The sequence below is a fragment of the Williamsia sp. Y721 genome (assembly GCF_059683565.1).
This window is the reverse complement of record NZ_JCASNH010000004.1, coordinates 804,603-862,273: the sequence shown is the minus strand read 5'-3', so window position 1 is coordinate 862,273 and position 57,671 is coordinate 804,603. Positions and strand designations below refer to the sequence as shown.

49 protein-coding genes and 1 tRNA gene (2 of these 50 cut by a window edge) are annotated in these 57,671 nt (G+C 64.8%); 21 read left to right on the top strand and 29 right to left on the bottom strand.

What is annotated here, in order from left to right; genetic code table 11:
- Together AC56PL_RS23470 and AC56PL_RS23465 are read left to right on the top strand one after the other, a co-directional pair.
- A protein-coding gene (locus AC56PL_RS23470; RefSeq protein WP_497155288.1) for a thioredoxin-like domain-containing protein crosses the window boundary here: on the top strand, positions 1–217 show its 3' portion. The gene continues 500 nt to the left of window position 1, outside the view; 217 of the gene's 717 nt are visible here — the last part of the coding sequence; its start codon lies off the left edge, out of view; the stop codon is at positions 215–217.
- Positions 218–337: 120 nt separating this feature from the next.
- Positions 338–1,009 carry a thioredoxin-like domain-containing protein gene (locus AC56PL_RS23465; protein WP_497155321.1) on the top strand — a complete coding sequence of 224 codons (672 nt, stop codon included), beginning with the start codon at positions 338–340 and terminating at the stop codon, positions 1,007–1,009.
- A gap of 62 nt (positions 1,010–1,071) precedes the next feature.
- On the opposite strand, the gene rho is transcribed toward AC56PL_RS23465, so the two are convergent.
- From rho to argS, 6 genes are all read right to left on the bottom strand, one after another.
- Positions 1,072–3,231: a transcription termination factor Rho gene (gene rho / locus AC56PL_RS23460; RefSeq protein WP_497155287.1), complete on the bottom strand. Its 2,160-nt coding sequence runs from the start codon at positions 3,229–3,231 to the stop codon at positions 1,072–1,074.
- A gap of 307 nt (positions 3,232–3,538) precedes the next feature.
- Positions 3,539–4,498, bottom strand: a complete 960-nt coding sequence (gene thrB / locus AC56PL_RS23455) for a homoserine kinase (RefSeq protein ID WP_497155286.1) — start codon at positions 4,496–4,498, stop codon at positions 3,539–3,541.
- A gap of 54 nt (positions 4,499–4,552) precedes the next feature.
- Positions 4,553–5,632, bottom strand: coding sequence for a threonine synthase (thrC, locus tag AC56PL_RS23450; RefSeq protein ID WP_495517722.1), 1,080 nt, complete (start codon positions 5,630–5,632; stop codon positions 4,553–4,555).
- A complete protein-coding gene (locus AC56PL_RS23445) occupies positions 5,625–6,935 on the bottom strand; it encodes a homoserine dehydrogenase (RefSeq protein ID WP_495517723.1) in 1,311 nt (436 codons plus the stop codon). The genes thrC and AC56PL_RS23445 overlap by 8 nt, the downstream gene beginning before the upstream one ends.
- Positions 6,932–8,356, bottom strand: coding sequence for a diaminopimelate decarboxylase (gene lysA, locus AC56PL_RS23440; protein WP_495517724.1), 1,425 nt, complete (start codon positions 8,354–8,356; stop codon positions 6,932–6,934). Before lysA ends, AC56PL_RS23445 begins: the two co-directional genes overlap by 4 nt.
- Positions 8,353–10,005 (bottom strand): arginine--tRNA ligase, encoded by a 1,653-nt coding sequence (gene argS, locus AC56PL_RS23435; protein WP_495517725.1) that lies wholly within the window; start codon positions 10,003–10,005, stop codon positions 8,353–8,355. The genes lysA and argS overlap by 4 nt, the downstream gene beginning before the upstream one ends.
- 193 nt (positions 10,006–10,198) lie before the next feature.
- On the opposite strand from argS, the gene AC56PL_RS23430 reads away from it, so the two are divergent.
- Both AC56PL_RS23430 and AC56PL_RS23425 read left to right on the top strand, forming a co-directional pair.
- The gene (locus tag AC56PL_RS23430; protein WP_495517726.1) at positions 10,199–11,056 is read left to right on the top strand and encodes a DUF3105 domain-containing protein; all 858 of its coding nucleotides are present in this window, start codon (positions 10,199–10,201) and stop codon (positions 11,054–11,056) included.
- The gene (locus AC56PL_RS23425) at positions 11,056–11,826 is read left to right on the top strand and encodes a DUF305 domain-containing protein (RefSeq protein ID WP_497155285.1); all 771 of its coding nucleotides are present in this window, start codon (positions 11,056–11,058) and stop codon (positions 11,824–11,826) included. The genes AC56PL_RS23430 and AC56PL_RS23425 overlap by 1 nt, the downstream gene beginning before the upstream one ends.
- 82 nt (positions 11,827–11,908) lie before the next feature.
- Here the strand turns inward: AC56PL_RS23425 and AC56PL_RS23420 are convergent, their stop codons facing one another.
- From AC56PL_RS23420 to AC56PL_RS23395, 6 genes are all read right to left on the bottom strand, one after another.
- Complete coding sequence (locus AC56PL_RS23420; protein ID WP_497155284.1) at positions 11,909–12,319, bottom strand: DUF5313 family protein; 411 nt, start codon at positions 12,317–12,319, stop codon at positions 11,909–11,911.
- 28 nt (positions 12,320–12,347) lie between these two features.
- A complete protein-coding gene (locus AC56PL_RS23415; protein ID WP_495517729.1) occupies positions 12,348–12,830 on the bottom strand; it encodes a MarR family transcriptional regulator in 483 nt (160 codons plus the stop codon).
- 305 nt (positions 12,831–13,135) lie between these two features.
- Positions 13,136–13,208: transfer RNA gene (locus AC56PL_RS23410), tRNA-Arg, on the bottom strand.
- Positions 13,209–13,274: 66 nt separating this feature from the next.
- Complete coding sequence (locus AC56PL_RS23405) at positions 13,275–15,890, bottom strand: AAA family ATPase (RefSeq protein WP_497155283.1); 2,616 nt, start codon at positions 15,888–15,890, stop codon at positions 13,275–13,277.
- Positions 15,887–17,098 carry a metallophosphoesterase family protein gene (locus AC56PL_RS23400; RefSeq protein WP_497155282.1) on the bottom strand — a complete coding sequence of 404 codons (1,212 nt, stop codon included), beginning with the start codon at positions 17,096–17,098 and terminating at the stop codon, positions 15,887–15,889. Before AC56PL_RS23400 ends, AC56PL_RS23405 begins: the two co-directional genes overlap by 4 nt.
- Positions 17,099–17,344: 246 nt before the next feature.
- A complete protein-coding gene (locus AC56PL_RS23395; protein WP_497155281.1) occupies positions 17,345–18,610 on the bottom strand; it encodes a DUF7937 domain-containing protein in 1,266 nt (421 codons plus the stop codon).
- Positions 18,611–18,767: 157 nt separating this feature from the next.
- On the opposite strand from AC56PL_RS23395, the gene AC56PL_RS23390 reads away from it, so the two are divergent.
- The gene (locus AC56PL_RS23390) at positions 18,768–20,381 is read left to right on the top strand and encodes a molybdopterin-dependent oxidoreductase (RefSeq protein ID WP_497155280.1); all 1,614 of its coding nucleotides are present in this window, start codon (positions 18,768–18,770) and stop codon (positions 20,379–20,381) included.
- A 37-nt stretch (positions 20,382–20,418) separates the two neighbouring features.
- On the opposite strand, the gene AC56PL_RS23385 is transcribed toward AC56PL_RS23390, so the two are convergent.
- From AC56PL_RS23385 to AC56PL_RS23375, 3 genes are read right to left on the bottom strand one after another with little or no spacing between them, the layout of a single operon-like run.
- Complete coding sequence (locus AC56PL_RS23385) at positions 20,419–21,063, bottom strand: TetR family transcriptional regulator (RefSeq protein ID WP_495517734.1); 645 nt, start codon at positions 21,061–21,063, stop codon at positions 20,419–20,421.
- Between the two features lie 32 nt (positions 21,064–21,095).
- Positions 21,096–22,646 carry a DHA2 family efflux MFS transporter permease subunit gene (locus AC56PL_RS23380; RefSeq protein ID WP_495517735.1) on the bottom strand — a complete coding sequence of 517 codons (1,551 nt, stop codon included), beginning with the start codon at positions 22,644–22,646 and terminating at the stop codon, positions 21,096–21,098.
- The gene (locus tag AC56PL_RS23375; RefSeq protein WP_497155279.1) at positions 22,639–23,316 is read right to left on the bottom strand and encodes a PadR family transcriptional regulator; all 678 of its coding nucleotides are present in this window, start codon (positions 23,314–23,316) and stop codon (positions 22,639–22,641) included. The genes AC56PL_RS23380 and AC56PL_RS23375 overlap by 8 nt, the downstream gene beginning before the upstream one ends.
- A 103-nt stretch (positions 23,317–23,419) precedes the next feature.
- Between AC56PL_RS23375 and AC56PL_RS23370 the strand changes: the two genes are divergently transcribed.
- The 4 genes from AC56PL_RS23370 to AC56PL_RS23355 all read left to right on the top strand — a co-directional run bounded on the left by AC56PL_RS23370 (position 23,420) and on the right by AC56PL_RS23355 (position 33,143).
- Positions 23,420–24,502 carry a glutathione S-transferase C-terminal domain-containing protein gene (locus AC56PL_RS23370; RefSeq protein WP_495517737.1) on the top strand — a complete coding sequence of 361 codons (1,083 nt, stop codon included), beginning with the start codon at positions 23,420–23,422 and terminating at the stop codon, positions 24,500–24,502.
- Positions 24,503–24,508: 6 nt separating this feature from the next.
- Positions 24,509–25,309 carry a hypothetical protein gene (locus AC56PL_RS23365; protein ID WP_495517738.1) on the top strand — a complete coding sequence of 267 codons (801 nt, stop codon included), beginning with the start codon at positions 24,509–24,511 and terminating at the stop codon, positions 25,307–25,309.
- Positions 25,306–29,211 (top strand): ABC transporter ATP-binding protein, encoded by a 3,906-nt coding sequence (locus tag AC56PL_RS23360; protein WP_497155278.1) that lies wholly within the window; start codon positions 25,306–25,308, stop codon positions 29,209–29,211. Before AC56PL_RS23365 ends, AC56PL_RS23360 begins: the two co-directional genes overlap by 4 nt.
- Positions 29,212–29,315: 104 nt before the next feature.
- A complete protein-coding gene (locus AC56PL_RS23355; protein ID WP_495517740.1) occupies positions 29,316–33,143 on the top strand; it encodes a multifunctional oxoglutarate decarboxylase/oxoglutarate dehydrogenase thiamine pyrophosphate-binding subunit/dihydrolipoyllysine-residue succinyltransferase subunit in 3,828 nt (1,275 codons plus the stop codon).
- Positions 33,144–33,209: 66 nt separating this feature from the next.
- Here the strand turns inward: AC56PL_RS23355 and AC56PL_RS23350 are convergent, their stop codons facing one another.
- On the bottom strand, positions 33,210–33,854 hold the full coding sequence (locus tag AC56PL_RS23350; protein WP_495517741.1) for a TetR family transcriptional regulator: 645 nt from the start codon (positions 33,852–33,854) through the stop codon (positions 33,210–33,212).
- A gap of 92 nt (positions 33,855–33,946) precedes the next feature.
- Between AC56PL_RS23350 and AC56PL_RS23345 the strand changes: the two genes are divergently transcribed.
- Genes AC56PL_RS23345 through AC56PL_RS23335 form a run of 3 tightly spaced genes read left to right on the top strand, consistent with a single transcriptional unit; the run spans position 33,947 to position 37,258 of the window.
- The gene (locus AC56PL_RS23345; protein WP_497155277.1) at positions 33,947–35,473 is read left to right on the top strand and encodes a flavin-containing monooxygenase; all 1,527 of its coding nucleotides are present in this window, start codon (positions 33,947–33,949) and stop codon (positions 35,471–35,473) included.
- A complete protein-coding gene (locus AC56PL_RS23340; RefSeq protein WP_497155276.1) occupies positions 35,470–36,330 on the top strand; it encodes an SDR family NAD(P)-dependent oxidoreductase in 861 nt (286 codons plus the stop codon). The genes AC56PL_RS23345 and AC56PL_RS23340 overlap by 4 nt, the downstream gene beginning before the upstream one ends.
- Positions 36,331–36,337: 7 nt before the next feature.
- Entirely contained in the window at positions 36,338–37,258 is a 921-nt protein-coding gene (locus tag AC56PL_RS23335) for an alpha/beta hydrolase (RefSeq protein WP_497155275.1), read from the top strand.
- A 9-nt stretch (positions 37,259–37,267) separates the two neighbouring features.
- Here AC56PL_RS23335 and AC56PL_RS23330 read toward each other — a convergent pair whose 3' ends face one another.
- Together AC56PL_RS23330 and AC56PL_RS23325 are read right to left on the bottom strand one after the other, a co-directional pair.
- Positions 37,268–38,134, bottom strand: coding sequence for a glycine betaine ABC transporter substrate-binding protein (locus tag AC56PL_RS23330; RefSeq protein WP_497155274.1), 867 nt, complete (start codon positions 38,132–38,134; stop codon positions 37,268–37,270).
- Between the two features lie 8 nt (positions 38,135–38,142).
- Positions 38,143–39,336: an NAD(P)-dependent malic enzyme gene (locus AC56PL_RS23325; RefSeq protein WP_497155273.1), complete on the bottom strand. Its 1,194-nt coding sequence runs from the start codon at positions 39,334–39,336 to the stop codon at positions 38,143–38,145.
- A 19-nt stretch (positions 39,337–39,355) separates the two neighbouring features.
- On the opposite strand from AC56PL_RS23325, the gene AC56PL_RS23320 reads away from it, so the two are divergent.
- Entirely contained in the window at positions 39,356–39,520 is a 165-nt protein-coding gene (locus AC56PL_RS23320) for a hypothetical protein (protein ID WP_495517747.1), read from the top strand.
- A gap of 218 nt (positions 39,521–39,738) precedes the next feature.
- Positions 39,739–40,809: a CorA family divalent cation transporter gene (locus AC56PL_RS23315; protein WP_495517748.1), complete on the top strand. Its 1,071-nt coding sequence runs from the start codon at positions 39,739–39,741 to the stop codon at positions 40,807–40,809.
- Between the two features lie 36 nt (positions 40,810–40,845).
- Here AC56PL_RS23315 and AC56PL_RS23310 read toward each other — a convergent pair whose 3' ends face one another.
- The gene (locus AC56PL_RS23310; protein WP_497155272.1) at positions 40,846–41,376 is read right to left on the bottom strand and encodes a TetR/AcrR family transcriptional regulator; all 531 of its coding nucleotides are present in this window, start codon (positions 41,374–41,376) and stop codon (positions 40,846–40,848) included.
- Positions 41,377–41,420: 44 nt separating this feature from the next.
- On the opposite strand from AC56PL_RS23310, the gene AC56PL_RS23305 reads away from it, so the two are divergent.
- On the top strand, positions 41,421–42,269 hold the full coding sequence (locus AC56PL_RS23305) for an LLM class flavin-dependent oxidoreductase (RefSeq protein WP_497155271.1): 849 nt from the start codon (positions 41,421–41,423) through the stop codon (positions 42,267–42,269).
- 10 nt (positions 42,270–42,279) lie between these two features.
- Here the strand turns inward: AC56PL_RS23305 and AC56PL_RS23300 are convergent, their stop codons facing one another.
- Positions 42,280–42,903 (bottom strand): suppressor of fused domain protein, encoded by a 624-nt coding sequence (locus AC56PL_RS23300; protein WP_495517751.1) that lies wholly within the window; start codon positions 42,901–42,903, stop codon positions 42,280–42,282.
- A gap of 175 nt (positions 42,904–43,078) precedes the next feature.
- On the opposite strand from AC56PL_RS23300, the gene AC56PL_RS23295 reads away from it, so the two are divergent.
- Positions 43,079–43,813 (top strand): metallophosphoesterase family protein, encoded by a 735-nt coding sequence (locus tag AC56PL_RS23295; protein WP_497155320.1) that lies wholly within the window; start codon positions 43,079–43,081, stop codon positions 43,811–43,813.
- On the top strand, positions 43,803–44,666 hold the full coding sequence (locus tag AC56PL_RS23290) for a chromosome partitioning protein ParB (RefSeq protein WP_495517752.1): 864 nt from the start codon (positions 43,803–43,805) through the stop codon (positions 44,664–44,666). The genes AC56PL_RS23295 and AC56PL_RS23290 overlap by 11 nt, the downstream gene beginning before the upstream one ends.
- Positions 44,667–44,676: 10 nt before the next feature.
- Here the strand turns inward: AC56PL_RS23290 and AC56PL_RS23285 are convergent, their stop codons facing one another.
- The 6 genes from AC56PL_RS23285 to AC56PL_RS23260 all read right to left on the bottom strand — a co-directional run bounded on the left by AC56PL_RS23285 (position 44,677) and on the right by AC56PL_RS23260 (position 50,900).
- Positions 44,677–45,849 carry an ABC transporter ATP-binding protein gene (locus AC56PL_RS23285; protein WP_497155270.1) on the bottom strand — a complete coding sequence of 391 codons (1,173 nt, stop codon included), beginning with the start codon at positions 45,847–45,849 and terminating at the stop codon, positions 44,677–44,679.
- Positions 45,850–45,852: 3 nt separating this feature from the next.
- Complete coding sequence (locus AC56PL_RS23280) at positions 45,853–46,683, bottom strand: ABC transporter permease subunit (RefSeq protein WP_495517754.1); 831 nt, start codon at positions 46,681–46,683, stop codon at positions 45,853–45,855.
- A gap of 5 nt (positions 46,684–46,688) precedes the next feature.
- Entirely contained in the window at positions 46,689–47,636 is a 948-nt protein-coding gene (locus tag AC56PL_RS23275; RefSeq protein WP_495518391.1) for an ABC transporter permease subunit, read from the bottom strand.
- On the bottom strand, positions 47,624–49,138 hold the full coding sequence (locus tag AC56PL_RS23270) for an extracellular solute-binding protein (RefSeq protein ID WP_495517755.1): 1,515 nt from the start codon (positions 49,136–49,138) through the stop codon (positions 47,624–47,626). The genes AC56PL_RS23275 and AC56PL_RS23270 overlap by 13 nt, the downstream gene beginning before the upstream one ends.
- A gap of 266 nt (positions 49,139–49,404) precedes the next feature.
- On the bottom strand, positions 49,405–49,887 hold the full coding sequence (locus AC56PL_RS23265) for a general stress protein (protein WP_495517756.1): 483 nt from the start codon (positions 49,885–49,887) through the stop codon (positions 49,405–49,407).
- 59 nt (positions 49,888–49,946) lie between these two features.
- Complete coding sequence (locus AC56PL_RS23260; RefSeq protein WP_497155319.1) at positions 49,947–50,900, bottom strand: HpcH/HpaI aldolase/citrate lyase family protein; 954 nt, start codon at positions 50,898–50,900, stop codon at positions 49,947–49,949.
- Between the two features lie 228 nt (positions 50,901–51,128).
- On the opposite strand from AC56PL_RS23260, the gene AC56PL_RS23255 reads away from it, so the two are divergent.
- From AC56PL_RS23255 to AC56PL_RS23240, 4 genes are all read left to right on the top strand, one after another.
- Positions 51,129–52,436 (top strand): magnesium transporter MgtE N-terminal domain-containing protein, encoded by a 1,308-nt coding sequence (locus AC56PL_RS23255; RefSeq protein ID WP_495517757.1) that lies wholly within the window; start codon positions 51,129–51,131, stop codon positions 52,434–52,436.
- Positions 52,436–53,011 carry a DUF1003 domain-containing protein gene (locus AC56PL_RS23250; RefSeq protein WP_497155269.1) on the top strand — a complete coding sequence of 192 codons (576 nt, stop codon included), beginning with the start codon at positions 52,436–52,438 and terminating at the stop codon, positions 53,009–53,011. The genes AC56PL_RS23255 and AC56PL_RS23250 overlap by 1 nt, the downstream gene beginning before the upstream one ends.
- 176 nt (positions 53,012–53,187) lie before the next feature.
- Positions 53,188–54,171: a lytic transglycosylase domain-containing protein gene (locus AC56PL_RS23245; RefSeq protein WP_497155268.1), complete on the top strand. Its 984-nt coding sequence runs from the start codon at positions 53,188–53,190 to the stop codon at positions 54,169–54,171.
- 77 nt (positions 54,172–54,248) lie between these two features.
- Positions 54,249–55,409: a P-loop NTPase gene (locus AC56PL_RS23240; protein ID WP_495517760.1), complete on the top strand. Its 1,161-nt coding sequence runs from the start codon at positions 54,249–54,251 to the stop codon at positions 55,407–55,409.
- A 20-nt stretch (positions 55,410–55,429) separates the two neighbouring features.
- Here the strand turns inward: AC56PL_RS23240 and AC56PL_RS23235 are convergent, their stop codons facing one another.
- From AC56PL_RS23235 to AC56PL_RS23225, 3 genes are all read right to left on the bottom strand, one after another.
- A complete protein-coding gene (locus AC56PL_RS23235) occupies positions 55,430–56,188 on the bottom strand; it encodes a TetR/AcrR family transcriptional regulator (RefSeq protein ID WP_497155267.1) in 759 nt (252 codons plus the stop codon).
- Between the two features lie 83 nt (positions 56,189–56,271).
- Positions 56,272–56,745 carry a Sec-independent protein translocase protein TatB gene (gene tatB / locus AC56PL_RS23230; protein WP_497155266.1) on the bottom strand — a complete coding sequence of 158 codons (474 nt, stop codon included), beginning with the start codon at positions 56,743–56,745 and terminating at the stop codon, positions 56,272–56,274.
- A gap of 98 nt (positions 56,746–56,843) precedes the next feature.
- A protein-coding gene (locus AC56PL_RS23225; protein ID WP_495517763.1) for a trypsin-like peptidase domain-containing protein crosses the window boundary here: on the bottom strand, positions 56,844–57,671 show its 3' portion. 681 nt of this gene lie beyond the right edge of the window; 828 of the gene's 1,509 nt are visible here — the last part of the coding sequence; its start codon lies off the right edge, out of view — the gene reads right to left on this strand; it ends in the stop codon at positions 56,844–56,846.

Here is a 57,671-nt window from a genome sequence, read left to right as displayed (position 1 = left end):
GGGACACCAACTCAAGGTCGCGAGCGCCGACGACCCGCGGATCGACCAGTTCATCACCGCCACCAAACAGAACGCCCAGTCGAACGTGTATCCCGAGGATCCGGCCGCCACCGCCCACCCGACCCCGGGTACCAGTTGTACCGCCGTGCCGGATGCCTTCGATCCCGCCGATCCCCCATCGTTCGAGCCCGGACCCGGCACGGTGCCCGAGACCTGACATCTGATCGGATGCCGCTTCTGACAGGATGATGGCCCAGCAGATCGACGCCCCGATCAAGCCGATCAGACAGGTGTGAACGTGAAACCAGTGGTCAAGCTCGCCGCAACCGGATTACTTCTGGTCATCGGCCTGAGTGCGTGCAGTTCGTCCAAGACGGGCGACCCACAGGCCGCGACCACCACCGGCGCAAGCGGCGGCAGTTCGACCCGGGACTTCGTGCCCAGCAGCTCCAATCCCGATCCGACCGATCAGATCGACGGCGTGCTGAAGGTCTTCTACCCGGCGGCCGAGCACGTCCTGGACAACCAGAAGGTCAAATACACGTACTCGCCGCCCATGGGCGGGCGACACGACTCGGTCTGGGCCACCTGCACCGGCATGGTCTACCCCACCGCCATCCGAACAGAGAACGCCGTCCACTCCCTCGAACACGGCGCCGTGTGGGTCACCTACAACCCCGACGATCTCGATGCGGACGAGATCGCCGAACTCGAGCAGCGGGTCGATGGCCTCAACTACATGCTGATGTCCCCGTATCCCGGTCTGGACCAGCCGATCTCGCTGCAATCCTGGGGACACCAACTCAAGGTCGCCGACGTCGACGATCCGCGGATCGACCAGTTCATCACCGCGACCCGACAGAACACGCAATCCGGTGTGTACGACGAAAGTCCCTCGGCGACCGGCTATCCCGAACCCGGCGCCACGTGCGCGACGGTGCCGGGACGATTCGACCCCGCCGATCCCCCACCCTTCGATCCGGGACCGGGCACCGTTCCCGAGAGCTGACGAACAAACCCACCTCTTCCTGGATCGGAAGAGGTGGGTTTGTTGTTGGTGCCGGGGACGATTCAGTCGTCCTTCATGTTCCCCGGTGCGGTCTTCTGCACCTGCATCAGGAACTCCATGTTGTTCTTGGTCTTCTTCAACTGGCTGACCAGTAGGTCGATGGCCTGTTGTGAGTCCAACCCGGAGAGCACACGGCGCAGCTTGTGCACGATCGAGAACTCTTCCGGCGACAGCAGCAGCTCGTCCTTACGCGTACTGGACAGGTTGACGTCCACGGCCGGGAACACGCGACGCTCCGAGATCTTGCGGTCCAGTTTGAGCTCGGCGTTGCCGGTGCCCTTGAACTCCTCGAAGATCACGGTGTCACCGGTGGATCCGGTCTCGACCAGCGCCGAGGCGATGATCGTCAACGAGCCGCCGTTCTCGATGTTCCGAGCCGCTCCCAGGAAACGCTTGGGCGGGTACAGCGCCGTGGAATCGACACCACCGGACAGGATTCGACCCGATGCCGGTGACGCGTTGTTATAGGCGCGACCCAGGCGGGTGATCGAATCGAGCAGGACCACAACATCTTTACCGTCTTCGACGAGACGCTTGGCCCGCTCGATGGCAAGCTCGGCGACCGATGTGTGATCTGACGGCGGCCGGTCGAAGGTCGAGGCGATGACCTCACCCTTGACCGAACGCTGCATATCGGTGACCTCTTCAGGCCGCTCGTCGACCAGCACGACCATCAGGTAGCACTCGGGGTTGTTGATCGAGATCGCGTTGGCGATGTTCTGCAGGATCGTGGTCTTACCCGCCTTGGGGGGCGAGACGATCAGCGCACGCTGGCCCTTGCCGATGGGCATGACCAAGTCGATGACGCGGGTCGAGATCTGATCGCTGGTGGTCTCCAACCGCAGTCGCTGGTTCGGGTACAGCGGGGTCAACTTGTTGAATTCCGGTCGCCGCTTGGCGGTTTCGACGTCGGCACCGTTCACCGAATCGAGCCGGACCAACGGGTTGAACTTCTGACGCTGATTGGACTGGTCGCCTTCACGGGCCACCTTGACCGCACCGGTGATCGCGTCGCCGCGACGCAGACCGTTCTTGCGGATCAGGTTCATCGACACGTAGACGTCGTTCGAACCGGCCAGGTAGCCGGAGGTCCGCACGAACGCGTAGTTGTCGAGGACGTCGAGGATGCCCGCGACCGGCTGCAACACATCGTCGTCCGATACCTGCGGCTCGCCGCTGCCACCGGGACCGTCGGTGCGATCGCGTCCACGGCGACGCTCGCGGAAGCGACGTCCACGACGGCCGCGTCCGTCACCGTCTCCGTCATCGTCGGGACCGTTGTCACGATTGTTGTTGCGCGGACCGCTGTTCTGGTTGCCGGCGTTCCGGTTGTCGCCACCGCGGTTGTCGCGGTCTGCGTTCCGGTTGTCGCCACCACGGTTGTCGCCACCACGGGTATCACCGCGGTTGTCACCACGGTTGTCGCGGTCCGCGGTCCGGGTTTCGCTGCCCCGGTCGCGGTTCTGTCCGCCTTCGCGGCCCTGTCCACCGGACTGGTTGTCGCGTCCGCCCTGGTTGTCGCGAGCGCCCTGGTTGTCCCGAGCGCCCTGGCCGTCACGGTTCGTTCCGGTGCGGTCTTGACCATCGCGTCCGCGACGACGCTGACGACGCGCATCAGATCCGTCGGCAGACTCGTTGTCGTCACCTGATTCTGCGGTGATCTGCGCGGAGGTCTCGGAACCGGTGTCTTTGACTGCCGGGTCCGCGTTGTCGGTGGACGCGCCACGTCGCCGGTCACGGCGAACCGGGGCCGACTCTTCCTTGGCCTCGACAACCGGCGCCTTCTTGGCATCCTGCACGGCTTCGGCCTTCGTGGCCTGCTCGGTCTTCGTTTCGGTCGACTGACCCTCGGCCGCGTTCTTCGGCGCGGCAACATCGGCCTTGGCCTTCTCGGCAGGCGCCTTGGTGGCTGTCTTGGTCTTTGCAGGCGCAGCAGCGGCGGTCGAACCGCTCTGGCGCTCCTTGATGGCCGCGATCAGGTCGCTCTTACGCATACCTGACGTGCCTTTGATGCCGAGCTCGCCGGCGAGGCCGCGCAACTCGGTGAGAACCATCCCCGACAGTCCGGTGCCACGACGACGTTCGGCTTTGGGAGTGTCGACTCCGCCGAGGTCAAGCGTGTTTTCCGCACCCTGTGCAGTGATGAGGTCCGTATCCGTCAACGGATATCCTTTCCTTCCCCCGCCGGTAGATTCGCGGGGGCAGTGTTTCTCGCACCCGGAGACCAGGTGAGAGGTGCCGCTATTTGGAGCGGTCTTTTAGGCTTTGTGTCGTATGCCGCGCTTCGATTTCACGGAATGACGCCCGCGGGCTCTGACCGTAGAATTTCACATTTCTTGTGAGAAGCACGCGTGGTGAAACTTTCGCGGCTGGACGGGTACATGCTAACCACGTTCAACAGTATGAGCAACACCCAGCGATGACGGCGTGTTCCCTGACAGTGGATGAGTCAGCTGACCCGGCCGCTTTTCAGTGTACGACTACTCCCGGCGCGATCTCTACCTCGTCGAGCACAAATCCCAGTTCAGCTGCCTTCTCCTGCGATCCGGCGGGCAACGATGACGCTGTGAGTGCAAGGACGGTGGGGCCGGCACCGGAGACGGTGGCGGGAACATGTCGGTCCCGCAACCAACGAACCATTTCCGCGGTGGCGGGCATGACGGGGGCGCGGTAGTCCTGGTGCAGCCGATCCTCGGTTGCGGGGAAAAGAAGGCCCGGTTCGGTGGTCAGTGCCACCACCGCGAGCGCGACACGACTGACGTTGAAGACCGCGTCCACCCGTGCGACCGCGTCGGGCAGAAGCCCGCGGGTGACGGCGGTCGACGACTCGACCTGCGGAATCATCACAAAAGCCCGGATGGACGGATGGACATCCAGTTTCCGGGCGAAATAGCTCACCTCGTGCGGCGCACCGTTCTCCAGCACCGCCGGGACCTCACCGCAGGCCGCCTCCGACCACGACACCACCGCCGAGCCGAGAACACTGGCCGACGCGTTGTCGGGGTGCCCCTCGAACTCCGAGGCCAACTGCACGAGCGCGTCGGTCGACAATGGGATGCCCACACCGGCCGCGCGAACCAGTCCGGCTGCCGCGGCCAGTCCCCCGACCACCGCGGAAGCCGACGAACCCAGGCCACGGGAGTGCGGAATGCTGTTGCGGCACTCGACATCCAGACCCGCGGCCGTGACGCCGGCCGCCTCGAGCCCACGGTTGATCGCACGCACCACCAGATGGCGTTCGTCCAGGGGAACCCCTTGCGCACCTTCCCCGCTCACGCTGATCCGCAGACCGGGGCCGGAGACGGTCACCGAGACATCGTCGTAGATCCCCAACGCGATACCCAGCGAATCGAAGCCGGGCCCCAGGTTGGCACTCGATGCCGGCACGCGAGCGCGCACCTGCAGGCCAACAGGCAGAACAGGGTTCATACCGCGCCCATCAACTCGCGAGGACGTTCGGCACGACATGCGCCGGGGTGGTCATCAGCTCAGTCCCAGAGCAGCTGCGACCGCCACCGGGTCGACCGGGATGGCCTCGACCGGCGGAATACCCGCAAGCGCGGTGTCGGGATCTTTCAGACCGTTGCCGGTGACGGTGCAGACCACCAGCTCGCCTGCGGAGATCCAGCCATCAGCGCGGGCGGCCAGCAGGCCTGCCACACTCGCGGCCGACGCCGGCTCCACGAAGACGCCCTCGCGGCCTGCGATCAACCGGTACGCCTCGAGAAGCTTCTCGTCGGTGGCCGCCAGGAACTTGCCGCCCGATTCGTCCTTGGCCGCCACGGCCTGGTTCCAGCTGGCCGGAGAGCCGATGCGGATGGCGGTGGCGATGGTTTCGGGATCCTTCACCGGAGCACCGGTCACCAGCGGCGCTGCACCGGCAGCCTGGACACCCAACATGCGCGGCGTCGAATCGACAACGCCGTCGCGATGGTATTCGGTGTAGCCCTTCCAGTACGCGGTGATGTTTCCGGCGTTGCCGACGGGCAGCGCGTGCACATCCGGAGCCCGGCCGAGCACATCCATGATCTCGAACGCTGCGGTCTTCTGACCCTCGATGCGCGCCGGATTCACCGAGTTGACCAGTTCGATCTGCGGGAACTCTGCGGTCGCCTTACGGGCGAGCTCGAGGCAATCGTCGAAATTGCCTTGCACCTGAATGATTTTCGCGCCGTGCATGACCGCCTGGGCCAGCTTGCCCATGGCGATCTTGCCCTCCGGGATCAGCACCGCGCAGGTGATCCCGGCGCGGGTCGCATACGCCGCGGCAGAGGCCGAGGTGTTACCGGTCGATGCACACAGGACCGCGGTCTTACCGTTGTTGACGGCATTGCTGACGGCCATCGTCATCCCGCGGTCCTTGAAGGAACCGGTCGGGTTGAGGCCCTCGATCTTGAGATAGACCTCGCAGCCCGTGATCTCGGACAGATGCGGGGCGCTGATCAGCGGGGTGCCGCCTTCGAAGAGGGTGACGACCTTCCAGTCGTCGCCGACCGGGAGTCGATCCCGGTAGGCCTCGATCAGGCCCGGCCATGCACGATGCACAGCTGCTGACTCACTCATTGGTACCCTCCAGTCGCAAAACACTCGAAACACTCAATACCGCATCCAACTTCTCCAGCGCCGCAACGGTTTCCGACAGCGCGGCATCCGGCGCACGATGGGTGACCACAACCAGCCGGGCATCCTCACCGGCGCCTTCCTGACGAACCGTGGAGATGCTGATGTCGCGGGCGGAGAACTCACCGGCAACCGTTGCCAGAACCCCGGGTTTGTCGGCGACCCGCATCGACACGTAATAGCGGGTACGCACGTCGCCCATCGGGGCGATCGGCAATGACGCATATGTCGATTCCAGCGGACCGCGTCCGCCGTGGACCTTGTTCCGTGCGGCCATGACCAGATCCCCCAACACTGCAGATGCGGTCGGAGCGCCGCCGGCACCCTGGCCGTAGAACATCAGCCGACCGGCGTTCTCGGCCTCGACCACCACTGCGTTGAAAGCGCCGTTCACCCCGGCGAGCGGATGTTCCAACGGAACAAGCGCGGGGTAAACGCGCGCCGAGATCCGTTGGGTGCCATCTTCATCCACGACGCGCTCGCAGATCGACAACAACTTGATCGTGCAATCGAGTGCGTGCGCCGAAGCGAGATCGTCAGCGGTGATATTCGAGATGCCCTCGCGATAGACGTTCAGGGCGGTCACCCGCGAATGGAACGCGATCGACGCCAGGATGGCCGCCTTCGCCGCGGCGTCATACCCTTCGACGTCGGCCGTCGGGTCGGCTTCGGCATAACCCAGTCGGCCTGCCTCGGCGAGGGTCTCGCTGTAGTCGCTGCCGTCGGCATCCATCGACGAGAGGATGAAGTTGGTGGTGCCGTTGACGATTCCGGCCACCTTGGTCACCGTGTCACCGGCCAGCGACTGCATCAGCGGGCGGATCACCGGGATCGCTCCGGCCACGGCCGCCTCGAAATAGAGGTCGACCTTTGCCGTTGCCGCGGCCGTTGCCAGCTCGCCGGTGTAGTCGGCCAACAGCGCCTTGTTGGCGGTCACCACCGACTTGCCACTCTGCAGTGCCTCACGAATGAGCATGCGCGGCGGGTCGATACCGCCCATCAGCTCGACCACGATGTCGACGTCGTCGCGGGCCACCAATTCTTCGGGCTTGTCGGTGAGCAGCGCCGGGTCGATACCGCGCGGCTTGGCGAGATCCCGGACCGCCACGCCACGAATCTCCAGCGGTGCACCGACGCGGGCCTTCAGGTCTGCCGCGTTGTCGGTGAGGATACGCACCACCTCGGTACCGACGTTGCCCATTCCGAGTACCGCAACACCAATGGCGCGCGTGCCGGTTTCCGTCATTCGTTCACCTCCAGGCTCAACAAATCTTCAACGGTTTCACGCCGCAACATCACTCGCGATGCGCCGCCCTGAACTGCGACCACAGCGGGTCGGGTCACCATGTTGTACCGGCTCGACATCGTGTAGCAGTATGCGCCGGTTGCACCAACCATCAGAACATCGCCGGGTCCGACGTCGCCGGGCAGCCAACAGTCCTTGACTACGATGTCGCCGCTCTCGCAGTGCTTTCCGACCACGCGGCTGACCACCGCGTCGGCGGTCGAGATCCGGGAGGCCAGGCGCACATCGTATTCCGCCTGGTACAGGGCGGCCCGGATGTTGTCGCTCATCCCGCCGTCGACCGACACGTAACGGCGATGCGCCCCACCCGGTGAGATCTGGACGTCTTTGACCGTGCCGACGGTGTAGAGCGTGACACCGGCCGGTCCGGCGATCGCGCGACCCGGTTCGACCACGATGGTCGGTGTGGGCAGCCCCATGGCCGCCGACTCGATTTCGACAATACTGGCGAGCTTGTCGGCAACCTCTTCGACCGGTGGCGGATCATCCGACGGTAGGTACGAAATACCCAGCCCACCACCAAGATCCAGAATCGACAGCTGGGCGGCCTTGTCGAGGCCGAATTCGGCGACGACATCGCGCACCAGCGACAGCACACGGCGTGCCGCCAATTCGAAGCCGTCGACGTCGAAGATCTGTGATCCGATGTGGCTGTGCAGCCCCACCAGGCGGAGATGCTCAGTTGCGAAGACGCGGCGAACCGCGGCCATGGCCAGGCCACCGGCCAGCGAAAATCCGAACTTCTGATCTTCGTGCGCAGTCGAGATGAACTCGTGGGTGTGCGCCTCGACGCCGACCGTGAGCCGGATGAGAACGTCCTGCACGACACCGAGGCGGCCGGCGATCTCATCGAGGCGCTCGATCTCGATCATCGAGTCCAGCACCACGTGTTCCACACCGGACGACGCGGCCAGCTCGAGTTCCGGAACCGACTTGTTGTTGCCGTGCAATGCAATTCGGTCAGCCGGGAAACCCGCGCGCAGGGCGACGGTCAGCTCCCCCACCGAACAGACGTCCAGCGAGAGCCCCTCGGAATTCACCCAGCGGGCGATCTCCGACGACAGGAACGCCTTGGATGCGTAGTGCACGCGCTCCGCGGAGCCGAAGGCCTTGGCCATCGCGGCGCAACGGGCCCGGAAATCGTCCTCGTTGATGACAAACAGTGGCGTGCCGTACGTCTGCGCCAATTCGGTGACCGGAATGCCACCGATCCGGGCGACATCGTTGCTGTCGCGGTCGGTGCCCTGCGGATAGACGCTGGCCGGCAGCTGCGCCAGATCGGCTGCGCTGTTGGGACGTTCGGCAAGCCGGGGTTCGGCGAGAAGCTCCGCGTGAAGCGGGCCGACGGGGTTGGCGCTCACATTCGCTCCGGTGCGCTGACGCCGACCATCGCCAAACCGTTGGCGATGACCTGCTGGGTGGCACCGCACAATGCCAACCGTGCGGCATGGATGTCGGCCGGTTCTTCGTCACCCTGCGGCAACACGCGGCACCGATCGTAGAACTTGTGGTACGTGCTGGCCAGCGCCTCGAGGTAGCGGCAAACGCGGTGCGGCTCACGCAATTGCGCGGCCGTGTCGACCACTGCCGGGAAGTCGCCGAGCGTGCGGATCAAGTCGCCTTCGGCCGGATCGACCAGCAGCTCGAGGTGATCGGTGGAGGCGACCAGACCCAGTGCCGCCGCGTTGCGGGCGATCGCGCAGAGCCGGGCGTGTGCGTATTGCACGTAGTAGACCGGGTTCTCGTTCGACTGACTGACGAGCAGGTTCAGGTCGATGTCGATGTTGACGTCCACCGAGGACCGGATCAGCGAATAGCGGGCGGCGTCGACACCGACGGCCTCGACCAGATCGTCGAGGGTGATCACGGTTCCGGCACGCTTGCTCATCCGTACCGGTTGCCCGTCCTTGACCAGGTTGACCATTTGGCCGATCAGAACTTCCAACCGGTCCGGGTCGTCACCGAGGGCGGCCGCGGCGGCCTTCAGACGCACCACGTAGCCGTGGTGATCGGCGCCCAACATGTAGATGCAGAGGTCGAAGCCGCGATCACGCTTGTCCTTGAAGTAGGCGATGTCGCCCGCGATGTACGCAGCTTCGCCATCACTCTTGATGACCACGCGGTCTTTGTCATCGCCGAAGGCGGTTGACCGCAGCCACCACGCACCGTCGTTCTCGTACAGATTGCCGTTGGCCTTCAGTTCGGCGATCGCCTTCTCGACCTGACCGGACTCGAACATCTTGTTCTCGTGGGTGTAGACGTCGAAGTCGGTGCCGAACTCGTGGAGATTCTTCTTGATCTGCCCGAACATCAGGTCCACACCATGTGAGCGGAACGTCTCGAGGCGCTCGGCGTCCGGGCGACTGAGCACGTCCGGCACCTCGGCGACGATCTGTGCCGCGATGTCGTTGATGTACGCGCCGGAGTAGCCGTCGTCGGGAGTCGGTTCACCCAGCGCAGCGGCCTGCAGTGATCGCGCGAACCGGTCGATCTGGGCGCCGTGATCGTTGAAGTAGTACTCGCGGGTCACCGCGGCACCGGCGGCCGACAAAACCCGGCCGAGGGCGTCGCCGACGGCGGCCCAGCGGGTACCACCGAGATGGATGGGTCCGGTCGGGTTGGCCGAGACGAACTCGAGGTTCACCTTCAGACCGTCATAGAGCTCACTGGTGCCGTAGGCATCGCCGCCGGTCAGAACATCGGCGACGACCGCGTTCTGTGCATCGGCAGCGAGCCGGATGTTCACGAACCCGGGCCCGGCGATGTCCGCGGTGGCGATACCGTCGCGCGAGATGAGTTCGGTCGCGAGCCATCCGGCCAGCTCACGGGGATTCGCCCCGACCTTCTTGCCGAGTTGGAGCGCAATGTTGGTGGCGTAATCGCCATGCTCAGGATTTCGTGGGCGTTCCACGACAACAGACTCCGGCAGCGCGGACGCATCGAGTCCGTGGTCGGTGAGCACTGTGGAGGTGGCGGCATGCAGGAGTACCGCGAGGTCGGCGGGGGTCACGATGCACCATCCTATTGGCCGACCGATGATCAAAGACAATCGCACTGACTTGACACCGGTCACCGCCGGAGCGCTCGGCGGGATCTTGTCAACACTCGGCGGCGTGAAGGGGCCCACGTAGACTCTCGTATCGCCGGTGAACAAGTCGGCAGTGCGACGTCCGCTCTCCATAGAATTGCACCGAAAGAGATCCATGGCTGACGCCAAGAACAAAGGCAACATCCCGAAGAAGCCTGCGGGCTCCGGGAAGAAGAAATCTGGTCAGATACCGGTGGTCAAGGCCGGCGGTGGACGCCAGTTCCCGTGGGGCACCATCGGTGGAGTGGTGGTGGTCCTGCTCATCATCGCCGGACTGGCCGTCTATCTGATCCCCAAATACGAGGACAAGCAGGAGGTCGCGCAGTACACGCCGTCCTCCTCGAATCCAGATCCTTCGGACAAGATCGAGGGCGTCACCAAGATCTATTATCCGGCCGGTCAGCACGTCGAACCGACCCAGCGGGTCGCCTACGACCAGTCGCCACCCTTCGGCGGGCCGCATGACGCCGTGTGGGCCACGTGTACCGGCATCGTCTACCCGAACGAGTTGCGCACCGAAAACGCGGTCCACTCGCTCGAGCACGGTGCGGTCTGGATTGCGTACAACCCCGAGACCATCGCCCCCGGCGACCTCGACATCCTCAAGTCGAAGGTCGAAGACGAGCAGTACATGCTGCTCTCGCCGTACCCGACGCTGGACCGGCCGATCTCGCTGCAGTCCTGGGGCCACCAGCTGAAGCTGGACTCCGCAGGCGACCCCCGCATCGACCAGTTCATCGAGGCGCTGCGCCAGAACAGCAACACCGGGGTCTACGCGGACTACCCGGACGCGACCGCCTATCCCGAGGTCGGCGCGCAGTGTGCGGCAATCCCCGGTTCGTTCGATCCGAGCAACCCACCGGCCGCCGATGTCGGCCCGCTTCCGGCCGACGCGATCCAGATGGATGGCGCAGGCACGACGCAGGCCGCCGACGAAGGCGGCATGGTTCCGACGCCGAACCCAGCAGGCTGATGAGCGCACCTGGCGAGGACCCTCGCGGTGGCACCGATCGGACCGCCATCGCGCGGGACGTACCGCGCGGTCACCGGAGCCAACAGACCGCGGTGCTCGTGCTCGGTGCCATCGCAGTTCTGCTTGTCGGAGTTGTCGTCGGACTGCTGCTCCGCACCACGTTCGACGGCGATGACGGCAGCAACCGGCCCGCGGGGGACTCGGCTGCGGTCGGGTTCGCTCAGGACATGAGCGCACATCACCAGCAGGGCGTCGAGATGGCGACCTTGGAGCTGTACGGCGGCAGTGATCCGCAGGTCCGCAGCCTGGCCTACGACATCCTGACGACACAGGTCAACCAGATCGGTCAGATGCAGTCGTGGCTGACCCGCTGGGACTACCCGCTCGACAATCCTGGCGCACCCATGGCCTGGATGACCGACGGCGGCTCCGGGCACGGGCACGGGGGTTCGGCAGAAGCAGGATCCACCGGGTCCGGCATGGACATGTCGAACTCCGGCGTACCGATGCCGGGGATGGCCACCACCGAAGAGATGAACAAGCTGCGATCCCTGCAGGGCAGCGAGCTCGACCTCTACTTCCTGCAACTGATGTTGCGCCACCACCAGGGCGGCATCGGAATGATGGAGTACGCGGTGGAGCCCGACCACGTTAGCGAGGACTACGTCCGCGAACTGGCCCAGCAGATGATGAACGTTCAGAGTTCCGAGTCGGAGACCATGACGAAGATGCTCGAGAGCCGCGGCGCTGCACCACTTCCGATGAACTGATCAGACCAACAACTGATCAACACACAAAAAGCCCCTGTCCGATGTCGGACAGGGGCTTTTTGATTGTTCGATGCAGAGGTGATCAGTTCAAGTGGCGCCGTTGTTGCACCGGGACGCTGCGGCCGTGGATCTTCTCGTAGGCGACCCGGTTCGCATCATGTTTGCGCGTCTGTTCCGGGCTCTCGAGGTCGGCGGGCAGCCCATGGAGTTCGAGCCGGTGTTCACGGTTCATCTGCATGTAGGCACTGCAGTAGAACAGCGCCAGGATGAGTCCGAGCAGGACCATCGCCATCCGCAGGTAGATCGGCCCTGGGAAGAGCAGGAACAGCGCGAACACGGGCAGGAACGGGATCATGCCGCGCACGAGGTGCCGCGGGACCCGCCAGCGGCCCGTCAGGTCCTGCCGGACCCAATCCTGCAACTCGTCGGGCAGCTTGCGCCCCCAGCTGTAGGTGATCCACTGCCATGGATTCGGCCGTTTGCGCTGCGTCATCTTGCTACTCCTGAATTGCATTAGAACCCTACGGTTCCAGGGTGATCGAGCCGGTGGCGATGGCCGCTTCCGCCGCCTGGTTGACGGTGCCCAGCACCCGGTGCAGCTCTTCGAGAACCGCAAGATCGACGCCGAGCGTCCGGACGACCGCGAACGGGATCTTCTCGGCCTCGGTCCGGAGGTCGACTCCGGCCTCTGTGAGTTCGACGACCAGTTGCCGCTCATCGGTGACACTGCGTGTGCGGGTGATCAATCCGGCCGCCTCGAGCCGTTTGAGCAACGGCGAGAGTGTCGGCGAATCGAGCCGCAGGGCTTCGGCGATCTCACGCACCGACATCGGCGCCCGTTCCCACAACGCCAGCATCACCAGGTACTGCGGATGCGTCAGACCCAACGGCTCCAACAGCGGCCGATACACACCGAGTACCGTCCGGTTGGCCACGGCCAGCGCGAAGCAGACCTGACGTTCGAGAGCCAACGGGTCGCCCTCGATCAACAGCTCCTCAGACATCGCACCTCTTTGATCGTGCCAACATAGTTATCGCACTAACTATATGTCCACGAAGGAGTTGATGCAATGCCTGCGAACGTGGACTGGCCCACAACTCATTGCCAGGACAACGGCACATTGCCGGTTGTCACACCAACGAAAGAAAGGGCAAGGGCTGAGCGCGACTGAGCGGGAAAGCAGATGAATTCGGTTGATGCGCCACCGGACCCAGGACTTCCACTGAGCCGCAACGCTATTCACGCGCTATCTGGAAGGCGACATCCTCGACTTGAAAGAACCCGGAGTCTTGCCTGAACGAAAATAAGTGCCCCCGGCAGGATTCGAACCTGCGGCCTTCCGCTCCGGAGGCGGACGCTCTATCCCCTGAGCTACGGGGGCTCATCGGGCGAGGATCAGCGTAGCGCATCAGACTCGGCCAACCCAAAACGCCAGGACGTGCGCGTCTCAGACCGCCACCAGTTGCGCACCGCCAACTCCGGAGTAGCGGGCAGGCGTGCAGGTCAGGACGATGACCTGGGTCTGCCTGCCGGCATACCCGAGCACTGCGGCCATGCCCGCCAAGCGGCCGGGATCTGTGTATCCGAGCGCGTCGTCGATGATCACCGGTACGCCGTCGACCGGATCGACCAGCATCGCGCAGGCAAGACGACTGATGATGCCGAGTTGCTCCTTCGCTCCCCCGGACAACGACTCATGGTCGACGGTCACACCATCGAGGGTCCGCGTGGTGATGCGCAGATCCTCGTCCACACCTATCTGCAATGTCGGGCCGAACACCACTTTTCCGAGCCGCAGGATCTGGTCGGCAAATGGAGCAACGTACCGGCGCCGCGTGTTGTCGCGGTGCCGTTCCAATGTCTGCATCAGCAGGGCGACGGCACTTGCCCGCGCCCGGACGCGTTGGTGTTCGGCCTGCGCGCTCTCCAATTCGGTTGCAGCGCGGTGCAACTGATCGAGCTTGCCGTCGTCGCGCCGGATATCGATGCGGGCCCGGAGCTCATTGATCTCGTCGCCAAGCGCTGTGAGCTTGGGCCTGCCCTGCTCGACCACCGCAGCCTTGTTCGAGTACTGCATCTCGAGGCTCTCCAGATCGGCTTCCGCGATCTGCGCGTCGATCTGCACCAGCACCTGCTTCGCGTCGGCCAACCGATCGACGAGATCGGCGCGCCTGCGCGAGAGGTCTGCATCATCTGCGGCATCACTCAGCTCCGCGCGCTGCGTCTGCAGTTCGTCACGTTGCCTGCGGAGTTCTGATGCGTTGTCCCCCAGCCTGCGCAGTTCGGCGTCGAGACCGCCTCGGCGGCTGCGTAACTCGGAGGCCGTCTCGGACAACCGGGACACAGCGGCAGCCGCCAGATTCGATGCCTGCTCGACCTCTGTCACGTCGAGAACATCATCGGATCCACCACTGGACGCACCCACACGCTCACCGAGTTCGGCGCATTCGGCGCGCAGGGCCACTTCATCACGGTCGCCGAGGATCCCGGCAAGCTGCGCCTGCTGAGCCTCGGCGGCACTCTCTGCCCGCTCACGTCGCCGTACAAGCGCCCGTAACTCCGCCACGTCTTCGACACCGCGCTCGGACAAGAACCCCGCCAGCGCCCGCTCGGCCTGGGTCACGCGATGCGAGAGCGTCGCGGACCCGGCTGCGGGCGAGACCACCACCCGGACCACACCGGCCACTTCGACAACGGTCTCGCCGGTGACCGCGAACTCGGAATCGACAGTGCCCTGGCCGTTGGGATCTGCATGCCCGACCACATCGACGACGGCCTCGCCCAGCCGGGTCACCGACATCGTCGCGGCAGCGAGCTCTGCGTTCGCGCGAGCAACGGTGACGTCGCTTGCGAGCGACTCGGCAACCGGTATCTCGTTGCTGCCGTACGCCACCGCGGCCACGTCGCGGCGACAGCGCGCCAATTCGGCGTGCACCTGGTCCACGCGTTCCAGGACTCCGATGAGTTCACGGTGGCGCGCACGTGCGCTCTCGAGGCGGGCGCTCGCACGGGCAGCGGCCACGTGCTCGGTCGCCTCCACGTCACGGCGGCGGGCGGCATCGAGACGCCCATCTGTCACCTCGACCTCGCGGACGCAGTCAGCAAGCTTCTCGCGCAGACCTTCGAGCGCCCGGTCGGACTCCTCGATCCCGCTGTCGCGGTCGGCGATCTGCCGATCGATCTCGGCACGGGCCGCCAGGTCACGGTCGAGTAGCGCGAGTTCTTGGCCGACCAGACGCACCGTCTGTTGCGCATCGTGCTGGCGGTCCTGTAGTCCGGCGGCCTGCTCGCGTTCGGCACTGAGCGCCGCCAACTCGACCGTTGCCAGTTCGACGGCGTTGGCGACCTCCCGGCGAGAGTCGGTGAGCGAGTCGAGCCGGCCCGCATCCTTGGCGATCTCGGCCATCACCGCGACCATTTCGGCGTGCCGAACCTCTGCGACCTCCAGATCCGCAGTCGCTGCGGCCAATTCGCGGGACGGCCGCCCTTGCGCGGCGGTGAAGTATCGTTCGTATTCGGTGCGTACCCGCTCGATCAGGATCGAGTTGTCGTCGCTGCCGTCCACGTCGGAACCGGGCGAACCACCGGCGGCATCGAGTGCGCGCGACAACGCCGAACTCCCACTGAGATCACCGACACTCGGATCGGCGGCCTGCATCAGCCGCAGTGCCTTGAACAATCCCATGTCGACGGCACCATCAAGGATTTCGGACACCTTGTCGTGAGCGGTCCGTCCGCTGAGTTGCTCCGGCGCCGGTTCGTGGATGACCAGCTCGGTACGGGCTGCCCGGTTGTATTGTTTGGTGTACGTGAATCGGTAAGGGCCACAGCTGATATCGGCCTCCACGAGGCTGCCGGCATCGACACCGGCCGGAGCGACCGCACGCACCCGGGTGCTCTTGCTGTCCGAACGAATCTCCAGCAACAGGTCCAACGCCTCGATCATCGATGACTTGCCTGCCTCGTTGGCGCCCTCGACCACCGTCACACCCACGGCGGCGAAGTGGATTTCACGATCGGTGATGCCGCGAAAGTTGCTGAGCCGCAGCCGATGCAGCTTCACCGTCGGTCCCCGGCCAACCGGAAAAGTAAAGCCAGGGCCTCCTGCGCTGTGACCGCGTCCGGATCGGTGCCGCCGGCAGCGCTCGACAATTCGGCAACGGCGTCGCCGATGAACCCGCTCAGTGCCAGCTGGTCGAAATCGTCCGGCGCGGGCCGGATCACCAGATCGTGTTTCAACGCCCAGAATGTCTGGGCGGCAAAACGGTCGGCGAACTGCTCGAGCATCTCGTCGAGTTCAGCTCGCTGCGTGATGGTGACCGCACCACACAGTGCCAGTTGGACCACGGTGCGGGTCTTGTTGTCGATCGCGTCCAGCCGGCGACGCAGGTCGGCGATGTCGTCGGCACCGTTCACGTCGTGCTCGATCGTCCGAAAAGACCATTGCCCCACCGGGTGTGGCGTCACCGTCACCGATTGCGGGCCGGCGTCGGGGTCATGGCCGGGCAGACCGGCGCCGCGACTGAGCGTCACCACGAGCGCCTGCCCGGGATCGGTCTCCCTGTGGTCGTAGTTGGTGACCTCTTGGGCACCGGAGTACCAGATGCGACCGGTCCGGCCCACATCGGTGGCCGAGTGCCGATCCCCCAGTGCCACATAGTCGATCAGTCCGTCGTCGATCGCCCGCTCTAGGTCGGCCACACCGATGAGGGTGGGGTCGTCGGAGTCGGGTGCGAAGTAGTCGACGCGACCGTGCCCGGCGACAATTCGGATGTCCTCGCTGGGCGTCAATCCGCCCACCTGCCTGGCCAGCAGATCCGACAAGGGCACCTTGGTGGTCCAGGGCGCCGCGATGATCCGGATCCCGGGCCGTACCTGCACCGGGCCGGGCGTCCCCAGCACGTGCACGTTGGGTGGCAGGTGCTCGGTGAAGACCCTGGAGCTGTAGATACTCGATGCATCCATCGGATCGTGGTTGCCCGGCAGCAAATACACCGGGACGGGCACCTGCGACAGTTCGTCGAGGCTCTGCCGGATCACGCGGGACGAGACCTGCCGGTCCTCGAACACATCACCGCACACCAGGACGAACTCAGCATTGTGTTGCGACGCCAACTGCCCGATACGGCCGATCGCCTCTTGGCGCGCAGCGGTGTACCGCGCCTGCGCATCACCCTTGAGGAAATGCCGGGTCATGCCCAACTGCCAGTCGGCGGTATGGATGAACGTCACCTCGGTGGCGGGCTCGAACAGTGGAAGCGCGACACTCACAGGTGACTCCTCTCGGTTCGTCGGCAACTGCGACGATCCTACGAGGGCACTACGACAGAGCCTTGGACCTACCGCGGTGCGTCACCGACCGATCACCAGCGCCCATCCCTCTACCGTCACCTTCCCTGCCACCGACAACACGATGACACGGGTGCCACCGGTCACCCCGTACCCGTACTGTGATCCGCTCTGAACCGGGTTCGTCGTTGATACCCGAGGCGAGGGTCCGGAGCGCGGCCGAACCCGTCAGACGCTTCCCGAGTGTTCGCGTGCACGTTCGCCGACGTCTTCGTTGACGTCTTCGTTGACGTTGTCACCGGGGCCCACCATCGCAGGCGCGAGCACTTCTCGCCAGATGATGAATGCCGGTACGACAAACGCGTTGAGCCACAACGCCATCGGCGCGGGCTGGTTCCAGTCGACTCGAAGGCTCATCAGCAGCAAGACTGCGAGACCACACACGAACAGGGTTGCCGCCAGCACCAGCAGCGTATTGCGCTGGTCGGCGGCGTTGCTCGCCAATCGATCTCGGGTGAGCACCGCGCCGGCAAGTGCAATCGTGAAGAACAACAGTGCGCCGAGGGTCGCGGCCGACGCGGAATACAGCGTCAGCCGAACAACCGACAGAGCGATCCACAACGCCGAGATCGCGGCAACCAACCCCAGCGGCGGCAAATAATACTGCGCCTGGGTCACCGCCGGGCGGGTGGGCAGCGACGGTGACAGCGCCGCGGCACCGATCCCGCCCAGCAGGCCCAACCCGAGGTAACTCACCTGCACGGTATCCACCGACAGATATGGCAGACCCGGCAGTGAGACCATCACCGCCCATCCGGCGACCGCCCAGGCCGGTAGCGAAAGTGCCAGTCCGGCAGCCGGTTTACCCACTGCAGCAGACCAGATCAACCGCCCGATGATGACCAGCCAGACCAGCGCCGCAATCGCATCGACGAGCGGGTTCAACACGCCGACGCGGAATCCGGCGACCGCATCGATACCGTCAACGAAACGGAACACCGACGTCGCCGCGCCTGCGACAGACGAGATGGCGAACAGAACCCCGAGACAGATCAGCAGCAACCGGGCGTGCAGACCCACCCGCGAGGGCGAGCCGGGACATACATCGAACAGATCCGACTCTCGCGGTTGAGCCGCCAACACCGCTCCCGCCAAACCGACCCACACTGCGGGCCCCAAACCCGTACTGCCGTAGGACACTTCGATCCACCGACTGGAGATGTCCCAGAACAGGTACACCGCGACCAGCGCCAGATACGGCACACCGGCGATCAATTTCGCCACGCGCAACCGAGCCGGCGACCAGGTGGGCCCGAACAGACCCCGCCGGCTCGCCGCCGGCAACAACAACGACAACATCGAGATCCCGGTGATGAGCGCCGCATCCACCCGGAGCAGCGCGATCGAGTCCGCGTTCCAGTCCAGAACCAATGACACCAGCAGCGCAACCACCGCGATGACGTCACGTATTCGATCGGCCCGCGTGGGAACCACCCCTGGCAACATAAGCGTTCCTCCCCTACAAGCCCCCGAAGCAAAGGCCATATCGTACGACAGTCGTCAGCAATTCCAGGTCTTCGAGGCGTTGTTCGAACCAAGCGATGCAATTCGTCGGCGACAGACGGGGATCGGCGCGAGGATACTGATCGGCATGCCCTTCTCACCACGTGAACGTGCGCTCGCAGCGATGGTCAGCGGAGTCCTGTGCGCCGCCCTCGGCGTCGGCGTCGGCTACCTGTGCGCGCTCGCGGTCGACCGCGCCGCCGCGCCACTTCACGCAGTCGGTTCCGCTGTCATCGACGACGCGCCTGCGTCGATGCGTGAATGGGCCATCGACACATTCGGTACCGCCGACAAACCGGTGCTCCTCGCCTCGATCGCTGTGATCATGGCGATCATCGCGGCGCTCGCCGGGTTCGCAGAGTCGAGGCGGCCGCCTACCGGACTGGTGATCTTCGGTGTGATCGGCGCGATCGGGATCGGCGCCGCGCTGGACCGGCCGACCGCGGTGTGGACCTGGGCGCTGCCCACACTGGTCGGCGTTGCTGTCGGGATGGTCGGGCTGCATGTCCTCATAAACCGCATTCAACCCGGCATCAACAGCGCCGCAACAGCGCAGGCACCCCAGTTCGATCAGTCGACCGACACCCGTTCACATCTCGACCCGGCGGCGGTTGAACCACCGGAAGTCGAACCACGGGACCTCGAACGGCGCCAGTTCCTCGTCGGCGCCTCCGTCGTGGGTGGTGCGGTCGCGGTCATCGGCCTCGGCGGCGCGGCGTTGTGGCGCACCACGGGCTCGGTCGGCGCCGATCGTGCTGCATTCGATGTGCCGTCGGCCACCAACACGGTGACCACCCTCGCCCCGGAACTCAAGGACGTCACCCCGTTCATCACGCCCAACAAGGACTTCTATCGGATCGACACCGCGCTCACGGTGCCCCAGGTGAAGAGCGATTCGTGGTCACTGCGGATTCACGGGATGGTCGACCGCGAGGTCCGCATCGATCTCGATCAACTGCGCCGCGACCACACCCCGTTCGACGCCGTGGTGACGCTGACATGTGTGTCGAACAGCGTTGGTGGAGATCTGGTCGGCAACGCCACCTGGACCGGCTACCGCATCCGCGATCTGCTGGCCCTGGCCGGACCGGCGAACGACGCCGACATGGTTCTGTCCACCAGTGCGGACGGATGGACGGCCGGAACACCCCTGACCGCACTGACCGACAACCGAGACGCGATGCTTGCGGTCGGTATGAACGGCCAACCGCTTCCGGTGGAGCACGGTTACCCGGTGCGCATGGTCGTCCCGGGACTCTATGGATACGTCTCGGCGACCAAATGGGTGGTCTCGCTCGAGGTGACACGATTCGACCGGGCCAGGGCCTACTGGACAACCCTCGGCTGGGCCGAAAAGGGTCCGATCAAAACAAGTTCGCGCATCGACGTTCCTCGGCCCAACTCATCGGTGGCGGCCGGTCCGGTGACGGTTGGCGGCGCCGCCTGGGCGCAGGGCCGGGGTATCAGCGCCGTCCAGGTTCGGGTCGACGACGGGCCCTGGAACGATGCCGAGGTGTTGGCGCCGGACCTGATCGACGCCTGGCGGCTGTGGAAGTGGGACTGGAACGCCGAACCCGGCAAACATCAACTGACCGTCCGCGCCGTCGACGGTGACGGGCAGCCGCAGATCGAAGCCAAAACGCCTTCGGTTCCGGACGGCGCCACCGGCCTGCACACCATCGCGGTGTCGGTGGCCGGCTGACCACCGTGATGTCGTACGTCTTTTGTTGCCGTATGTCCTATCTGGGTGATGCGGAATCGGCTATCAGGCCGGCCACGAGCGAGAGTGACCTGCGCGCAGCGGCATCGTCGCGATCGACCAGCCACCATTGGACGGTTCCGAAAAGCATCTGCAATGCAGACCGAACCAGGGTTCGCTCGTCGATGTCCCACTTCATCTGACAGCGCTCGCCGATCTCCGATAGATAAGCGCGGCCGTACTTCTCGGCGGTCTGATGTTGTACCAACGCCTGACCCGCGGACGCCGAACCGCTCGGCTGACGCAGCGAGAACAGCATCGATTCGATCATCAGCAGCCAGCGATCCGGAAACTCCGCGGCGCGACGCCACACCCCGGTGAGCGCCTCCTCGACCCAGGTGCGCAACGCATCTCGGCCGGTCTCGAGGTTGCCGGTCGGAATCGAACCGATCAGCGCTGCGAGTTGTTCGGTGATCACCTTCTCGATCATCGCCGCGACCAGCTGCTCTTTGTCGTCGAAACAGTAATGCACAACGCCCAGTGAGACTTTGGCCTCTTCGGCGACACCGCGCACGGTCACCGCGCTCATTCCACCGCGATCGGCCAGTGCCAGGGCGCTCTCCACCAACTGTGCGCGGCGATCCTCGACGGACAGACGGCGCGGACCCGGGACGTCACTGTGCATGTCGCCCAGTACATCCCGCCCGCGCAACTCCGTCAAACGCCATCGCTCGCGGGGATGTCGGCCAGCTTTGCCTCACCCTGCGTCGGCGGGGTCGGATCCGGAATGCCCGCTGCGCTCATATGCCGAGGTCGGGCAAAGAACAGCGCCGCGACCACACCCAGAAGCAATGCGGCCGCGGGCAGCAACAGGGTCTGGCCCATGGCGGTCGCGAAACCATCGCGCACCTGCTCGGGCAGACGCCCGGTCACGTCATCCATCGAGTTGCCACCGAACTGCGGCAGTTCCGCTGCCAGACGCGTCTGGATCAGGGCTCCCACAGCCGCACTGCCGAGCACCGAACCGATCAGGCGCGTGGTGTTGTAGACGCCGGAACCTGCTCCGGCACTGCTCATCGGCAGATTCCGAGTGGCGGTTGCAGCCAGCGGCGCCCAGATACCGGAGCTCGCGATACCCATCAGGCTCACCGGCAGCAGCAACTGCCAGATCGGGGTGGTCGGGGTCGCGAGGACGGCGATCCAGCCGATCGCGATCGCGTTGAGAAGGAAGGCCGTGGTGATGATGTACCGCGGATGGATCCGGTCGACCTGCTGCCCGACTATCGGGGCCAGAACACCGGTCAGGACCGCCATCGGAATCGTCAACACCGCCGATTCGGTCGGGGACAGACCACCGACGAGCTGCAAGTAGTACATCAGCGGGACCATCATGCCCGCGGTCGCGAAGCCCATCGTCGCGATGCCCAGACTCGCCAGCGAGAAATTGCGATCACGGAAGAGATTCAGCGGGACCAGCGGTTGGGAGCCGGGTCGGAGCGTCACCATCTTGTGCTGCCAGTAGACAAACAAGGCGATCAACACCAGACCGACGCCGATCAGGGCACAGATCCACCCGGCCCAGTCGTACTTTTCGCCGTCCTGGATCGCGAACACCAGAGCAGCCAGACCCACACCGCTGAGTCCGACACCGATCAGATCAAAGTTGCGTTTGCTGGTCGGCACCGTGGGCACCAGCTTCCAGGCCAGCACCAATCCGATCGCGCCGACCGGCACATTGACGAAGAAGATCCACTCCCAGCCCAGACCATCGACCAGGATTCCGCCTGCGAGTGGGCCGACCAGTGTCGCCACGCCTGCCACCGTGCCCCACACGCCCATCGCCGCACCGCGTTTGTCGGCCGGGAACATCCGGGTGATCAGGGCCATGGTCTGCGGGGTGATCAGCGCCGCTCCCACGCCTTGGAGCCCGCGGGCGATGATCAAGACCTCGATCGACTGGGCCAGGCCACACAGGATGCTCGCCAGCGTGAAGACGATCAGCCCGAGCTGGTAGATCCGCTTGGGTCCGAAGCGATCACCGAGTCGGCCGGCGAGGAGCATGGGCACCGCATAGGTGAGCAGATAAGCGCTCGAAACCCAGATGACGCCGTTGACGTCGGTGTCCAGGGCCTGCTGGATGGCCGGCTGGGCAACGGCAACGATGGTCATGTCGACCAAGATCATGAAGAAACCGATGCACAACGCGCCCAGCGCCAGCCATGGCCTGGTGGTGATCGGCGCGTCGGTCTCCGCGGTGGGACTACTCACTGCTTACCTCGTTCCCTGACCGGGCGATCAGCCCGGTGATATCTGTGTGACCCTGCTGCGGGTCGGCGTTTCGCAGTTCCAAGTACTCCGGCAGCCACATCAATTCACCGGTCGCGAGCCGCGTGCGCAGCTGCTCCAGCCAGCTGATCTGGGCATCGAGGACTGCTCGTCGGCACCCGACGTCGAGCAGGAACATCTCTGGGTGCCCCTGTCCGAGAGCTTCGGACATTGCTGACCCGATGTCCGACAGCTCGGTACGCATGATCGTCAGACGTTCGTCGAGCAGCGCCACAACCTCGTCCCGGCCCAGGGTGTGGGCTTCTGCCAGGGCCAGATAGAGCGCGGGATACTCCTCGACCGGAGTGCGCAGCATGGATGCCAGCGCACTCTCCAACGCCTTCCGCCCCTCCCCCGTTATCGCGTAGACCGTTCGCTGCGGCCGGTTCCCGTCTCGATGAACATCGCTGACCTGCAACAGGTTTCGACAGCAGAGCCGATCAACGGTGTGGTAGAGCGAACCCGGCCGCAGTTTTGCGAACCGCTCTTCCTTGCGCGCCCGAAGCGTCTGCAACATCTCATAGGGGTGCATCGGTTGTTCGACGAGGAGCCCGAGGACCATGACACCCATCGGCGTCAACGCGGCGGTTGCCACCCCTGGTCGCGCGTCCATACAGATACCCCAGACCATTATTCGGCGCCGAATACTCCGTGCGGAATATACCGCGACCGAGAGCTCGTGCCCAGACTTTTTCGGACGGCTAGTCTGGAAAACGATGAGCACTCAGGCGAGTACCTCCGATCAGAGTTCCTCCGACGGGAATGTGCCCGATGGCCACGTGAGCGATGGCTACGTGACCGCCGGCCAGGAGTTCGTGCGCGACACCAACTACATCGACGACCGGATCACCCGCGATGGGATCGGACCCGCGGGCAAGACATACCCGGTCGAGGCCGGCCGCTATCGCCTGGTCGTCGCCCGCGCCTGTCCCTGGGCCAATCGTGCGATCATCGTGCGCCGGCTGCTCGGATTGGAGCAGGCGTTGTCGATGGGCATGTGCGGGCCCACCCATGACTCCGACAGTTGGACGTTCGATCTCGACCCCGGCGGCATCGATCCGGTCCTGAAGATCCATCGCCTCAAGCAGGCCTATCTCACCCGCTATCCCGATTACCCGCGTGGTATCACCGTGCCCGCAATCGTGGATATCCCGACGGGGGCCGTGGTCACCAACGAGTATCGGCAGATGACGCTCGACTTCTCCACCGAGTGGGTCGATTTCCACCGCGAAGGTGCACCCGATCTGTATCCGGTGAACCTGCGCGCCGAGATCGACGAGGTGATCGACGTGATCTTCACCGACGTGAACAACGGGGTGTACCGGGCCGGATTCGCCGGCAGCCAGGACAGCTACGACAAGGCCTACGACCAGTTGTTCGCACGCCTCGACGACTTGTCGGAGCGCCTGCGCGGACAGCGTTATCTGGTGGGCGAGACCATCACCGAGGCCGACATCCGACTGTTCACGACACTCGTCCGCTTCGACTCCGTCTACCACGGCCATTTCAAGTGCAACCGCTCCAAGCTCAGCGAGATGCCGGTGCTCTGGGCGTACGCCCGCGACCTGTTCCAGACCCCCGGTTTCGGAGACACCGTCGACTTCACCCAGATAAAGCAGCACTACTACATCGTCCACAGCGACATCAATCCCAGCCGGATCGTGCCTCGCGGGCCCGACCTGTCCGGCTGGCGAAGCAGTCATCACCGCGAACAACTCGGTGGTCGCCCGTTCGGTGATGGCACCCCGCCACCACCGCCCCTGGCCACCGAACGCGTTCCCGCCGGACAAGGAGCCTGAAAAGACGTGGCAAAGAAACAACTTTCGTCGATCGGCAACGGCAACGCGATCGGCGCAACCCGCAAGACCGAGGGCATGATCGACTCCCTCGTCGATCACGCCCAGCACCTACAGGCACCGGCGGTCACGAAATACATCCATCACCTTCGGCGCGAGCATCCACAGGAGTCACCCGCGCAGATCATCGAGCGTCTCGAAAACCGATTCCTGCTCGCGGTCACCGGATCCGGTGGTGCGGTGGGTGCGGCCGCCGCGTTCCCCGGCATCGGAACGATGGTGTCCCTCGCCTCACTCGGCGCCGAAACCGCCTTCTTCATCGAGGCGTCAGCGCTGTTGTCGCTGGCGATCGCCGAGGTTCACGGGGTCCCGATCGATGATCGGGAACGCCGCAAGGCCCTGGTGTTGACCGTGGCCCTTGGCGAGTCCGGACTCGCGGTGGTCCGGGATTCGCTGGGCGCCAAGTCGGGAACCATGGCCAGGGTGTTCGGCGGATTCATCCCCGCGCCGGTGCTGCGCACGCTCAATCAGAAGCTGATCCGCACCTACTTCAAGAAGTACGCGCTCCAGAAGCTGCCGCTGGCGGCAGGCAAACTGCTCCCCGCCGGCCTGGGTGCGCTCGTCGGCGGCGTGGGCAACCGTGCACTGGGCAGGATCATCGTGAACAACTCACGGCAGGTCTTCGGGCCACCACCGCCCTACTGGCCGGTTCGCGATCCCAATGTCCCCCTGTACGCCGTGGGCAATCCCCAGAACGCCGTGGGCACTCCCCAGTTCCCGGCCTCCGGCGATGGGCCGAGCGCTAGTTGACCCGACCACACACTGCATCCCCCGGGTCCGGTTGGATCCGACGTCTGACCGGCGAATGCGGCCGCCACCGACGGCTCGTTGCGATCACCCTGGCCGTCACCGCACTGGCCGTCATGATCGACCTCGCTCTCCCGCTGTTGACGAGGGCTGCGATCGACGAGGCAACCGGGGTCGCCCACCACGGCTACACGATCGGCGCGATCGCACTGGTGATGGTGGTCCTGGCATTTGTCCGGTACGGATGCCAGTACGGCCGCAGGCTGACCGCAGGCAAGCTGTCGTTGAAGGTGCAGAACTCGCTGCGGCTCTCGGTCCTGGATTCGGTGCTGCGGACCGATGGTGGCGCACAGGACCAGATCCGCACCGGCCAGGTCGTGTCGCGGTCCATCACCGACCTACAACTCGTGCAGGGTCTGCTCGCGATGGTCCCGCTGTCGCTGGGAGCCGCACTCCAGGTGGTCCTTGCCATCGGTGTGATGTTCTACCTGTCGCCGTTGCTGACCGTTGTCGCGCTCCTGGTCATCCCTTGCGTCGCCGTCATCGCCTTCAACAGCCGCAAGCGGATGTTCGCGGCGACGTGGTCGGCGCAGCAGGCCGCCGCGGATCTGGCGCAGCATGTCGAAGAGACGGTCACCGGCGTGCGGGTGGTGAAGGGTTTCGGTCAAGAGGATCGCGCCGTCGACGAACTCGTCGGATACGGGCGGCGCCTCTACTCGCTGCGCCTGCGGGCCGCGAAGATCAACGCCCGTTTCGCGCCGGCGTTGGCCGCGGTGCCACAGCTGGGCATGGTCGCGATCATCGCGCTCGGTGGCTACCTGACGATGACCGGGTCCATCTCGATCGGCACCTTCCTGGCGTTTGCCACCTACGTCACGACCATGACCGGATTGGCCCGCGTCCTGACGTCCCTCATCGTCTCCGCACAGCTGGCCCGCGCGGCCGTCGAGCGGGTGTACGGCGTGATCGATCAGCCGGCAGATCCCGGCTTGGCGGCAACCGGTCTGCTGCCGGAGGGCACACTCGGACTCGAGCTCCGCGACGTCACATTCACCTATCCCGGTGCCACCGAACCGGTCCTGCGTGATCTCGATCTGACCATCGCGCCCGGCGAGGTCGTCGCGGTGGTCGGGGCCCCGGGCTCCGGCAAATCGACGCTGGCCATGCTCGCCGACCGGTTCTACCGACCCGACTCGGGTTCGGTGGAACTGACATCGCACCCCGGGACCGGAGGGTCCCATATCCCCCGGTTGCCCAGCGCCTACGACCTCGACACCATCGCGACCGAGGAACTACGGGGTGCGGTCGGCGTGGTGTTCGACGAACCCTTCCTGTATTCCGACACCGTTGCCGCGAACATCGCGCCGAACGCCCACGTCGGCAAGTTCGACGAGGACGGTCCCATACCGGCGGGCATCGTCGACGCCGCGTCGCAGGCACAGGCCACCGGTTTCGTGACTGCACTCGAAGACGGTTTCCGGAGCATCGTCGGTGAACGCGGCCTCACCTTGTCCGGTGGCCAGCGGCAGCGGATCGCGTTGGCCCGTGCCCTGTATGCCGATCCCCGCGTCCTGATCCTCGACGACGCCACGTCAGCGGTCGACGCCCAGACCGAGGCAAAGATCTTTGCCCACCTGCGCACCTCCACCCGGACCATGCTGCTGCTGGCCCATCGACGATCGACCCTGTCCCTGGCCGACCGGGTGGCGGTGCTGGACGGTGGCCGGATCATCGACATCGGCACCGACGCCGAACTGACACAGCGGTGCCCCGAGTTCCGGGCTTTGATGACGACCGACCTCGACACCCTCGACGGTGAGCTCGCGGCCGACACGGATCGCGCCGATCCCGCGCTCGACGATCCTGCGTTCGACGATCCCACCGTCCCCACCGCGGAACTATGGCCGGCCGACGCGCCGGACGCGCTCGAACCGACCCGCGCCGTCACCAACGCGATCGGCGGCCGGGGTCGCGGCGGTGGCGGCGGAATCGCGGGCGCGCTCGGCGCCATGCCCGCCACACCCGAACTCCTCGACTCCGTGGCCGCATTGCCGCCCGCGGACGAATCGCCGCCCACCGACGACGCCGAGATCCGCCGGGACCGTCCCGACTTCTCGCTTCGCCAGTTGTTGCGGCCGGTTCGATGGCTGCTGGCCGCGGTGGTGGTCTGCATCTCGGTCGACACCCTGATCGGCCTGGCGTTCCCGACGATCGCCCGGTTCGGGATCGACGGCGCAACGGACGATCAGTCAAGCCGGATCTGGATTGCCACCGGCCTTGGCCTCGGTGCGGTCGCCGTCGGATTTGTCGCCGCCGCGGTGATGACCGTGATCACCGCACGCAGTGGCGAGCGTGTCCTCTACGCGCTGCGCGTCCGCAGTTACGCCCACCTGCAGCGCCTCGGACTGGACTACTACGAGCGGGAGTTGTCCGGGCGCATCATGACGCGGATGACCACCGACGTCGACGCGCTCTCGACGTTCCTGCAGACCGGACTGTCGTCGGCGATCGTGAGCACCCTGACGATCGTCGGGGTCGGGGTGGCGGTTGTGCTCACCGACCTGTCGCTGGGGCTGCTCATGCTGGTGGTCTTCCCGCCGATCATCATCGCGACGATCGTCTTCCGCCGGATCAGCTCCCGTGCGTACACCCGATCCCGGGAGCTGATCAGCGAGGTCAACGCCGATTTCCAGGAGAACGTGGGCGGCGTCCGCACCACGCAGGCCTACCGCCACGAGGGCTTCGCGATGGCCCGGTTCACCACCCGGGCGGCGACCTATGTGCGGGCCCGGATGGTCTCGCAGCAAGCGATCTCGATCTACTTCCCGTTCATCACGCTGATGGCGGACCTGGCCACCGCAGGCGTCATCGCGGTCGGAGCCCATCAGGTGGCACGCGGCGAGACCAGCCCCGGCACCCTTGTCGCGTTTGTCCTGTACCTCGGCATGTTGTTCGGTCCCGTCCAGCAGTTGTCCCAGGTGTTCGACGGCTATCAGCAGGCATTGGTCGGCCTCCGCCGAATTTCCGATCTGCTGGCGACCCGCAGCAGTGTGCAGTGTCCGGACAGCTTCGGGTCACGTGACGGCGGACCAGCCGAGACGATCCCGCCACCGCCCGGCGGCTTCGAGGGCCACGCCGAACTGCGAGGGGTGACGTTCCGCTATGCCGGTGCAACACGCGACGCACTGTCGAGGGTCGACCTCGATCTACCGGCAGGGACGTCACTGGCGCTGGTCGGTGAGACCGGCGCGGGCAAATCCACCATCGTCAAACTGCTCGCCCGCTTCTACGACCCCACCACCGGTTCGGTCCGGATGGACGGCACCGACATCCGGGGCTTCCGGCTGAGCTACTACCGGTCCCGGCTCGGCGTGGTGCCGCAGGAGCCGCACCTGTTCACCGGGACCGTTGCCGACAACATCGCCTACGGCAAACCCGATGCGACCCATGACGAGATCGCCGCGGCGGCCGCGGCCGTCGGCGCACTGTCGATGATCGCGGGTCTGCCGGGGGCGATGAACCATCCGATCGGGGAACGCGGAAAGGGCCTGTCGTCAGGTCAGCGACAGCTGATCGCGCTGGCCCGCGCCGAGCTGGTCGACCCCGACCTGCTGCTGCTCGACGAGGCCACCGCCACCCTCGACCAGTCGACCGAACGCCGGGTACTGGCCGCGGGACGACACCTCACCGGGTCTCGGACGTCGGTGATCGTCGCCCACCGGTTGGCCACCGCGGCTCGCGCGGATCGCATCGCGGTGGTGTCCGGCGGTCAGATCGTAGAGCTCGGAACACATCGGGATCTGCTGTTGTTGAACGGGCAGTACAGGGCTCTGTGGACCGCTGGTATCACACCGGATGAGATCGGACGAAGTGACCCACGCCACGAAGGCAGCCAACCGGCATAGCCTCGCAGTCCAGTGGGGTCTAACCTTGTTATCTGGGACTTCGCAAACGCACGTAGGTCGGAAACGCACGCCGGCCAATCAACGAATTGAGGCGAGATACTGCCGTGAGCAGCAGTTCGATTTCAGACTTCGGACAGAACGAGTGGCTGGTTGAGGAAATGTACCAGCGCTTCCAAAAAGACCCGACCTCGGTTGATCCGAGCTGGCATGAGTTCTTGACGAACTATGCAGCCGAGGCCAACGGAACAAAGACAAACACCGGTGACACGGCGAAGGCCACGCCCGCCACCGCATCCGACACCTCCGCATCCGAAGGATCGGGCTCGGGTAAGCCGGCAGTCGATTCGACGCCCGCGAGCAAGGCCGCGGCAGGTCAGTCAGAGACCAGCCGCGACGGATCCAACGCCACCACCGCATCTACGGCAAAGGCCACCCCCGCGCCTGCGGCAAAGGCAGACGCGACCAAGGCTCCGGCCAAGGCGAAGTCACCTACGCCAACCAAGGACGCGACCGTCTCGAAGAAGACCACCGCCAAGAAGCCGACCGCCCCGGCCACCACCGAGGTTTCCTCGCAGGTGTTGCGCGGCGCAGCGGCCACCGTTGCCAAGAACATGTCGGCGTCGTTGCAGATCCCGACCGCCACCAGTGTGCGTGCGATTCCGGCGAAGCTGATGATCGACAACCGGACGGTCATCAACAACCATCTCGCCCGTACCCGCGGCGGCAAGATCTCGTTCACCCACATCCTGGGTTACGCGATCGTGCAGGCCATCAAGTCGTTCCCCAACCTGAACCGGCACTTCGCCGAGGTCGACGGCAAGCCGAACATCGTCTCACCCGCGAATACCAACCTCGGCCTGGCCATCGATCTACCCGGCAAGGGCGGGTCGCGCATGCTGGTGGTTGCTGCCATCAAGCGCTGCGAGAACATGAACTTCGCCGAGTTCCATGCCGCGTATGAGGACATCGTCCGCCGCGCCCGCGAAGGCAAACTCGCCGGCGACGACTTCGCCGGAGTGACCATCTCGCTCACCAACCCCGGCACCATCGGCACCGTGCATTCGGTCCCCCGTTTGATGAAGGGCCAGGGCGCCATCATCGGCGCAGGCGCGATGGAGTACCCGGCCGAGTTCCAGGGCGCGAGCGACGAGCGCATCGCCGAGATGGGCGTCGGCAAGCTGATGACGCTCACCTCGACCTACGATCACCGCATCATCCAGGGCGCCGAGTCCGGCGACTTCTTGCGGACGATCCACCAGTTGCTGCTGTCCGACGATTTCTTCGACGAGATCTTCACGACGCTGCACATCCCGTACGAGCCGATCCGGTGGCGTCGCGACATCTCCGAAGGTGAAGTCGACAAGAACGCACGGGTACTGGAACTGATTGCGGCATACCGCAATCGGGGCCACCTGATGGCCGACATCGATCCGCTGATGCTCGATTCGGATGCGCGCGCCTCCCACCCCGACCTGAACGTCCTGACCTACGGCCTGACGCTGTGGGATCTCGATCGCAGCTTCAAGGTCGGCGGATTCCACGGCGAGAACAAGATGAAGCTGCGGGACATCTTGTCGATCCTGCGCGATTCCTACTGCCGCCACGTCGGTGTCGAGTACACGCACATCCTCGAACCCGAACAGCAGCAGTGGCTGCAGGACCGGGTCGAGATCAAGCACGTCAAGCCGCCGGTGGCCGAGCAGAAGTACATCCTGTCGAAGCTCAATGCCGCCGAGGCCTTCGAGACGTTCCTGCAGACCAAGTACGTCGGTCAGAAGCGCTTCTCACTGGAAGGTGCCGAAGCCGTCATCCCGATGATGGACGGTGTCATCGACCAGAGCGCCGAGTACGCACTCGACGAGGTCGTCGTAGGCATGCCGCACCGCGGCCGTCTGAACGTGCTGGCCAACATCGTCGGCAAGCCGTACTCGAAGATCTTCACCGAGTTCGAGGGCAACCTGAATCCGTCACAGGCCCACGGTTCGGGCGACGTGAAGTACCATCTCGGTGCCGAGGGCAAGTACTACCAGATGTTCGGCGACAACGAGATCCTCGTCTCGCTGACCGCCAACCCGTCACATCTCGAGGCCGTCGACCCGGTGCTCGAGGGACTGGTCCGCGCCAAGCAGGACCTGCACAACAAGGGCGGCGAAGAAGAGTTCACCGTTCTGCCCCTGATGCTGCACGGTGATGCCGCGTTCGCAGGCCAGGGTGTGGTCGCCGAGACCCTCAACCTGGCCATGCTCCCCGGGTACCGCACCGGCGGCACGATCCACATCGTGGTCAACAACCAGGTCGGCTTCACCACCGCACCGGAATCGTCGCGTTCGTCGGAGTACTGCACCGACGTCGCGAAGATGATCGGTGCGCCGATCTTCCACGTCAACGGCGACGACCCCGAAGCCTGCGTGTGGGTGGCCAAGCTGGCCGTCGACTACCGGCAGAAGTTCAACAAGGACGTCATCATCGACCTCGTGTGCTACCGCCGCCGCGGTCACAACGAGGGTGACGATCCCTCGATGACCCAACCGGCCATGTACGACGTGATCGACACCAAGCGCAGCGTCCGCAAGAGCTACACCGAAGCCCTCATCGGTCGCGGTGACATCTCGCTCAAAGAGGCCGAAGACGCCCTGCGCGACTACCAGGGTCAGCTCGAACGGGTCTTCAACGAGGTCCGCGAACTCGAGAAGTACCAGGCCACGCCGAGCCCGTCCGTCGAATCCGATCAGGCTCTCCCGGTGAAACTGGAGACCAAGGTCAGCAAAGAGACCGTGGAACGGATCGGCGACGCCTTCGCCAACGTGCCCGAGGGCTTCACCGTCCATCAGCGGGTCCAGCCGGTGCTCAAGAAGCGCCAGGACATGTCGCGCAACGGCAACGTCGACTGGGCGTTCGGCGAACTGCTCGCCTTCGGTTCACTCGTCGAGGAGGGCCGCACGGTCCGCCTCTCGGGCCAGGATTCCCGTCGTGGCACGTTCACCCAGCGGCACTCGGTGCTCATCGACCGGGAGACCGGCGACGAGTACACACCGCTGCGCACGGTCGCCGAGACCAACCCGGACAACCCCGGCCAGTTCCTCGTCTACGACTCCTCGCTGAGTGAGTACGCGGTCGTCGGATTCGAATACGGCTACTCCGTTGGCGATCCCGACGCACTTGTGCTGTGGGAAGCCCAGTTCGGTGACTTCGTGAACGGCGCGCAGTCGATCATCGACGAGTTCATCTCGTCAGGTGAGGCCAAGTGGGGCCAGACCTCCGACGTGGTCCTGCTGCTCCCGCACGGCCACGAGGGTCAGGGTCCCGACCACACCTCGGGCCGCATCGAGCGGTTCCTGCAGTTGTGCGCCGAGGGTTCGATGACCGTCGCACTGCCGTCGACTCCGGCCAGCTACTTCCACCTGTTGCGGCGCCACGTCCTCGACGGGATCAGCAGGCCACTGGTCGTCTTCACCCCGAAGTCGATGCTGCGCAACAAGGCAGCGGTCTCCCCGATCTCCGAGTTCACGGATGGCAAGTTCCGCTCGGTCATCGACGATCCGGCCTTCGACGGCGGCGGCGATCGCAGCAAGGTCGAGCGGGTGTTGCTGGTGTCGGGCAAGCTCTACTACGAGCTGGCCGCACGCAAGGCCAAGGACAATCGCGACGACATCGCGATCGTCCGGATCGAGCAGCTCTACCCGGTTCCGCACAAGCGCCTCAAGAACGCGCTCGAGCAGTACCCGAACATGAAGGAAGTGTTCTGGGTCCAGGAAGAGCCGAAGAACCAGGGTGCGTGGCCGTACTTCGGCCTGACGCTGCCGGAGATGCTGCCTGAGTACTTCAGCGGATTGCGTCGCGTCTCGCGTCGCGCGATGTCCGCACCGTCATCGGGCTCATCGAAGGTCCATGCCGTCGAGCAGCAGGAGATCGTGGATACCGCGTTCGCCTGATCCAACCCCCGATAATGTGCCCTTTTGGCGGCGCCCACCAGGGCTTTCAGTCGCCAGAAGGGCACATTATTGGTATCCGGGGGTGGGTATCTGGGGCTGGTCGCCGACAGTGTCCAGGGTTCCGGCAGTCATCGCCAGAAGCGGCAGGGCTTGCGTGATCAGTTCGATGAGGGTCTCGCGGGTGACCCCGGTGTCATCGAGTAGCCAGCGAACGGTGACCTGTTCACTGAACGTGACCCAGCCGTGCACCGCCAATTCGAGGATCGGTGTGCGCTGCAACTCCAGCAGGTCGGCCAAACCGAGAACACGCTCGGCCATGACCGCACGGGTGTCGTCGGCAACCTTGCGCATCGCCGGATCCGAGGCGCCGACACCTTGCAGGATCGCCAGATAGGCCGACCTGTTCGCCGAGACGTAGTCGATGAACGCGGCGAGGGATGCGCGGGCGATCGCGACAGGATCTCCCAGGCTCAGATCCGGTTCGGTACGTTCGAGCATCCGCTGACTCTGCGTGGTCGTCAGCGCCACCAGGAAATCCTGTTTGGACTCGAAATAGTGGAACAACAGGGCCCGCGAGACGCCGGCGGCCTCGGCCACCTCCTCGACCGACACCTGGTCCAGCGCTCGGTCGGAGAGCATCTGCAATCCGTGTTCGATCAGTTGATCGCGTCGGGCCTGCGGACTCATTCGGGTGCGGCGGGCGGTGGTCATGAGTCCTCATCTTACTGACTTATCGTCAATAAGCGCCATCATCTGGCCCCGTCCCTATTGACACTTGGTCAGTAGTGGGTAAGTTCGTACCCATGAACGTTGTAAAGATCGCCATCATCGGCGCGGGCTTCTCCGGACTCGGCGCCGCGATCAAGCTGCGGCAACAGGGTATCGACGACTTCGTGATCCTCGATCGCGGAAGCAATTTCGGCGGCACCTGGCGCGACAACACCTACCCCGGTGCCGCCTGCGATGTGCCCTCACACCTCTACTCGTACTCGTTTGCACTCAATCCGACGTGGAGCCGCTCGTTCTCCCGGCAGCCCGAGATCCACCGCTACATCAACGCGGTCGCAGCCGAACACAACCTGGAACCGAACACGCATTGGAACACCGAGGTCACCAGCATCACCTGGGACGAGCCGGCCGGCCAGTGGGCCATCACCACCTCCTCCGGTGAATACCGCGCGACGTTTGTGATCGCCGGCGTCGGACCGCTCTGCGAACCCAAACTCCCAGACATCAAGGGCATCGCCGACTTCACCGGCGAGGTCTTCCACTCCGCGCAGTGGAACCACGATTACGACCTCGCGGGCAAACGGGTCGCGGTCATCGGTACCGGCGCCTCGGCCATCCAGATCATTCCGGAATTGGCCAAGGAGGTCGGCCGACTCGACGTCTACCAACGCACCGCGCCATGGGTGCTGCCGCGCGCAGATCGCCCGTACTCGGGCGCCGAGAACTGGGCGTTCAAGCACATTCCCGGGTTCCAGAAGGCCGCCCGGGGCGGCATCTACGCCTCGCACGAGCTGGTCTCCTTCGGCCTGACACATGCCCCCAACGTGCTCGCCCCTGCCAAGATCATCGGCAAGCGGAACATCGCGCGCGGGATCTCCGACCGAAAATTACGCGCCGCGGTGACGCCGAACTGGAAGGTCGGATGCAAGCGCATCCTGCTGTCGAACACCTATTACCCGGCGCTGGGCCAGAAGAACGTCGACCTGGTCACCGACCCGATCAAAGAGGTCACCGCCACCGGGATCATCACCGCCGACGGGGTCGCCAGGGACGTCGACGCGATTGTCGTCGCGACCGGCTTCCATGTCACGGACTCCCCCGCCTTCGAGCACATCATCGGCAAGGACGGCGCCAGCCTCACCGAGGTCTGGGATGCGACCGGGATGAATGCGTACAAGGGCACCACCGTGCACGGGTTCCCCAACCTGTTCTTGATGGTGGGTCCCTCGACGGGCCTGGGCCACACCTCGATGGTCTACATGATCGAGTCGCAGCTGAACTATCTCGTCGACTACCTCAAGCTGCAACGCAAGTACGACATCGCCCGCGTCGAGGTCCGATCCGATGTACAGCACGACTACAACGTCGGCATCCAGAAGAACCTGAAGTCCAGCGTCTGGGAGACCGGCGGTTGCGCCAGTTGGTACAAGGACGCCTTCGGCAACATCACCACGCTGTGGCCGGGATTCACGTTCAACTACCGCCGCATCACGCGTAAGTTCGATCTGGCCGCATACGACACTTCCAGTGTCCCCACCGGGGCTCACACCGGTGCAGTGGCCGAACCCTCCCGACCCGCAACAGAAACGGTGACATCGTGAAGGACTTCAAAGGCAAGGTTGCCGTGGTGACCGGGGCCGGATCAGGCATGGGCCGAGACCTGGCGCTGCAACTGGCGGCCAAGGGCGCGCTCGTGGCGATCAGCGACGTCAACCCGTCCGGACTCGATGAGACCGAACGGCTCCTGAAAGCTCGCGGCGCGCAGGTTCATTCACAGCTGCTCAATGTCGCCGAACGTGAGGCCGTCCTCGAATACGCCGATACCGTCGCGGCGCATTTCGGCAAGGTCAACCTGGTCATCAACAACGCTGGCATCGCCCATCACGGCGAAGTGGAGATCACCGAGTTCAAGCAGTACGAACGCGTGATGGACATCGACTTCTGGGGCGTGGTCAACGGCACCAAGGCGTTCCTACCCCACCTCATCGCGTCGGGCGACGGCCACATCGTGAACACCTCGTCATTGTTCGGGATCCTGGCGATGCCGGGCCAAAGCGCCTACAACGCAGCAAAGTTCGCGGTTCGCGGATTCACCGAGTCGCTCTACCAAGAAATGCGGATCGCCGGGCATCCGGTGCAGGTCACGTGCGTACATCCCGGCGGCATCAAAACCGCCATCGCGCGCAACTCGACGGTGTCCGAGGGTCACGATCAGCGCACTGCCGCCGAGTTCTTCGACAAGAAGTTGGCCCGGACCACCTCACCGCGCGCCGCCGAGATCATCATCGCCGCGATCGAGAAGAACCGTCCCCGCGTGCTGGTCGGTGCCGATGCGAAAATCATCGACGTCCTGGTCCGTACCGGCGGTTCACTGTACGAAGTGGTGATCTCCAAGTTCGCAGGCCGGGTTGCACCGAAGCCGGAAAAGGTCCCGCACGACCCGTCGTCGGTGCTGTGATCGAGCGATGAGTCCTTCTCTGGCCCTGTCGATTCCACTCAGCGAACGTCTGTTCAAACCCGTCTTCCGACTTGCCTTGAATGCACGGTTGACGCCCACCGTTCAACGACGGATGCTCGATGCCAGCGCATTGCTGATACCGCCGGTCGCCGATCAGGTGATCCGCAAGATCGTTCTGGGCGGCCTGCCTGCCGAGCGGATCACCGTCGGGCCAACCCAGCACGCCCAGGCGATCCTCTACCTCCACGGCGGGGCCTACGTCACCGGCTCGCCGAGGTCCCATCGCGGCCTGACAACCAGTTTGGCGGCAGCTGTCCGGGCCGAGGTCTATGTCCTCGACTACCGCCTGGCGCCGGAACATCCGTGCCCGGCAGCAGTCGACGACGCGGTGGCTGCATTCCGCGATCTGGTGACGCGCGGATACGAACCCGAGTCCATCGCCATCGCAGGCGACTCCGCAGGCGGCGGATTGAGCGTGGCGACCGCACGAGTGCTGATCGACGAGCACGGACTGCGTCCGGCCGCGCTGGGATTGATCTCGCCGTGGGTTGATCCCGCGGCACGGCAGGCCGACAACGGCACCGACATCGTCGTCAATGCCGCCTGGGCCAACCGAAGCGCCGAAATGTACCTCGGCGACGGCGATCCCGCCGATCCCAGGTATGCACCGGCGCGCGGCGACCTCACGCAGCTACCGCCGACGCTGATCCAGGTCGGCAGGCCGGAGATGTTGCTGCAGCAGGTCACCGAGTTCGCCGCCGATCTCGAGGCCGCCGGCGTCGATACAACGCTGAGCGATCTGGGCCGGCTCTGGCACGTCGGTCACGTGGCCGCGCCCCTGATGCCCGCTGCCGCAGCAGCCGTCGCCGACCTCGGCGACTTCCTGGCCAGGCACCTGACCCGGACCAGTGCGGACGTCGAGATATAGCGGTCGGGGTCAGCTACTGTGTTCGGCCAGCCAGCGACCGGCGACAGCCGACACCTCGGCGCCGCCGTCGACCTGCTCCGCCATCGTGGTGAGGTCGGCGGTGGTCAGGTCTCCGGCAACCTTGTTCATCGCGCGGAACAGGTCGCGGTCCAGGGCCGCGGTCCGGAAGACCGGCACCAGATCCTGGGCGCGCAACGTGTCGGTGGTATCGGCCAGAGCCTGCAGCCCGGAATCGTCGCCGACGACGCCCAGCGCCGAGAACAGTCCCGCCGCCCGGCCTGCCGCGACCTCCGCGATCGCCGCCTCCACACCGAGCACCACCGGTGATGCGAAAGCACAACCGGCACTGCCCAACTCGGTCAGCGTGACCGGGTCGGGCTCCGTGACGACCACCAGCGGCAGACCGGCCGGGAGCCGACCACAATCGGAGAGTTCGTCGACGTCGGCCGTGGTGGCCAGTTCCGACGAGACGTACACGAGCGTCTTGTCCTGCACCGACGTCGCATCACCCACCGAAACACCCTGCGGTAGTGCCTGATTCAACTCGTTGTAAACGTCTTCGGTACTGCGACCGGTGGCACCGGGATTGAGTTGGCCGAGCAACTCCCCCGACCAGGCCGGCATCAGGTCGACCGAACGCTCGTCCATCCCGGCCAACAGCTCGGCGTAATCACCCACCGGATGATCGTCGGAGACGTCGGCGCCCGCGTTCTGCAGAGCCCCGGCATAGATGGCGGTCACCACGCGGCTCGGCGTGTCCGGGGTCGACCCGGTGACCAAAGGCTGCGCCGTCGGGCCGGGTTCTGAACATCCCGCGAGGATCAACGCACCTACCAGCACCAACGCCGGCAACATCCGCCGAACCCTGCGGTTCATGAGAGCACTCACTCAGCGGCGACCCGGGCAACTGCGGCGGCGACTGCCGGTGCGACCCGTGGATCCAGCGGGCTGGGCACGATCATCTGCACCGACAGATCGTCGCCGAGCACCTCGACGATCGCGTCGGCGGCAGCGAGTTTCATCGCCTCGGTGATACGCCGGGCACCGGCATCGAGCGCACCCCGGAACACGCCGGGGAACGCAAGCACGTTGTTGATCTGGTTGGGGAAGTCGCTGCGACCGGTGGCCACCACCGCCGCATATTTCGCCGCGATCTCGGGATGGACCTCGGGATCGGGGTTCGACAGGGCGAAGATGATCGCGTCGGAGTTCATGGTGGCCAGCGCGGCTTCGGGCACCTTGCCCGCGCTGACGCCCACGAAGACATCGGCACCGACCAACGCATCCGACAACGATCCGGTGCGCCGATCCGGATTGGTACGCGAGGCCAGCTCGGCCTTCACGTCGTTGAGGTCGGTGCGTCCGGCGTGCACGATGCCCTTGCTGTCGATCACGGTGACGTCGGCGATGCCGTCGGCCAGCAGTATGTTGGTGCAGGCCACACCGGCAGCACCGGCACCGGAGATCACGATCTTCAGCGAGCCACGGGGCTTGCCGAGCAGCTTGGTCGCAGCCTTGAGCGCGGCCAGGACCACAATCGCGGTGCCGTGCTGATCGTCGTGCATCACCGGGCAGTCGAGAGCCTCGATGACCCGCTTCTCGATCTCGAAGCAGCGGGGCGCAGAGATGTCCTCGAGGTTCACCGCGCCGAATGAATGCCGCAACCGAACCAGGGTTTCGACGATTTCGTCGGGATCGTTCGTGCTCAGCACCAGCGGGATCGAATCGAGGCCTGCGAAGTTCTTGAACAGGGCAGACTTGCCCTCCATCACGGGCAACGAGGCCAGCGGGCCGATGTCACCGAGCCCGAGTACGGCGCTGCCGTCACTGACCACCGCCACCAGGCGGTTGGTCCAGGTGTACCGGCGCGCCAGTTCGGGGTCGGCCGCAATCGCACGGGATACCTCGGCGACGCCGGGTGTGTACGCAATGGACAACGCCTTCTTCGAATCGAGAGGTGCGGTGATGTTCACCGACAATTTGCCGCCTTCATGGCCGGCAAAGATCTCCTCGCGGGTGATCGTTGTTGCTGCACTGTCATCATTTACGGGCGATTCGACGCCCCGGGGCTCGGTCACGGCGACAACGCTACTTCAGATGACCGGGCTCACACCCCAGGACCTCCGGATCGTGAGCATCAGGCAACATTTCGATCGATTCAAGTCACCGGCCTGCGACGATGAGGTCGCGCACGGAATCCGGCGAGCCGCGGGTCCCGAGCGGCACCGGCGCCTGCCAGCCGGCATCGTCGGCGAACGATGACCGACCGGTGAGTGCAACGGCGACACCTGTCCGGACGGATCCGCGATCGCCACGAGCGTATTCGGCATCGCCAGGTGGAGCGTGGTGTCGAAGCCCGGGGCCCACAGTCTCTGACCTGATTCGTAACCCTTGGCCGGTGGCGATGCCCGGTGGTGTGGAGGGCGTACGATCTTCGGGGGGTCGAATCGGGTTCGACACCAGCAACGAAGGAGGCTGTCATGCCCTCGCGGCCACATCTTCGCCCCGGCGTCGTCGAACCGAAAGTCTCGGCGCCGGTGCCGATTCCACCATCTCGCGCGGTCGTCGACTGCGCGGTGTACGTGGACGGTCACCGCCTGCCCGGTATGCGCACCTTCTCCGGCGCCCTCAAAGAGGTCCGGACAACCGGTCGAGGCTATGTCTGGGTCGGCCTGCACGCTCCCGACAACCGCCAGATGGAAAGTGTTGCAGAGGCTTTCGGGCTTCACGAACTCGTTGTGGAAGATGCGGTCCTGGCGCACCAGCGCCCCAAACTGGAGCAGTACGACAACATCCTGTTCCTGGTGCTCAAAACCGTGAAATATCTTGAACACGAAACACTTCAGGTCTCCAACGAAGTCGTCGAAACGGGCGAGATCATGGTGATATCGGGCCCCGACTTCGTCATCACGGTCCGCCACGGCGATCACACCGGATTGGCTGGGGTCCGCAAACATCTCGAAGCGCGTCCCGAACTGCTCGTACTGGGACCCAGCGCGGTGATGCACGCGGTGGCCGACCACGTGATCGACACCTATATCGACGTCACGGCACGCATCGAGGTTGACGTCGACGCCATGGAAGAGACCATCTTCTCGCCCGGCCGCCGGGTCGAGATCGAACCGGTGTATCTCCTCAAGCGGGAGGTGATGGAACTGCGGCGGGCGGTCGATCCACTCGACGTGGCACTGCGCCGCCTGACCGGCTCCGAGGACAAGCTGGTGCCCAAGGAAGTGCGCCGATACTTCCGCGATGTCCAAGACCACCACAGCAGTGTCAACGAACAGATCGCCAGCTACGACGAGGTGCTGACGTCGCTCATCGATGCGGCCGGGGCCAAGGTCGGCATCCAGCAGAACACCGACATGCGCAAGATATCGGCCTGGGTTGCGATCGCATCGGTGCCGACGATGGTCGCAGGTATCTACGGGATGAACTTCGAGAACATCCCCGAGCTGCAGTGGAAATACAGTTACTTCATCGTGCTGGCCTTCCTCGTCGGCGTCTGCACCGCCCTATGGCGCACATTCCGCAGAAATCATTGGCTCTGACCACATCTGACGCATGAGCCGCGCTGGCCTGCTTCCTCAGTTGCCGAGCCCGGCGACCTGACGCAGCTGGGCGAGAAACGACACACCGTTGTCGTCGGAGGGAAAAAGGTAGTGGCAAATCGCGATACGCGCAATCGCGCCTGCGATCGTGGCACCACCGGGGCCAGGGAACTCCGGTGCAATCCATTGCTGCACAACAGGTAACACCCGTTCGATCTCACCCAACTCATGCTCGGGCTCGATGAGGATGAGATTTCGGAGCGGATAGGAGTTGTGGGACTCGACCATGTACCGCAACAGCGCCTCGAGTCGTTCGCGGCCGCTCAATCCGTCCACCGCGGCCGCCACCGCCGCACGTACCCGCTCCTGCTCGTGCTGACCGAGCGCATCGAGCAACGCTTCCTTCGACGGGAAGTACCGGTAGAGGGTGGGCCGCGACACCTTCGCAGCCGCCGCGACCTCGGACATGTTCAACCGGCTCGGGCCCATCCGGGCAAGCACCGTCGCCGTCGCCCGGAGGATCCGCGCCCGGCTCGAGTCGCTGTCGCCGCGCCCATCAATCGTCACATACACACTTTACAAGAAGTGGAATATCTGTAACATTCTGGCCCATGCCTCCCACATCCGGACAGCTCCCTCCGATGAAGTTCGGTTACTACACACCGAACTTCGACTTCTGCGGCGACGCCCGGGTCCTCGCCGGCCTGGCAGCGGACGCCGAAGCGGCCGGATGGGACGGTTTCTTCCTCTGGGACCATCTGCAGTTCACCGAACCCGTTGTCGACCCGTGGATCGCGCTCGCCGCGATGGCATTGCGGACCGAACGGATCCGCCTCGGCACGCTCGTCACCCCGGTCCCCCGACGACATCTTGGCAAACTGGCTCGCGAGATCATCACCCTCGACCATCTCTCCGGCGGACGCCTGACCCTGGGGGTCGGTGCCGGATACCCGCATCTCCCCGACTACGCCGCATTCGGCGACGGCAGCGACCCCAGGCAGCGGGCGGCAGCGCTCGACGAAGGTCTCGACGTCCTGGCTCAGCTGCTCAGCGGACAACCGGTGAACCACCACGGCGACCACCACGACATCGAATGCGCCGCATTCACACCGACAGTGCAGCAACCGCGGGTACCGATCTGGGTTGCTGCGTCGTGGCCCGCACGCAGCCCGCTCCGGCGCGCGGCCCGGTGGGACGGATTGGTCACCGCCGGTACGTACGGACTCGATGTCGCCCCGGAGGATGTCCGCAGCGCGGTCGACTACGTCGCCACCCATCGCACCGACGAGGGACCCCTCGACGTCATCAGATTCGGCACCACCGAGGGTCCGTCGGACAACGCCGTTGTCTCCGCGTGCCATACCGCCGGTGCAACCTGGTGGATCGAATCGAGCTTCACCGCGGGCGCTGATCTCGAGGCCACCCGCCACCGGATCGCGCAGGGACCGCCCCGCCTCTGAACAGTCGGCCTCAGCCGATGGTGGCACCCGCGCGGACCGGATCGCGGACGTCGATACCCGCTTCGGTCCAGGCGCTGCGCAGGGCGTCGAGACCTTTCAATCGCACCCAGGCGGCCTCGTTGGCAGTGATCGGGATGGCCCGGAAGAACATCACGTCTTCGAGGTCGCCGGGCAGCGGGCACGGCGCGACGACGTCGGCCTCCAACACCACGGCCGTGCAGTTCGAACCCTCCCAGAGCGGCTCGCCGAGGTCGATCAAACCGTCGGCGGTGAGCACAAGACCCTCGACCGCCGGTGCTGCCGCCAGCATCGCGACGCTGCGGTGGAGCCCTGGCAGCGGCGCCGAAGCGTACATGCGGACCACGATCTCCCCACGGGGCCCAACGGTGGGATCGACCAGCATCTGATCCGGTTCCCCCATCGGATGGCGGCTGCAACCCAGCGAGACGTAGGCGACCTCGACACCCCCGTCCCGAGCGCCCCCGGCTGCAGCAGGACTGCCGGTGAATCGCAGTACGTCAATCGATTCCAGACCCAAGAAGGTCACCGATGCCCGCTGGGGCTCGGAACCGGAGAATGCCTGCTGAAGGTGCGCCGACACCCGTTCGATCACCGACGATTCTGAATCATTCATTGCACTGCCCAGTAAAACACCACCATCTTCGGTATCCCGACGGCCCCACGAGGCTAGGGTCGGTGAGATGGCTGAAGGCGACGAAGTGGCTGGGTCCGGCGAAGTGGCCAGGGTGAGTGAAGTGGCCGGGTCCGGCGAAGTGGCTGAGTCCGGCGAAGTGGCTAGGGTCGGTGAAGTGGTACGTGTGCTCGCGGTCTCGGACGAAGTCGTCGACAGCCTCCAACATGGGGCGGCCGACGAACTCGCGCCTGACCTCATCATCGGTGCAGGCGACCTGCCCTTCGACTATCTCGAAAAGCTGATGATCCGGTTCGAGGCGCCCTGCGTCTTCGTGCCCGGTAACCACGACCGCGACCTGAGCGGTTACAAACGCACACGGAGCGGCTGGACCCGAGCCGGACTACCGACCACAGACCCCGGTCCGCAGGGCGCGGTGAACGCCGACGGCCGGATCGTAACGGTCGCAGGACTGCGGATCGCCGGGCTCGGTGGCAGCATCCGCTACAGCGACGGACCCAACCAGTACCGCGAGGCCGCTGCACGTCAACGCGCCAACCGGCTTGCGCTGCAACGGTTCCGCTACCTTCTCACCCCCGGATCAGGTGGCGTCGACATCCTGCTGACCCACAGCCCGGCCCGCGGTATCGGGGATGCCGAGGACGGACCCCATCGCGGTTTCCGTTGCTACCTCCCACTGATCTATCGCCTGCGCCCACGACTGTTGGTACACGGACACATCCATCCCCACGGTCAGACGCCGATGGACCACACGATCTTGCACAAGAAACGAAGGCCTGGTGGGTCGCTGCGTTCGAGCACGATTTCCATGAACACCGTCGGATACAGCGTCTTCGACATCGAACCGGGCGGCGGCGAGATCACGGTCCAACGGAGGCGACATGGCTCGTGACACCGGGTTTCCCGGCCCCGACGCAGAAAACGACTTCAGCAGGCAACGTCGAAAAGCCGAACTGTCCCGGCTGTCGGCCTGGCTGACCCGCCAGCCTGCCGACGTCAACACGATATTGCCGTTCGACGAAGTTGTTGCCGCACTGGGCAAGACCGGTGAAACCTACCTCGGCCTTGTCGCCGTGGACGTCTCCACGATCGTCGGAAGCGTCGACCGTACCCGCGACTTCGATCGGTACTTCCGGCCGACGTCGGCCCGGATCCGGGAACGGTGGCAACGGCTCGCCGCCGCCCAACGGCGAGGTGAATCCGTGCCACCGGTCCAGCTCTACCGCATCGGCAAGATGCATTTTGTCATCGACGGTCATCATCGCGTCTCGATCGCGATCGCCCGGAAATTCAAAACGATCGACGCCTACGTCACTGAGATCCACACCCGGATATCCCCCGAGGGCATCAATGCCCGCTCCGACCTGATCATGAAGGATCACCGTCGGCTCTTCTTGTCCCGCGTCCCGTTGGAAGGCAAACAGCGCGAGGCGATCTCATTCGACGACCCCTTCGACTACGCCGAACTGGCCGAGAACGTCGAAGCATGGGGTTTTCGACTCAGTCAGGAAACGGGTACGTTCCTGCGGCGGGCCGAGGTTGCGCGCCGCTGGTTCGGAGAAGAGTTCCTACCGGTCGTCAGGATGGCACGGCGTGCTGACGTGCTGCCCGACATCGACAGCGACGCAGAACTGTACCTGTGGCTGGCGTGTGAGCGTTACCGCCTGGTGCGCAGACACGTGTGGGATGAGGAGATCATCGACGAACTCCTCACCCACTCGCGCCGTCGCCGCAAACTTCCCTGACCGCCTGGGCCTACAGGCTGAGGTTCGCGCCGCTGTGCTGGTCGAACACGAGGACCTTCGAGGTGTCGTAGAACAGTTCGGCCTGCTGCCCCTTGGCGATCGGCGACTCGGGTGAAAGCCGCGCGATCAACTGACCGCTGCCCATCTCCTGACCGGCATCGGCCGCGATCTCGGCCAGCGCGGCAGATGATGCCTGTCCGCCCTCGATGTTGAAGTACGCGTAGTTGTCCGAACCCATCGACTCGAGCACCGAGATCTTCGCGTCGAATGTCGCACCTCGCGACTTCGTAATCGCATCAACCAGATTCGCGTCCTCGAAATGTTCGGGCCGGATACCGATGAGCACCTCACCGTTGCTCTTGACGTGTTTGGCGTTGTCGAGGACCTTGCCCACGTCGACGGGTACGACCTCACCGATCGCGGTCTCGACGCCGGTCTGGGTCAATCGTCCGGGCAGGAAGTTCATCGACGGCGACCCGATGAATCCGGCCACGAACAGATTCGCCGGCAAATTGTAGAGCTCGGCAGGTGTCCCGATCTGCTGGACATTGCCCGCACGCAGCACCACGACCCGGTCGCCGAGAGTCATGGCCTCGGTCTGGTCGTGGGTCACGTACACCGTCGTGGTGCCCAGACGCTGCTGGAGAACCGCGATCTCGGTCCGCATCTGCACGCGCAGCTTCGCGTCGAGGTTCGACAACGGCTCGTCCATCAGGAAGGCCTTGGGAGAACGGACAATAGCCCGGCCCATCGCCACGCGCTGGCGTTGACCACCGGACAGGTTCGACGGCTTGCGGTCCATGTACTGGCCGAGGTCGAGGATGCGCGCAGCTTCGTCGACCTTCTCCGTCACCTCGGCCTTGGACAACTTTGCCAGGGTCAAGGGGAAGGCGATGTTCTGACGCACCGTCATGTGCGGATAGAGCGCGTAGGACTGGAACACCATGGCGATGTCGCGGTCCTTGGGCGCCTTCTCGTTGACCCGCTCGCCTGCGATGCGCAATTCCCCCGAAGAGATGTCCTCGAGGCCGGCGATCATGTTGAGCGTTGTCGACTTTCCGCAGCCGGAAGGGCCGACCAGGATGATGAACTCGCCGTCGGCGATGTTGATGTTCACATCGTTGACGGCCAGCGAACCGTCCGGGTACTTCTTGGTCACCTGGTCCAGCACGATATCGGCCATTGGTTATCCCTTCACAGCGCCGGAGGTCAGACCGGCAACGATTCGACGTTGGAACAGAAGGACAAAGATGATGATCGGGATCGTGATGACCACGGCCGCCGCCGCGATCGATCCCGTGGGTTCTTCGAATTGGCTGCTGCCGGTGAAGTTCGCGATCGCCACCGGAGCCGTGATCGATCTCTCTGTCGATGTCAACGAGATCGCCAGCAACAGATCGTTCCAGGCGAAGATGAAGACCAGGATCGCCGCGGTGACGATGCCCGGCGCGGCCAGAGGTGCGATGACCTTACGAAATGCCTGTGCCGGAGTGGCGCCGTCCATCTTCGCGGCCTTCTCCAGCTCCCAGGGAATTTCCCGGAAGAACGCCGACAACGTGTAGATCGCCAGTGGCAACGCAAAGGTGATGTACGGCAGGATCAAACCGGCCCAGGTGTCGAACAGTCCGAGGCGGCGTTCGATGTTGAACAACGGTGTCACCAGCGAGATCTGCGGGAACATCGCGATCAGCAGTGCCGCACCCACCAACGCCTTCTTGCCCGGGAAGTCCAGACGTGCAATGGCATAGGCGGCCATCGTGCCCAGTGCCACGGCGATCACCGTGGTGATCAACCCGATTCCGATCGAGTTGCGCAGCGCCGAGGTGAACGCACTGGTCTCGAAGATGCTGGTGTAGTTGTCCCACGTCCATTCGGTCGGGATGAAGTTGCCATCCTTCACCGAACCCGGTGGTTTGAACGACAGACTCATGATCCACAGGACCGGAATCAACGCGTAGACCAGCACGAGCAGGTTGACAACCGACCATCCGATACGGCGTCCCATCACATTGTTCATCGGTGCTACCGCCCCTCGTTGTCAGAGCCGGGCGCCGAGGCCCCGAACAACTTGATGAAGATGAAGGCGATGATCGCCACGCACAGGAAGATCAACACACTGATCGCGGAGCCGACTCCCAGGTTGAAGGCCTTGAACAGGTTGTCGTAGCCCAACATCGAGACCGAATAGGTGTTGTTGCTGCCTCTGGTCAGGATGTAGATGTTGTCGAACACGCGGAAGGCATCGAGCGTACGGAACAGCAGTGCCACCAGGATCGCGGGCTTCATCAGCGGAAGAATGATCCGCCACAACCGAGTCCAGGCACCGGCACCGTCCATCTGTGCTGCCTTGAGCAGGTCGTCCGGAACCAGCGCCAGTCCGGCCAGGAGCAGCAACGCCATGAAAGGTGTTGTCTTCCAGACCTCGGCGAGGATGATGATCGCCAGCGAGGGCCACTGCTCGGTGAGCGGGGCACTATCCTCCGGGAGAAGGTTGGCCAGGTAGCCCGTGCCCGGCGTCCAGGCGTAGTACCAGGAGAACGCCGCGACCACGGTCACGATGCCGTACGGGATCAAGACCACCGTGCGGATCGCGCCCCTGGCAAACAGGGTGCGGTGCATGACAAGTGCGATCGCCATGCCGAGAACCAACTCGATGACGACCGACACCACGGTGATGAACAGCGTGATGCTCAGTGCCGTCCACCAGTAGCTGTCGGTCAGAACCGTGCCGTAGTTGGAGAACCAGATGAACTCGTCCTGACCGGGCGCCGACAGGCTCGCCTTCTGCAGACTGAGCCAGAAGGCGTACACGATCGGATAGCCGGTGACGAGGATCATCATGATCACCGCCGGGGTGATCAGCCAGAGGCCCAGCCGCCGCTCGGCCCGCTTGCCCTCACTCAGTGCGGGCTTCTTCTTTTTCTTGCTCGGTGCGGATTCTCTGTCCAGCGTTGCGGTCATGGGATCAATCCCTCCCCTTTGATGGCCTTGTCGACCTGCTCGGCGAGTATGTCGACCATCGGTTCCGGATCCCAGGAGCCGACCGGACTGAGCTTCGCGGTGATCAGCGTCGAAATCGCCTGGTAGTCAGGCGAGGCCGGCCGCAGCGCGGCAGAACCGGTCTCCAGTTGCGCCTTGATCGCGTCGCCCATCGGGTAGGCGGCCTGGAAGTCGGGGTCGCTGTAGATGGACTCGATCGTGGGAGGCGTACCACCGCTGATCGAGTACAGCTTCTGTGACTGTTCGTCGGTCAGGCATTCAGCGGCCTTGAACGCCAACTCCTTTTGTTGCGAGGTATCGGCGACCGCGATGTTGACACCACCGAGTGTCACCCGCGACGGCTTGTCGGCTTCCACCCCGGGGTACCTGGTGAAGTCGAACTTGGTCTGCACCAGATCGTTGGCAGGCGCCAGGTCCGCATCGGCAGGCGGGTTGTCCGGGTCGGAGAACATCGGACCGAACTGCTGCTGCACCTCCTTGAGGAACGCGACGTCACCGGCCGCGGAGTTCGACCGCATCGACGGGAACACGAACGGCCAGTTGACCTCGAAGGTGGCCAGGCCGCTTTCCATCCCGAGCCGCGCCGACGACTCATCACTGTTGGTGATCGAGGGATCTCGGCCCGGCGCGGTGGCAACTGCTTTCAGCGTCTGCAGCGCCTTCAGCGTCGCGGCCCGGTGCTCGGGGGTGTCGTTGAGGGTCTGCTTGTCCGGGTTCTCCGGGTCGAGTACCTGTCCGCCTGCACTGACGAGAACCGAGTTGAACCACACCATCAGGCCCTCGTATTGCTTGCCCTGCACCATGATGTAGCTCGGTCCGCCTGCCTTGCGGATCTCTTCGTTCTCGACCAGCATCTGGTCCCACGTGGTGGGTGGGGTGGTCCGGTTCAGGTATTGCTGGAGAACGTCTTTCCGGTACCAGAGCAGCTGGGTGTTGGTCCAGGTGGGAATCGCGTAGAGACGCTTCTCGTTGTCGTCGTCGGTCTTCCACAGCGCGGTCTCGACCGGCCCACCGAGCGTGGTCTCGGTGATCTTGGCTGCCAGGTCATCCGGGACCGGTTCGATCCAGCCCGCATCGGCGAACTCAGCGGTCCACACCACATCCATGCCCATGAGGTCGAGGCCCTTGTCGTTGCCTGCGAGCCTGCGCGCCAACTGCAACCGCTGGTCGTCGGCGGCTTTCGGAAGGGCGAACGTCTTTATCTTGTATTCGCCATTGGAATTCGCGGTGCAGGTCGCGGCGGCCTCTTCGATGAATGAGGCACCATCCGCCGGTGCGTATATGTTGATCGTTCCCGCCGTGTAACCAGAACCGCAGGCACTGATCACCGGGAGCGCCACAGCGATTGCAGCGCACGACAATCCGAATTTCTTGAGTCCGCCGTATTTCTTCGGCCCCGAATCCTGGGACGCCGCTCCGTCAAAACCTGTGGACAATTCCCCGTCCACGGGGCGATCGCCTGTGCGCTTCACGCAGCCTCCTCGATGCGTCGGAGGTGCGCGCGGTCTTCCAAGCACACCTGAATGCCCAGCACTTACGTTATAGGCGTCAAATAGTGACGCGCAGCACTATGGACATAGTTGTACTAAGAAGTCATCACAGAGGGCAAGGCAACGCCATTCCGGGCGTGTCGCAGCGCCTTCGGCGTATCACGGTGGGGCCGCAGGCGTGTCGCGGCGCGCCGGTCGAAGTGTCGCGGCGCGCCGGTGGAGGTGTCGGGCTGCCTGCCGTATCGGGGTCAGGGCTGCAGGCGGGTCAACATGTCGCGGGCCCGTTCGGCGCTCTTCGGATCGCACAACACGTCATAGCGACCCGCGACCAACTGCATCGTGGACGCGAAATCCCGTTGTCCCCTGGTGGCCGCGTACGGGATCGATGTCGACACCACGCCGAAGATGACGCCGCCGACGAGGCCAATTATCAACGGCATCAACGGGTCTTCGACAACGATCCCCACCAGCAGACCGAAGAACAGACCCAGCCAGGCGCCGGAGACGATCCCACCGCCGATCACCTTGCCCCAGGTCAGTCGCCCCAGCACCCGTTCGACCTGCATGAGGTCCACACCGACGATGGTGACGTCCTGCACCTCGAAGTTCTCGTCGGCCAGGAAGTCGACTGCGCGTTGTGCTTCCGCGTAGGTCGTGTACGAACCGATCGGCCACCCCTTGGGCGGTGTGGGCAGGCCTGGTCGTGGGTTTGGTCGCATCGGATTACTCATCGTCACCGTGTCCTCGGGTTAGCTGCTCGGGTCTCGTGCTCGTCGGGCCGAGTACTGCTTCAGTCCTTCGTGGACGCTTCGGCCGGTGTCCGGGTCATGCCCGCGGCCCGCCCCTTGGCGGCGATCACCTCGGCCATCTTCCGGCTCGCCTCGTCTATCATCTCACCTTCGAAACGGACCGCACCGCGCTCGCCGCCTTCGGCCGACGTCGCATGCGCGTACGCGTCGAGGAGGTTCTCAGCGGTGTCGTAGTCGGATTGACGTGGCCTGAAGACCTCGTTGGCGATGTCGATCTGACTCGGATGAACCACCCACTTGCCGTCGTAGCCGAGCGCCGCCGACGCCTCGGCGACCGCCCGGAACCCCTGCGCATCATCAATTTTCAGGTAGGGACCGTCGATGGCCGTCAGACCGTGTGCACGAGCGGCAACCAGGATGGTCATCAACACGTGATGGTGCGCGTCGCCATGGACGTAGCCCTGCGGTTGCTCTCCGACCGCCATACCGCGCATACCCAAGCTGGCCATCATGTCGGCGGGACCGAGCACCAATGAACGCAATCGGTCACTCGCCGAGGCGATTTCGTTGATGGCAGCCAGACCCTGGGCATTCTCGATCTGCGCCTGCACGCCGATCTGGCCGACTGGCAGCCCCGAATTGATCTCGAGCTGGCGCAGCACCATGTCCAGTGCGGTCACCTGCGCGGCCGACGTCACCTTGGGAAGCAATATCGAATCCAGATGTGCACCGGCACCCCGCACCACGGTCACCACGTCATCGAGGGTCCACGGCGTGGTCCAGTCGTTGACCCGGACGACCCGGGCCTGCCCGGCCCAATCAACAGCCGCGAGCGCGGTGACGACCGCGGCCCGACCGGCCGCCTTCGCTCCGGGGGCCACTGCATCCTCGAGGTCGAGGAATATCTCGTCGGCAGGCAGGCCGCGGGCTTTCTCCAGCATCCGCGAACTGCTGGCGGGTACGGCGAGAATGGACCGGCGAGCGGCGGCGTGCATGTGACTCCTCGTGACGATGGTGTGGCGTTCGGTCATCTACTTGCGACAAGTACTCGGCAGGATCACACCCGGGTGTTCGAACCGGCTGCTCGATGCGAACAAATCCGATTCTGCCCGTATTTGATTCTGACCATGTCTGATTCTGCCCGGCCCTGATATTCGCGATGGACGTGGCCGTACCGATGGCGCTGCCAAGCAGGGCGAAGGTGCCCAACTACCCTTACAGCCATGGCAGCGGTGAGCAAGGCATTCGTGGCCAGGCTGGCCGGTCTGGCGGTGATCGGACCAGATGGCGAATCCATCGGTCGGGTCCGCGACGTGGTGGTCTCGATCAGGTTCGGCACCGGGCAACCCCGCGTTCTGGGTCTGGCAGTCGAGTTGACCACCCGGCGTCGCATTTTCGTACCGATGCCGCGGGTCACCGCCATCGAACCCAACTCCGTGACACTCAACACCGGAACCGTGAGCCTGCGCCGGCTCATCATCCGTCCGGGCGAAGCGCTCGTCCTCGGTCAGATCGTCGAATCGCGTGTCCGCGTTGATGATCCAGATCTCGAGCACCTGCACGGCGAAGACCTGACGGTCGTCGACCTGGCGATCGAGCGACGACGCACCCGGGACTGGGTGATCTCCCGGGTGGCCGTCCGTGGCGCCCGCACCCGACTCGGCCGACGCGGTGAGACGCATGTGGTCGAGTGGAACCACGTGCTCGGCCTGACACAGAGCGCACTGGCGTTGCCCGGGCAGGGCGTGGCCCAGATCCTGTCGCAGTTCGAGGGCATGCGGGCCGCCGATGTTGCCCACGCGCTGCGCGAACTGCCCGCCAAACGGCGACTGGAGATCGCTTCGGCCCTGGACGACGAGCGACTGGCCGACGTCGTCCAGGAACTCCCCTCGGACGACCAGACCGAATTGCTCAGCCACATGAAGGTCGAACGCGCCGCCGACGTCCTCGAGGCCATGGACCCCGACGACGCGGCCGATCTGCTCGGTGAACTCCCCGACATCGAGGCCGAGGCGTTGCTGCAGTTGATGGATCCCCAGGAGTCCGAGCCGGTGCGCCGGCTCATGCGGCACTCGCCCGACACCGCAGGCGGCATGATGACCACCGAACCACTGGTGGTCACCGCCTCGACGACAATCGCCGAGGCCCTGGCCCGGGCCCGGGACCCCGATCTCACACCCGCTTCGGCGTCCCTCACATTTGTGGTGCGGCCACCGACCTCCACACCGACCGGCAAATACCTCGGCTGTGTCCACATCCAGGCCCTGTTGCGGGAACCGCCGGCAAATCTCGTCGGCGGCATCCTCGACGACCGGCTCCCCTGCCTCGGATCCGAGGATTCCCTGGAGAGGGTGACCCGCTATTTCGCCACCTACAACCTCGTCTGCGGACCGGTTCTCGACAGCGACGGACACCTCATCGGGGCGGTGACGGTGGACGATCTCCTCGATCATCTACTGCCCGAGGACTGGCGCGAGACCGAGGCCGATGACGAGCTCGACGACGACGCCACCACCGAAAGGATGCGGTGATGAGTTCAAATGGGTCCGAGTCGCGCGTGAAAGACCGTGCAGAAAAACAGAGTGCGCGTTCGGCACGACGCCTGGACACTCCCGGCGAACGGCGCCGGTGGAGTCTCAATCTCGATTCGGACGTGGTCGGCGTCTACAGCGAACGCGTCGCGCGTTTTCTTGGCACCGGGCGCTATCTGGCCATCCAGACGATTCTCGTCATCGTCTGGATCTTCCTGAATCTCGCGGTCGTCACGCTGCAGTGGGATCCGTACCCGTTCATCCTGCTCAACCTGGCGTTCTCCACCCAGGCCGCCTATGCCGCACCGCTGATCCTGTTGGCCCAGAACCGCCAGGAGAACCGGGACAAGGTCTCGCTCGAGGAAGACCGGGTGCGCGCCGAGCAGACCAAGGCCGACACCGAATTCCTGGCACGGGAGCTGGCCGCGGTCCGGCTCGCGGTCGGCGACACCGTCACCCGCGACTATCTGCGCCGCGAGCTGGACGATCTGCTGACCGAATTGTCCGAGCGGATTCTCGGCGACCAGGCCAAGGCCGAGGAGTCCACGAAACCAGGTGCCTCGCATTCCGATTGATGCCCCCGACGCGGGCACACCCGTCGCAGGATCGCCAATCGTTGCTTATCTGTGACTAATCCATTTCTCCATGCACGCTGGTAACAAAAATGTATCGTGGGTCACATTCGCCCGGGCCATTCCGGGCGTCGGGGAGATGAACCAGGAGCGCTCGCGTGCGGTGGTGTCGAGTTCAGATGCTGACCGGTTGTGCGGTCATCGGTGTCGGGGTATTGGCTGCGGTCACCTCGAGTGCACAAATCGGTCCGGCGCCGGAGCTGACCGCCAACACCGAGGTGGACGACGTCGTCGTCGCAGCACCCGAGATCCTGCCCGCGACGGCTCGCCCCGAGCTCGCCTTCACGCCGCCGCCGCCGCGCGAGGTCCCCTCGGTACCCGCCGCGACCGTATCCCAGCGCGTGCCCGCGACATTGCTCCCGGCCGGACCGCTCGGGATCCCGGGGATCGTCCTGCACGCCTATAAACTCGCCGAACAACGCGTCGGCGCCGAGACCCCGCAGTGCAAACTGCCGTGGTTCCTGCTCGCAGCGATCGGCCGGATCGAATCCGGGCATGCCGGGGGCGGCAACGTCGACAGTTCCGGCACCACGCTCACCACGATCGCCGGGCCCGTGCTCAACGGCACGGTGGCAGGCAATGCCGTGATCACCGACACCGACGGCGGTCGCCTGGACGGCGACCTCAAACACGACCGGGCGATGGGTCCGATGCAGTTCATCCCATCGACCTGGGCCGCGTGGGGTTCCGATGCCAACGGCGACGGCATCGTGAATCCGAACAACATCTTCGACGCCACCTACTCCGCAGGCCGGTATCTCTGTTCCGGGGTCTCCGACATCATGTCGGAGAAGGTCCGGGTCGGCGCGGTTCTGCGGTACAACAATTCGATGGAGTACGTGGCCAACGTCCTGGCCTGGGCCACCGGTTACGCCACCAACGCCGCACCCACCGAAACCGGCCCACTCCCGGATCCGCGACCGTCGAGCCCGAGTTCGTCGTCCTCCTCGTCTTCCTCGTCCTCCAGCAGCACCAGTCCGTCGAGCAGCCCGGGTGAGAGTTCTTCGTCGAGCTCGTCACCGTCACCCACACCGGGGCCCTGCGTGATCGTCTGCCTCCCACCGGAAGTGCAGTCACTACTGCCGACACTGCCACCGCGGTGAACCGATCCGACCCGCCAGGGCCTTCTCGACCCGGCCGAATCCGGCGAGTTTCGGTGCGCGCGTAAACTGATCGCCTGATGACACAAGCAACATTGCCGACCGAGTCAGCCATTCGCGCAGCTCTGGCCAAAGTGAACGATCCCGAGATCGGTAAACCCATCACCGACCTCGGCATGGTGAAGTCGATTTCGATCGCCGACGACGCAAACGTGGCCATCGAGATCTACCTGACCACGTCCGCCTGTCCGTTACGCACCGAGATCACGCAGCGTGTGAGTACCGCCGCCGCCGACGTCCCCGGTGTGGGAACGGTGTCCGTCGAACTCGACGTGATGAACGACGAACAGCGCACCGAACTGCGCAAGAACCTGCGTGGTGACCGCGCCGAGCCGATCATCCCGTTCGCCCAGCCCGGTTCGCTGACGCGCGTGTACGCAGTGGCGTCCGGTAAGGGCGGCGTCGGCAAATCCAGCATCACCGTCAATCTCGCTGCGGCACTGGCCGAACGTGGATTGAAAGTCGGAGTGCTCGACGCCGACATCTACGGCCACTCGGTGCCCCGCATGCTGGGCAACGACGCCAAGCCGACGCAGGTCGAGAAGATGATCATGCCGCCGATCAGCCACAACGTGAAGTTCATCTCGATTGCCCAGTTCACCAGCGGCAACACCCCCGTCGTCTGGCGCGGGCCGATGCTGCACCGGGCATTGCAGCAGTTCCTGGCCGACGTGTTCTGGGGTGACCTCGACATCCTGCTGCTCGACCTTCCGCCTGGCACCGGCGACGTGGCGATCTCGGTGGCACAGCTGATCCCGGGCGCCGAGATCCTGGTGGTCACCACACCGCAACAGGCAGCTGCCGAAGTTGCCGAGCGCGCCGGTGCCATCGCACTTCAGACCCGCCAGAAGATCTTGGGTGTGGTGGAGAACATGTCGTGGATGGAGCTTCCCGACGGAACCCGGATGGAGCCGTTCGGTTCCGGTGGCGGCGCCAAGGTCGCCGAGCGACTCACTGTCGCAGTCGGCGCCGAAGTGCCCTTGCTTGGCCAGATTCCGCTCGATCCCGCACTGCGCGAAGGCGGCGACGACGGTATGCCACTGGTGCTCTCGGCCCCGGATTCCGCTGCCGGCGCCGCCCTTCGAGCGGTGGCCGACAAACTGGCCGTCCGCAAACGCGGTCTGGCCGGTATGAACCTCGGTATCGACACGGCCCGCAGCGCAGCCAAACCGCTGCTCTGATCAGGACTCCGTGGCACGGGTCATCGGCGGAGCAGCAATTCGATTCCGTCGATGATCCGCGCCAGGCCGAAGTCGAACGACCGGTCCGCATCACCTATTGATTCGTACGCGTCGCCTGCGGCCTGCCCCACCCGCCTCGATATCGGGTAGTCGCTGCCCGCCATCAGTCGCTCGAGGACGGGCGCGTTGATCTCCCACCACTGAAGGTCGGTCATACCCGATTCGGTGCGCGCACCGGCCGCTTCGATGGACGCGCGGGCCGAACTCTCGGCGAACCCGGTCAACACCGCGATCGTGTTGTCCATCTCCAGGTCGTCGAGACCGACACCCTCGATCGCCTGGAGCTGCCACTCGAAGCGCGCTGACCCGTTGGGCCCGATCCACGGCCTGGCCTTCTGAGCGTGCAAAAGCCATGGGTGCCGGTGGTATTCGTCCCACGATTGCCGGGCGACCGCAATCATCCGATCCCGTAGGTCACCGGTGTGCTCCGGGTAGTCGACCTCGCCTGCGACCTCGTCGACCATCAATCCCACGAGTTCGTTCTTGCCCGGCACATAGGTGTAGATCGACATCGCACCGAGTCCGAGCCGCTGGGCCACCTTCCGCATCGACAATGCGGCCAGCCCCTCCTCATCGGCCAACGCGATCGCTGCCACGATCACCTCGTCGACACTGACCCGTTGCCTCGGTCCGCGGGAGCCCTGTGGTCGCCCGGCCTGGTGGCGCCAGAGCAGCTCCAGAGTTCGGTCCACCCGCGGTGGGCTCTGCGCATCATCCATCTGGCCACACTATCCCGTGGGGTGTACGGCGAAACGCCGTCGAGTTGGCCCAGACCGCACGGTGCCAAAGCGAAAGTCGGACTCTAGGTGGCGTCGTCCCAGCGATTCACACCAGTGGCGTCGGCGGCGGGAGTGGGAGCCGCGGTGACGGACTTGGACAGCGACGGCGGCGCCGGCTTGTCGACCGCACCGGGCGAAAGGACCTTGGAGTTCTCGTCGGTGGTCGGCAACGGTTGGGACACCGGCTTGACCTTGGTTTGCGCGTCGAAGTTGCCGGTGAAGAACGAGTCGTCGCCGTCCAGGAGATGCTTGGTGATGACCTTGCGGGGACTCATCCCCCGCAGCTCGTTGAGCTCGGCCAGCGGCTTGCGCAGATCTTCGAAATCGGCGCCGAGGTCTTCTTTGAGCTGGCTCGTGGCACCGGTGGCGTAGTCGCGGGCCTGCCGCACCGACTTCAGAGTCCACTTCAGCGCATCGGGCAACCGCTCGGGACCGAGGATCACCAGACCCGCGATCATCAAGATCAGGATTTCGCCCCACCCAACGCTGCTGAACACTGTTCCAGATTACTGGTAAGTGAGCCGCTGTCGAATCGACCGGACGATCTGACAGGAACCTCCCAGACAACCCTTCGCGTCGGAGGCGCAAACGAGGGTCAGTCAGAGGCCGGGGTCACGGTTCCTTCGAAGGTCCGGCCCTCACGCCAGTATTCGAACTTCACCGGCTTTCCGATGTCGGCTGTGCGAACGGCCACCGTCAGTTCGTCGGCGTCGTCGGTCATCCGGCCGTCGAACTTGGTGATCACATCGCCTTCACGGATCCCCGCCTGCGCCGCGGGTGAACCCTCGACGACGTTGCGGATCTGGGCGCCGAGCACCTGGTCGTTACGAACCGAACTCGCGTTCACACCGATCTGCGCGTGGACCACCCGTCCGTCATTGATCAGCGCCTGCGCGACCGGCAGGAACTCGTTGACCGGAATCGCGAACCCGAGGCCGATCGAACCGCCGTTCGGCGCGAGGCCCGCGGTGTTGATGCCGATGACACGACCCTGATCGTCGACCAGCGGACCACCCGAGTTGCCGGGGTTGATGGCCGCGTCGGTCTGGATGGCGTCGATCACCGCGTCGGTGTCGGATGTCTCGTCCGGACGCAGTGGCACGGCACGATCGATCGCACTGACGATTCCGCTGGTGACCGTGCGATCCAGGCCCAGGGGCGCTCCGAACGCCACCACTTCTTCGCCGATCTGGAGTTTGTCCGAGTCGCCCAACTTCGCGACGGTGAGATTGTCGACGTTGTCGACCTTCAGAACCGCGAGGTCGGTTCGGATGTCGCGGCCGACGATCCGAGCCGGTACCCGGGTGCCGTCGGAGAAGACCACTTCGAGTTTTGCGCTGTTGTCGTTGGCCGCCATCGAGATCACGTGGTTGTTCGTGACGATGTAGCCCTCGTCGTCGATGACGACACCGGATCCGGTACC

Bases quoted from the DNA above. Each gene is read 5' to 3' on its own strand.
- AC56PL_RS23330 (WP_497155274.1), bottom strand. From the start codon at position 38,134: ATGAACCGCAGGGTTCGGCGGATGTTGCCGGCGTTGGTGCTGGTAGGT.
- AC56PL_RS23335 (WP_497155275.1), top strand. From the start codon at position 36,338: ATGAGTCCTTCTCTGGCCCTGTCGATTCCACTCAGCGAACGTCTGTTC.
- AC56PL_RS23260 (WP_497155319.1), bottom strand. From the start codon at position 50,900: ATGCACGCCGCCGCTCGCCGGTCCATTCTCGCCGTACCCGCCAGCAGT.
- AC56PL_RS23305 (WP_497155271.1), top strand. From the start codon at position 41,421: ATGCCTCCCACATCCGGACAGCTCCCTCCGATGAAGTTCGGTTACTAC.
- AC56PL_RS23370 (WP_495517737.1), top strand. From the start codon at position 23,420: ATGAGCACTCAGGCGAGTACCTCCGATCAGAGTTCCTCCGACGGGAAT.
- AC56PL_RS23430 (WP_495517726.1), top strand. From the start codon at position 10,199: ATGGCTGACGCCAAGAACAAAGGCAACATCCCGAAGAAGCCTGCGGGC.
- AC56PL_RS23290 (WP_495517752.1), top strand. From the start codon at position 43,803: ATGGCTCGTGACACCGGGTTTCCCGGCCCCGACGCAGAAAACGACTTC.
- AC56PL_RS23280 (WP_495517754.1), bottom strand. From the start codon at position 46,683: ATGAACAATGTGATGGGACGCCGTATCGGATGGTCGGTTGTCAACCTG.
- AC56PL_RS23265 (WP_495517756.1), bottom strand. From the start codon at position 49,887: ATGAGTAATCCGATGCGACCAAACCCACGACCAGGCCTGCCCACACCG.
- AC56PL_RS23240 (WP_495517760.1), top strand. From the start codon at position 54,249: ATGACACAAGCAACATTGCCGACCGAGTCAGCCATTCGCGCAGCTCTG.
- AC56PL_RS23320 (WP_495517747.1), top strand. From the start codon at position 39,356: ATGACCGGGCTCACACCCCAGGACCTCCGGATCGTGAGCATCAGGCAA.
- AC56PL_RS23445 (WP_495517723.1), bottom strand. From the start codon at position 6,935: ATGACGGAAACCGGCACGCGCGCCATTGGTGTTGCGGTACTCGGAATG.
- AC56PL_RS23255 (WP_495517757.1), top strand. From the start codon at position 51,129: ATGGCAGCGGTGAGCAAGGCATTCGTGGCCAGGCTGGCCGGTCTGGCG.
- AC56PL_RS23250 (WP_497155269.1), top strand. From the start codon at position 52,436: ATGAGTTCAAATGGGTCCGAGTCGCGCGTGAAAGACCGTGCAGAAAAA.
- AC56PL_RS23300 (WP_495517751.1), bottom strand. From the start codon at position 42,903: ATGAATGATTCAGAATCGTCGGTGATCGAACGGGTGTCGGCGCACCTT.
- AC56PL_RS23345 (WP_497155277.1), top strand. From the start codon at position 33,947: ATGAACGTTGTAAAGATCGCCATCATCGGCGCGGGCTTCTCCGGACTC.
- AC56PL_RS23315 (WP_495517748.1), top strand. From the start codon at position 39,739: ATGCCCTCGCGGCCACATCTTCGCCCCGGCGTCGTCGAACCGAAAGTC.
- AC56PL_RS23375 (WP_497155279.1), bottom strand. From the start codon at position 23,316: ATGGACGCGCGACCAGGGGTGGCAACCGCCGCGTTGACGCCGATGGGT.
- AC56PL_RS23390 (WP_497155280.1), top strand. From the start codon at position 18,768: ATGCCCTTCTCACCACGTGAACGTGCGCTCGCAGCGATGGTCAGCGGA.
- AC56PL_RS23420 (WP_497155284.1), bottom strand. From the start codon at position 12,319: ATGACGCAGCGCAAACGGCCGAATCCATGGCAGTGGATCACCTACAGC.
- AC56PL_RS23285 (WP_497155270.1), bottom strand. From the start codon at position 45,849: ATGGCCGATATCGTGCTGGACCAGGTGACCAAGAAGTACCCGGACGGT.
- AC56PL_RS23235 (WP_497155267.1), bottom strand. From the start codon at position 56,188: ATGGATGATGCGCAGAGCCCACCGCGGGTGGACCGAACTCTGGAGCTG.
- AC56PL_RS23245 (WP_497155268.1), top strand. From the start codon at position 53,188: ATGCTGACCGGTTGTGCGGTCATCGGTGTCGGGGTATTGGCTGCGGTC.
- thrB (WP_497155286.1), bottom strand. From the start codon at position 4,498: ATGAACCCTGTTCTGCCTGTTGGCCTGCAGGTGCGCGCTCGCGTGCCG.
- AC56PL_RS23385 (WP_495517734.1), bottom strand. From the start codon at position 21,063: ATGCACAGTGACGTCCCGGGTCCGCGCCGTCTGTCCGTCGAGGATCGC.
- AC56PL_RS23415 (WP_495517729.1), bottom strand. From the start codon at position 12,830: ATGTCTGAGGAGCTGTTGATCGAGGGCGACCCGTTGGCTCTCGAACGT.
- AC56PL_RS23350 (WP_495517741.1), bottom strand. From the start codon at position 33,854: ATGACCACCGCCCGCCGCACCCGAATGAGTCCGCAGGCCCGACGCGAT.
- thrC (WP_495517722.1), bottom strand. From the start codon at position 5,632: ATGAGTGAGTCAGCAGCTGTGCATCGTGCATGGCCGGGCCTGATCGAG.
- AC56PL_RS23425 (WP_497155285.1), top strand. From the start codon at position 11,056: ATGAGCGCACCTGGCGAGGACCCTCGCGGTGGCACCGATCGGACCGCC.